At 69.5% G+C, this 57355-nt stretch carries 53 protein-coding genes, 1 tRNA gene and 2 pseudogenes (2 of these 56 only partly in view); 11 read left to right on the top strand and 45 right to left on the bottom strand.

The window, feature by feature from the left end:
- From AC5JOC_RS18910 to hrcA, 16 genes and pseudogenes are all read right to left on the bottom strand, one after another.
- On the bottom strand, nt 1–701 hold the beginning of the coding sequence (locus AC5JOC_RS18910; RefSeq protein ID WP_494246992.1) for an ABC transporter permease. The gene continues 712 nt to the left of window position 1, outside the view; the window shows 701 of its 1413 coding nt (coding positions 1–701); its start codon is at nt 699–701; its stop codon lies beyond the left edge, outside the window.
- Nucleotides 698–1456, bottom strand: coding sequence for an ABC transporter ATP-binding protein (locus AC5JOC_RS18905; protein WP_079705758.1), 759 nt, complete (start codon nt 1454–1456; stop codon nt 698–700). Before AC5JOC_RS18905 ends, AC5JOC_RS18910 begins: the two co-directional genes overlap by 4 nt.
- 109 nt (nt 1457–1565) lie before the next feature.
- A complete protein-coding gene (locus AC5JOC_RS18900) occupies nt 1566–2255 on the bottom strand; it encodes a response regulator (protein ID WP_079705757.1) in 690 nt (229 codons plus the stop codon).
- Nucleotides 2252–3436 carry a sensor histidine kinase gene (locus AC5JOC_RS18895; RefSeq protein ID WP_079705756.1) on the bottom strand — a complete coding sequence of 395 codons (1185 nt, stop codon included), beginning with the start codon at nt 3434–3436 and terminating at the stop codon, nt 2252–2254. The genes AC5JOC_RS18900 and AC5JOC_RS18895 overlap by 4 nt, the downstream gene beginning before the upstream one ends.
- Nucleotides 3437–3562: 126 nt before the next feature.
- Complete coding sequence (leuA, locus tag AC5JOC_RS18890) at nt 3563–5323, bottom strand: 2-isopropylmalate synthase (protein WP_079705755.1); 1761 nt, start codon at nt 5321–5323, stop codon at nt 3563–3565.
- A gap of 146 nt (nt 5324–5469) precedes the next feature.
- Entirely contained in the window at nt 5470–7959 is a 2490-nt protein-coding gene (locus AC5JOC_RS18885) for a bifunctional lysylphosphatidylglycerol flippase/synthetase MprF (RefSeq protein ID WP_494246991.1), read from the bottom strand.
- A gap of 35 nt (nt 7960–7994) precedes the next feature.
- The gene (locus AC5JOC_RS18880) at nt 7995–8543 is read right to left on the bottom strand and encodes an alpha/beta hydrolase-fold protein (protein WP_494246990.1); all 549 of its coding nucleotides are present in this window, start codon (nt 8541–8543) and stop codon (nt 7995–7997) included.
- A complete protein-coding gene (locus AC5JOC_RS18875; protein ID WP_494246989.1) occupies nt 8536–9267 on the bottom strand; it encodes an alpha/beta hydrolase in 732 nt (243 codons plus the stop codon). The genes AC5JOC_RS18880 and AC5JOC_RS18875 overlap by 8 nt, the downstream gene beginning before the upstream one ends.
- A gap of 176 nt (nt 9268–9443) precedes the next feature.
- On the bottom strand, nt 9444–10352 hold the full coding sequence (gene era / locus AC5JOC_RS18870; protein ID WP_079705752.1) for a GTPase Era: 909 nt from the start codon (nt 10350–10352) through the stop codon (nt 9444–9446).
- A complete protein-coding gene (locus AC5JOC_RS18865; RefSeq protein WP_079705751.1) occupies nt 10349–11653 on the bottom strand; it encodes a hemolysin family protein in 1305 nt (434 codons plus the stop codon). The genes era and AC5JOC_RS18865 overlap by 4 nt, the downstream gene beginning before the upstream one ends.
- Complete coding sequence (ybeY, locus tag AC5JOC_RS18860) at nt 11653–12120, bottom strand: rRNA maturation RNase YbeY (RefSeq protein ID WP_064293631.1); 468 nt, start codon at nt 12118–12120, stop codon at nt 11653–11655. Before ybeY ends, AC5JOC_RS18865 begins: the two co-directional genes overlap by 1 nt.
- Nucleotides 12117–13130, bottom strand: a complete 1014-nt coding sequence (locus tag AC5JOC_RS18855; RefSeq protein ID WP_228498304.1) for a PhoH family protein — start codon at nt 13128–13130, stop codon at nt 12117–12119. Before AC5JOC_RS18855 ends, ybeY begins: the two co-directional genes overlap by 4 nt.
- Nucleotides 13131–13206: 76 nt before the next feature.
- Nucleotides 13207–13560 carry an HIT domain-containing protein gene (locus AC5JOC_RS18850; RefSeq protein WP_064293856.1) on the bottom strand — a complete coding sequence of 118 codons (354 nt, stop codon included), beginning with the start codon at nt 13558–13560 and terminating at the stop codon, nt 13207–13209.
- A 198-nt stretch (nt 13561–13758) separates the two neighbouring features.
- Nucleotides 13759–14349: pseudogene (locus AC5JOC_RS18845) on the bottom strand (RsmE family RNA methyltransferase); the annotation flags it as partial.
- A gap of 1 nt (nt 14350) precedes the next feature.
- Complete coding sequence (gene dnaJ, locus AC5JOC_RS18840; RefSeq protein ID WP_064293629.1) at nt 14351–15472, bottom strand: molecular chaperone DnaJ; 1122 nt, start codon at nt 15470–15472, stop codon at nt 14351–14353.
- 54 nt (nt 15473–15526) lie between these two features.
- Entirely contained in the window at nt 15527–16549 is a 1023-nt protein-coding gene (gene hrcA / locus AC5JOC_RS18835) for a heat-inducible transcriptional repressor HrcA (protein ID WP_085510717.1), read from the bottom strand.
- Nucleotides 16550–16765: 216 nt separating this feature from the next.
- Between hrcA and AC5JOC_RS18830 the strand changes: the two genes are divergently transcribed.
- The gene (locus tag AC5JOC_RS18830) at nt 16766–17323 is read left to right on the top strand and encodes a DUF4870 domain-containing protein (RefSeq protein WP_234993956.1); all 558 of its coding nucleotides are present in this window, start codon (nt 16766–16768) and stop codon (nt 17321–17323) included.
- A gap of 69 nt (nt 17324–17392) precedes the next feature.
- Here AC5JOC_RS18830 and hemW read toward each other — a convergent pair whose 3' ends face one another.
- Genes hemW through lepA form a run of 3 tightly spaced genes read right to left on the bottom strand, consistent with a single transcriptional unit; the run spans nt 17393 to nt 21121 of the window.
- Nucleotides 17393–18619: a radical SAM family heme chaperone HemW gene (gene hemW, locus AC5JOC_RS18825; RefSeq protein WP_064295568.1), complete on the bottom strand. Its 1227-nt coding sequence runs from the start codon at nt 18617–18619 to the stop codon at nt 17393–17395.
- Nucleotides 18620–18629: 10 nt separating this feature from the next.
- The gene (locus AC5JOC_RS18820) at nt 18630–19274 is read right to left on the bottom strand and encodes a DUF1990 domain-containing protein (RefSeq protein ID WP_242664435.1); all 645 of its coding nucleotides are present in this window, start codon (nt 19272–19274) and stop codon (nt 18630–18632) included.
- Entirely contained in the window at nt 19271–21121 is a 1851-nt protein-coding gene (gene lepA / locus AC5JOC_RS18815; RefSeq protein WP_079705746.1) for a translation elongation factor 4, read from the bottom strand. The genes AC5JOC_RS18820 and lepA overlap by 4 nt, the downstream gene beginning before the upstream one ends.
- A gap of 219 nt (nt 21122–21340) precedes the next feature.
- Here lepA and rpsT point away from each other — a divergent pair, with 219 nt between their 5' ends.
- Nucleotides 21341–21601 carry a 30S ribosomal protein S20 gene (rpsT, locus tag AC5JOC_RS18810; protein WP_064295571.1) on the top strand — a complete coding sequence of 87 codons (261 nt, stop codon included), beginning with the start codon at nt 21341–21343 and terminating at the stop codon, nt 21599–21601.
- Nucleotides 21602–21798: 197 nt separating this feature from the next.
- Here rpsT and holA read toward each other — a convergent pair whose 3' ends face one another.
- The 10 genes and pseudogenes from holA to AC5JOC_RS18760 all read right to left on the bottom strand — a co-directional run bounded on the left by holA (nt 21799) and on the right by AC5JOC_RS18760 (nt 36628).
- On the bottom strand, nt 21799–22854 hold the full coding sequence (gene holA / locus AC5JOC_RS18805; RefSeq protein ID WP_071260815.1) for a DNA polymerase III subunit delta: 1056 nt from the start codon (nt 22852–22854) through the stop codon (nt 21799–21801).
- Nucleotides 22855–22921: 67 nt separating this feature from the next.
- Complete coding sequence (locus AC5JOC_RS18800) at nt 22922–24880, bottom strand: ComEC/Rec2 family competence protein (protein WP_494246988.1); 1959 nt, start codon at nt 24878–24880, stop codon at nt 22922–22924.
- A 462-nt stretch (nt 24881–25342) separates the two neighbouring features.
- Nucleotides 25343–26044 (bottom strand): ComEA family DNA-binding protein, encoded by a 702-nt coding sequence (locus AC5JOC_RS18795; protein WP_494246987.1) that lies wholly within the window; start codon nt 26042–26044, stop codon nt 25343–25345.
- A gap of 109 nt (nt 26045–26153) precedes the next feature.
- Nucleotides 26154–26630 (bottom strand): hypothetical protein, encoded by a 477-nt coding sequence (locus tag AC5JOC_RS18790; protein ID WP_494246986.1) that lies wholly within the window; start codon nt 26628–26630, stop codon nt 26154–26156.
- Between the two features lie 152 nt (nt 26631–26782).
- On the bottom strand, nt 26783–29344 hold the full coding sequence (gene leuS / locus AC5JOC_RS18785; RefSeq protein WP_274499818.1) for a leucine--tRNA ligase: 2562 nt from the start codon (nt 29342–29344) through the stop codon (nt 26783–26785).
- A 116-nt stretch (nt 29345–29460) separates the two neighbouring features.
- Nucleotides 29461–30813 carry an anthranilate synthase component I family protein gene (locus AC5JOC_RS18780; protein WP_494246985.1) on the bottom strand — a complete coding sequence of 451 codons (1353 nt, stop codon included), beginning with the start codon at nt 30811–30813 and terminating at the stop codon, nt 29461–29463.
- A complete protein-coding gene (gene cydC, locus AC5JOC_RS18775) occupies nt 30813–32483 on the bottom strand; it encodes a thiol reductant ABC exporter subunit CydC (protein ID WP_124769204.1) in 1671 nt (556 codons plus the stop codon). Before cydC ends, AC5JOC_RS18780 begins: the two co-directional genes overlap by 1 nt.
- 59 nt (nt 32484–32542) lie before the next feature.
- Nucleotides 32543–34183: pseudogene (gene cydD, locus AC5JOC_RS18770) on the bottom strand (thiol reductant ABC exporter subunit CydD); the annotation flags it as partial.
- A 9-nt stretch (nt 34184–34192) separates the two neighbouring features.
- The gene (gene cydB, locus AC5JOC_RS18765; protein WP_064295578.1) at nt 34193–35197 is read right to left on the bottom strand and encodes a cytochrome d ubiquinol oxidase subunit II; all 1005 of its coding nucleotides are present in this window, start codon (nt 35195–35197) and stop codon (nt 34193–34195) included.
- A 9-nt stretch (nt 35198–35206) separates the two neighbouring features.
- Entirely contained in the window at nt 35207–36628 is a 1422-nt protein-coding gene (locus AC5JOC_RS18760; protein WP_079003899.1) for a cytochrome ubiquinol oxidase subunit I, read from the bottom strand.
- 201 nt (nt 36629–36829) lie between these two features.
- Here AC5JOC_RS18760 and AC5JOC_RS18755 point away from each other — a divergent pair, with 201 nt between their 5' ends.
- The 3 genes from AC5JOC_RS18755 (at nt 36830) to AC5JOC_RS18745 (ending at nt 39658) form a co-directional block, all read left to right on the top strand.
- Nucleotides 36830–37510 carry a DedA family protein gene (locus AC5JOC_RS18755; protein ID WP_137241811.1) on the top strand — a complete coding sequence of 227 codons (681 nt, stop codon included), beginning with the start codon at nt 36830–36832 and terminating at the stop codon, nt 37508–37510.
- Between the two features lie 133 nt (nt 37511–37643).
- Complete coding sequence (locus AC5JOC_RS18750; protein ID WP_079706285.1) at nt 37644–38609, top strand: App1 family protein phosphatidate phosphatase; 966 nt, start codon at nt 37644–37646, stop codon at nt 38607–38609.
- 8 nt (nt 38610–38617) lie between these two features.
- A complete protein-coding gene (locus AC5JOC_RS18745; RefSeq protein ID WP_079705739.1) occupies nt 38618–39658 on the top strand; it encodes an FUSC family protein in 1041 nt (346 codons plus the stop codon).
- A 62-nt stretch (nt 39659–39720) separates the two neighbouring features.
- Here AC5JOC_RS18745 and AC5JOC_RS18740 read toward each other — a convergent pair whose 3' ends face one another.
- Both AC5JOC_RS18740 and AC5JOC_RS18735 read right to left on the bottom strand, forming a co-directional pair.
- Entirely contained in the window at nt 39721–40275 is a 555-nt protein-coding gene (locus AC5JOC_RS18740; protein ID WP_079705738.1) for a YceI family protein, read from the bottom strand.
- A 105-nt stretch (nt 40276–40380) separates the two neighbouring features.
- On the bottom strand, nt 40381–41511 hold the full coding sequence (locus AC5JOC_RS18735) for a glycoside hydrolase family 3 N-terminal domain-containing protein (protein WP_159880257.1): 1131 nt from the start codon (nt 41509–41511) through the stop codon (nt 40381–40383).
- 158 nt (nt 41512–41669) lie between these two features.
- Here AC5JOC_RS18735 and AC5JOC_RS18730 point away from each other — a divergent pair, with 158 nt between their 5' ends.
- A complete protein-coding gene (locus AC5JOC_RS18730) occupies nt 41670–42839 on the top strand; it encodes an aggregation-promoting factor C-terminal-like domain-containing protein (protein WP_085510704.1) in 1170 nt (389 codons plus the stop codon).
- A gap of 9 nt (nt 42840–42848) precedes the next feature.
- Here AC5JOC_RS18730 and AC5JOC_RS18725 read toward each other — a convergent pair whose 3' ends face one another.
- On the bottom strand, nt 42849–43706 hold the full coding sequence (locus AC5JOC_RS18725) for a UbiA family prenyltransferase (protein ID WP_124770165.1): 858 nt from the start codon (nt 43704–43706) through the stop codon (nt 42849–42851).
- 55 nt (nt 43707–43761) lie between these two features.
- Here AC5JOC_RS18725 and AC5JOC_RS18720 point away from each other — a divergent pair, with 55 nt between their 5' ends.
- From AC5JOC_RS18720 to AC5JOC_RS18710, 3 genes are read left to right on the top strand one after another with little or no spacing between them, the layout of a single operon-like run.
- Nucleotides 43762–44889, top strand: coding sequence for a type III polyketide synthase (locus tag AC5JOC_RS18720; RefSeq protein ID WP_124769198.1), 1128 nt, complete (start codon nt 43762–43764; stop codon nt 44887–44889).
- Nucleotides 44889–45605, top strand: a complete 717-nt coding sequence (locus tag AC5JOC_RS18715) for a class I SAM-dependent methyltransferase (protein ID WP_124769197.1) — start codon at nt 44889–44891, stop codon at nt 45603–45605. Before AC5JOC_RS18720 ends, AC5JOC_RS18715 begins: the two co-directional genes overlap by 1 nt.
- The gene (locus AC5JOC_RS18710; RefSeq protein WP_137241815.1) at nt 45602–46759 is read left to right on the top strand and encodes an FAD-dependent oxidoreductase; all 1158 of its coding nucleotides are present in this window, start codon (nt 45602–45604) and stop codon (nt 46757–46759) included. The genes AC5JOC_RS18715 and AC5JOC_RS18710 overlap by 4 nt, the downstream gene beginning before the upstream one ends.
- A gap of 21 nt (nt 46760–46780) precedes the next feature.
- On the opposite strand, the gene AC5JOC_RS18705 is transcribed toward AC5JOC_RS18710, so the two are convergent.
- The gene (locus tag AC5JOC_RS18705; protein ID WP_159878496.1) at nt 46781–48271 is read right to left on the bottom strand and encodes a DHA2 family efflux MFS transporter permease subunit; all 1491 of its coding nucleotides are present in this window, start codon (nt 48269–48271) and stop codon (nt 46781–46783) included.
- A 162-nt stretch (nt 48272–48433) separates the two neighbouring features.
- On the opposite strand from AC5JOC_RS18705, the gene AC5JOC_RS18700 reads away from it, so the two are divergent.
- On the top strand, nt 48434–49261 hold the full coding sequence (locus AC5JOC_RS18700) for an aldo/keto reductase (RefSeq protein WP_137241817.1): 828 nt from the start codon (nt 48434–48436) through the stop codon (nt 49259–49261).
- 86 nt (nt 49262–49347) lie between these two features.
- On the opposite strand, the gene AC5JOC_RS18695 is transcribed toward AC5JOC_RS18700, so the two are convergent.
- The 11 genes from AC5JOC_RS18695 to rplU form a co-directional block, all read right to left on the bottom strand.
- Nucleotides 49348–49420, bottom strand: a tRNA-Ala gene (locus tag AC5JOC_RS18695).
- Between the two features lie 107 nt (nt 49421–49527).
- Nucleotides 49528–49905, bottom strand: a complete 378-nt coding sequence (gene rsfS / locus AC5JOC_RS18690; protein WP_079002329.1) for a ribosome silencing factor — start codon at nt 49903–49905, stop codon at nt 49528–49530.
- 55 nt (nt 49906–49960) lie between these two features.
- Entirely contained in the window at nt 49961–50560 is a 600-nt protein-coding gene (locus AC5JOC_RS18685; protein ID WP_494246984.1) for a hypothetical protein, read from the bottom strand.
- A complete protein-coding gene (locus tag AC5JOC_RS18680) occupies nt 50557–50970 on the bottom strand; it encodes a hypothetical protein (RefSeq protein ID WP_494246983.1) in 414 nt (137 codons plus the stop codon). The genes AC5JOC_RS18685 and AC5JOC_RS18680 overlap by 4 nt, the downstream gene beginning before the upstream one ends.
- Nucleotides 50971–51248: 278 nt before the next feature.
- Nucleotides 51249–51926 (bottom strand): nicotinate-nucleotide adenylyltransferase, encoded by a 678-nt coding sequence (nadD, locus tag AC5JOC_RS18675; protein ID WP_079705729.1) that lies wholly within the window; start codon nt 51924–51926, stop codon nt 51249–51251.
- Nucleotides 51877–52086 (bottom strand): hypothetical protein, encoded by a 210-nt coding sequence (locus AC5JOC_RS18670; RefSeq protein ID WP_124769192.1) that lies wholly within the window; start codon nt 52084–52086, stop codon nt 51877–51879. The genes nadD and AC5JOC_RS18670 overlap by 50 nt, the downstream gene beginning before the upstream one ends.
- A gap of 49 nt (nt 52087–52135) precedes the next feature.
- Nucleotides 52136–53404, bottom strand: coding sequence for a glutamate-5-semialdehyde dehydrogenase (locus AC5JOC_RS18665; protein WP_494246982.1), 1269 nt, complete (start codon nt 53402–53404; stop codon nt 52136–52138).
- 42 nt (nt 53405–53446) lie between these two features.
- Nucleotides 53447–54226 (bottom strand): glutamate 5-kinase, encoded by a 780-nt coding sequence (gene proB, locus AC5JOC_RS18660; RefSeq protein WP_079002325.1) that lies wholly within the window; start codon nt 54224–54226, stop codon nt 53447–53449.
- The gene (gene obgE / locus AC5JOC_RS18655; RefSeq protein ID WP_079705726.1) at nt 54223–55797 is read right to left on the bottom strand and encodes a GTPase ObgE; all 1575 of its coding nucleotides are present in this window, start codon (nt 55795–55797) and stop codon (nt 54223–54225) included. Before obgE ends, proB begins: the two co-directional genes overlap by 4 nt.
- Before the next feature lie 91 nt (nt 55798–55888).
- Nucleotides 55889–56146 (bottom strand): 50S ribosomal protein L27, encoded by a 258-nt coding sequence (gene rpmA, locus AC5JOC_RS18650; protein WP_056006626.1) that lies wholly within the window; start codon nt 56144–56146, stop codon nt 55889–55891.
- A gap of 20 nt (nt 56147–56166) precedes the next feature.
- Nucleotides 56167–56475: a 50S ribosomal protein L21 gene (gene rplU / locus AC5JOC_RS18645; protein ID WP_079002324.1), complete on the bottom strand. Its 309-nt coding sequence runs from the start codon at nt 56473–56475 to the stop codon at nt 56167–56169.
- A gap of 335 nt (nt 56476–56810) precedes the next feature.
- Here rplU and AC5JOC_RS18640 point away from each other — a divergent pair, with 335 nt between their 5' ends.
- Nucleotides 56811–57101, top strand: a complete 291-nt coding sequence (locus AC5JOC_RS18640) for a DUF4031 domain-containing protein (RefSeq protein WP_064295598.1) — start codon at nt 56811–56813, stop codon at nt 57099–57101.
- 10 nt (nt 57102–57111) lie between these two features.
- Here the strand turns inward: AC5JOC_RS18640 and AC5JOC_RS18635 are convergent, their stop codons facing one another.
- A protein-coding gene (locus AC5JOC_RS18635; RefSeq protein ID WP_494246981.1) for an Rne/Rng family ribonuclease crosses the window boundary here: on the bottom strand, nt 57112–57355 show its final stretch. 2171 nt of this gene lie beyond the right edge of the window; 244 of the gene's 2415 nt are visible here — the last part of the coding sequence; the start codon falls outside the window, past its right edge; the stop codon is at nt 57112–57114.

Genomic DNA, 57355 nt, shown 5'->3' with positions numbered 1-57355 from the left:
AGCACGCCGAGCGGCGACACGAGCCCGACGCCGACACCGGCGAGCAGGAGCAGGACACCGACCACGAAGAGACCGATCGCAACAGCGTTCCGGGCGGGCCGCGCGGTGGCCTCCTCCCGGCTCAACTCCTGCGATCCTCCGATCGCCTGCATCGGAGTGACCGTCAGGACGCGACGCGCGCCGATCCAGGACGCGAGCCACGTGGTCAGGACGACCGCGACGACCGGCAGGAGCACGGCCGGTTCGACGATCGCGTACGGCAGCTCGGGCAGCACACCGGTCGCGACCCCGATCCGCACGAGCGCGAAGGTCGCGAGGAGTCCGACGAGCAACCCTGCTCCCCCGCCGAGCAGGCCGACGACGACACCCTCCTTCGCGACGGCGCGACGCTGCGATCGCGCCGTCGAACCGATCAGGCGGAGCAGCGCGATCGTCCTCGTCCGCCCGGCGACGATCGTTGCGAACGTGTTCGCCGTGACGATCGCACCGACGTACACCGCCAACGAGACGAACACGGCGGCCGCGAGGATGAGCATGATGACCACGGTGCCGCTGGACCCCGTGACGTCGTCGGCCAGGATGAAGGTGGAGAGCACACTCGTGACCATGAGCAACAGGACGCCGAACGAGGCGCTGAGCGTCGCGACGAGGAGGCTCGCGCGATGCTCGCGGGCCCGGGGCCCGAGATCCGCCCGGCTCATGCCGCACGCTCCATGCCGAGCATGAGCGCTGAGATCTGCTCGGCGGTCGATCGGGGACGGTCCTCGACCACCCGCCCATCCGCGAGGAACACGATCCGGTCCGCGTAGCTCGCGGCGATCGGGTCGTGCGTCACCATCGCGATGCTCTGCCCGTACTCGGTGCTGGCCGCCGCCAGTAGGGCCAGGACGCTCCGCCCGGTGCGGGAGTCGAGGTTGCCGGTCGGTTCGTCCGCGAAGAGGAGCTCGGGTCGCGTCGCGAGGGCACGCGCGATCGCGACGCGCTGCTGCTGTCCGCCCGAGAGTTCGTGCGGGCGGTGCCCGAGTCGGGAGGCGAGTCCGAGCGTGCTCACGAGCACGTCGATCCAGCTCTGCTCCTCACCGGTCGGACGGCGGGCGTCGAGTTCGAAGGGCAGCCGGATGTTGGCCGCGACGTCGAGCGTCGGGACCAGGTTGAACGCCTGGAACACGAAGCCGACACGACGCCGACGGAGGATCGTGAGCTGCCCGTCGTCGAGGTCCGTGATGTCCTGGTCACCGAGGCGCACCCGCCCTGCGGTGGCCTGGTCGAGGCCGGCCATGATGTGCATGAGCGTCGACTTGCCCGAGCCGCTCGGGCCCATGATGGCGGTGAACCGGCCCCGCTCGATCTCGAGGTCGACGCCGTCGAGGGCGACGACCTGGTTGTCGGCGGGTCCGTAGCTCTTCCGGAGTCCGTGGACGCTGGCGACGACGGACGGCTGTGCTGAAGTGGTCATACTCCGAAGCTACGGAGTGCGGTGCCGGGTGCGCGTCGGGCGCACGAGCGACCCGGGTACATCCTGGGGATGATCCTCGATCACTCCGCGGGTGCGTGCTGGACCGCGGTCAGACCAAGCCGTGCTCGAAGGCGAACACGACGAGCTGGACCCGGTCGCGCACCTCGAGCTTGGCGAAGATCCGGCTGATGTGCGTCTTCACGGTCGCCTCGCTGAGGAACTCGGCGGCGGCGATCTCGGAGTTGCTCAGCCCGCGCGCCGCGAGGAGGAAGATCTCGCGCTCTCGCGCCGTGAGCTCGGCATAGCGCTGCGGTGCGGCCGGAGCTGCCGGAGCCTGCTGGAAGTGCTCGAACAGCTCGCGGGTGGCCGACGCGGCGATGACCGCGTTCCCTGCATGGACCGTGCGGATCGCTGCGAGCAGGAACTCGGGCTCCGCGTCCTTGAGCAGGAACCCGCTCGCCCCGGCTCGGATGGCCGTCGCGGCCGCCTCGTCGAGGTCGAAGGTGGTCAGCACGACGATCCGAGGCCGCTCGCCCCCGCGCGCGTCCGCCTCCGCCAGGATCGTCTTCGTCGCCTCGATCCCGTCCATGACCGGCATCCGGACGTCCATGAGGATGACCTGCGGACGTGTCCGTGCGGCCAGCTCGACCGCTTGACGCCCGTCGGAGGCCTCGCCGACGACGCGGAGGTCCGGCTGCGAACCGATGAGCATGCGGATCCCGCCTCGGAACAGCGCCTGGTCGTCGACCAGCGCGATCGTGATCGCCCCCGCTGCCGTCGCGTCACTCGGATCGGTCATCTCGTCACTCCCACCGTCGCGTACGGGATCGATGCGTAGACGGTGAAGAGACCGTCCACCAGGGTCGTCCCGAACCTGCCGCCTGCCAGCGTAGCGCGCTCGTTCATCCCGGCGAGTCCGTGCCCCGTGCCGGCCTTCGGCGGTTCGACCTTCGCCCGGTTGACGACCCAGAGCTGCAGCTCGGGTCCGGTCCAGTCGAGATGGACGTCGATCGGCCCACGATGGTCGCCGTGTCGGAGCGCGTTCGTGAGCGCCTCCTGGATGATCCGGTACACGGCCAGCTGCGAACCGGTCGCGACCGGTCGTTCCTGGCCGTGGCGCTGGACCACCACGTCCAACCCGGCTCCTCGCAGCTGCTCGTAGAGCCGATCGAGGTCGGCCATGACCGGCTGCGGGCCCTCGGTCTGTTGGAACCGCAATTGCGCGAGCAACACCCGGACATCGGCGAGGGCCTCGCGGGAGATGCTCGAGATCGTCCGCAACGCCTGGTCGGCCGAGTCCGGGTCCGCGGCCAGCGCATATCGGGCACCGTCGGCCTGCGCGATGACGACGGCGAGGGAGTGCGCGACCACGTCGTGCATGTCGCGCGCGATCCGGTTGCGCTCCTGCTCGACGGCGACGTCGCGCTCGGCCAGGAGCTGCGCCTGTCGGCTCTCGCGGGCGAGCCGCCAGGTGCGCATCAGGACACCTGCGGTCCAAGCGAGGCCGAAGAAGGCGGCGAACGCGAGGAACATGAACAGCCCGACCGTCACCTGCGCGACCGGTGTCATGTCGTTCGCCAGGCCGAAGGTACTGATGTCGCTGCCGGTGCCCGTGGTCCAACTCGGGACGACGATCACGTAGAACGCGATGAGCGCGGCTCCGACGAACGCGGAGGCGAAGGAGACCCAGCGCAGCACCCGTCCGCCGTAACTCGCCGCAGCGTAGAGCACGACCGGGATCGCGAAGTTCGCGGGATCGGGTGCCAGGAGGAGCAGCATCTGCGCCAGCGCTGTGACCCAGGCGACGGCGAGGGAGACGGCCGGGGCGACGCGACGGAGGGCGAGCGCGCCGCACATGCCGAGCAGCACGATGACGTACATCGGCTGTCGCCCGGCGTACAGCACGAAGGTGGCGAGGAACAACACCGAGGGCAGAGCGATGTCGAGAGCCAACTGGCTGGGTCGGAGCGAGCGGAGCATCCCCCAACCGTACGACCTGGCGGCCGGTCACCCCGTCCTCGCGCGGGAAGATCATCCTCCGGGTGTACGCCGGAGGACAGCGCTGCGCCGGGTCGACCCGAAGGCCGACCCGGCGCAGCGGGATCGTCAGATGGAGGCCAGTTCCCGGGCCTCGACCTGCGTGCGTACGGCGCGGTTGACCGCCGAGACGACGGCCTTGAGCGAGGCGGTCGCGATGTCGCCGTCGATGCCGACGCCCCAGAGGCGCTGGTCGTTCACCTGGAGCTCGACGTAGGCGGCCGCCTCGGCGTCGCCTCCGGCGCTCAGCGTGTGCTCGACGTAGTCGTACAGCGTGACCTCGATGCCGCGCCCGGAGAGCAGGTTGAGGAAGGCCGCGATCGGGCCGTTACCGGTCGAGGTGCGCTCCTCGACCTGCTCGCCGTCGCGAAGGGCGACCTCGAGGACCACGGTGCCGGCGAGGTCGCTCGACGTCTTCGTGGACTGGAGTTCGAACCGACCCCACTTGGCGTCCGCGACCGCGGCCGGAAGGTACTCGTCCTGGAAGATCGACCAGATCTGGCCGCTCGTCACCTCGCCGCCCTCGGCGTCGGTCTTCGCCTGGACGACGCCGGAGAACTCGATCTGCAGGCGACGCGGCAGGTCGATCGCGTGGTCGGTCTTGAGCAGGTACGCGACGCCGCCCTTGCCCGACTGCGAGTTCACGCGGATGACCGCCTCGTAGCTGCGCCCCAGGTCCTGCGGATCGACCGGCAGGTACGGCACGGCCCATTCGAGGTCGGCGACGTCCTTGCCCTGGGAGACGGCGTCGACGGACATCGCCTCGAAGCCCTTCTTGATCGCGTCCTGGTGCGAACCGCTGAAGGCCGTGAAGACGAGGTCGCCCGCCCACGGGCTCCGCTCGTGCACCGGCAGCTGGTTGCAGTGCTCGGCCGTCCGCTTGACCTCGTCGATGTCGCTGAAGTCGATCTGCGGGTCGACACCCTGCGTGAACATGTTGATGCCGAGCGCGACGAGGTCGACGTTGCCGGTCCGCTCACCGTTCCCGAAGAGGCACCCCTCGATCCGGTCGGCGCCGGCCAGGTAGCCGAGCTCGGCTGCCGCGATCGCGGTCCCGCGGTCGTTGTGCGGGTGCAGCGAGATGATGATGTTCTCGCGGTTGGCCAGGTTGCGGCTCATCCACTCGATCGAGTCCGCGTAGACGTTCGGCGAGGCCATCTCGACCGTCGACGGCAGGTTGATGATGACCTTGCGGTCGGGCGTCGCCTCGAGGACCTCGACCACCTGGTTGCAGATGTCGACGGCGAACTCGAGCTCGGTACCGGTGTAGCTCTCCGGCGAGTACTCGTAGTAGATCTGCGTCCCGGGGACCGTCGACTCCATCTCGCGACACTTCCGGGCGCCGTGGAGGGCGAGGTCGATGATGCCCTGCTTGTCGCTGCGGAACACGACGTCGCGCTGCAGGATGCTCGTCGAGTTGTACAGGTGCACGATCGCCTGCTTCGCGCCGCGCAGCGACTCGTAGGTGCGTTCGATGAGGTGGTCGCGTGCCTGGGTCAGCACCTGGATGGTGACGTCCTCGGGGATCGCACCCTCGTCGATGAGGCTGCGGACGAAGTCGAAGTCGGTCTGGCTCGCGCTCGGGAACCCGACCTCGATCTCCTTGTAGCCCATCTTCACGAGCAGGTCGAACATGATGCGCTTGCGCTCCGGGCTCATCGGGTCGATGAGGGCCTGGTTGCCGTCGCGGAGGTCGACGGCGCACCAGCGCGGGGCCTCGGTGATCCGACGGTCAGGCCACGTGCGATCGGGCAGCGAGACGTCGAACTGGTCCTGGTAGGCGCGGTAGCGGTGGACCGGCATGCCTGATGGGGTCTGGGTGTTCTTCATGATCCTGGGATCTCCTCGTGGGATTGGGGGTGAGCCAATGACGAACTCCGCGACGAGGGAGGCCTGGAACTAGGACTCGTCGCGGCAGCTAAGGAGGAGCAGACCGGAGAACACGTCGTCAGCATAGCACTCCCCCGCGCGGCCGATCAGGTGACCAACGAGGCGAGGTCTCGCACGGACACGTCCGGGAGGTACGCGCGCCCGACCGCGATGCCGATCGCCGGCAGGGTCAGCGGGTCCGCGTAGCCGAGGACGAGCGGACGCTCCTCCGGCTGGAACTTCCCCTTGAAGGCGAGGAGCGAGCGGAACCCGTAGACAGGTTCGAGCACGTTCCCGAGGTAGGTCAGGACCCGGTCGATCCCGTCCGTCTCCGGCTGCTCGGTGCTCTTCGAGCGCGCGAGTGGAGCCCCTGAGAGGCTCATCTCCTCGATGCCGTCCTCCTTGAACCGCGCGGCGGCCTCGGCGATGAGGAACTCCATGACGCCGTTCATACCGTCCGTCCGACGTCGCATGAAGTCGAGGGTCCAACCCACCAGCTCACCATCGCGCCGCACCGGCAGCCAGCTCGTGACGCCGTGCAGCCGTCCTTGCTCGTCGACCGCGAGCAGGAGCCGGACCTCCTCGTCGACGAGCTCGTCGATCCCGCCGAGGGTGAACCCCATCTCGGGCAGCTTCCGTTCGGCGACCCACTCCTCGGAGATCTCGGCGATCTGCGCCGCCAGCCCGACGCCGAGCGCCCCGTAGGTGGACCAGACGGCGGTGATCCCCGCACGGTCGGCCCGGTTGACGGAGGATCTGATGTCCTGCCAGCGCTTGCCGACCATGCTCCAGCCCTGCGGGTGCAGGACCGTCTCCTCGGCGACCTGGACGGTGCGCCAACCGATCCGGTGGAGCGCTCCTGCGGTCTCCTCGTCCACGCTGTACAACGCCACCGTCAGGCCCGAGTCCTCGCAGTGCTCGATGAACCGCTCGAGGACCCCCTGCTCGTGCCGGTCCCTCCCGAAGAAGCCGCCCGCCGTGACCGCGACCCCGGCGACGATCCGGTAGGCGATGCCGGCGCTGCGCTCCGGGTCGAACCAGGTGAGGTTGCCCGGCCAGGTGGCCATGTGCCCGATGGAGTCGCTGCCCTCGGCCAGGAGCTCGCGCAGGCGGCGCTCGTCTGCCGGCGCGATGGCGTTCGCGACCCGGCTCAGCGGCCAGACCGCGCCGAGCAGGATGATGCTCCACCAGACGGGTCCGACGGCGTGGAACACCACGCCGGTGAGCGGGGCGACCGGCACGAAGCCCGGGAGGACGTTCCGCAGGTACGCGGCGGGGACGAAACGCTCCGGCGCCGCACGGAGGACCTCCCACACGTCGGGCCTCGGCGAGAATCCTCCGGGCTGCAGCAGTGCGACCACCACGAAGAGCGCGGCGAGCACGACCCACGACGCGCCGACCAGGGCGAGGTACCCCCAGGCACTGCGCCGGGTGGCCCGCACGGGGAACCCACGACGGAGCACGACCAGGAGCGCCGCCACGACGAGCGGGAGCAGGATCGCCGCCCACAGCGCGATCGCGATCTCGACGGACCGCTGCTGCGCGCCGTGCCCCGTCCCGAGCAACGACGAGGGGTGTCCCGTCGGGTGGAGTCGCACCCCAGCCCCGAGCGACAGCGCACTCAGGACGGCGAAGGACACCATGATCGCCGTGGCGAACCAGACCGCGAAGCGTCTGCCGCGGAGCAGGCCCCATGCTGCGAAGAGCAGGGCGATCATGGGGACCACCGACAGGAGCACCGCTCCGAAGCCGTCGACGCGCACCAGCGTGAGGTCGCGCAGGCACTGTGCTGACACGCCGACCGTGCGGCATTGCCCGATGACCCGTCCGGCGTCCGGGATGTTCTGTTCGAGCAGGAGCACGAGCGGCGCGAGCGGACCGAGGTGCCGGCCGGACAGGAAGGTGATGAGCGGTCCGACGCCCATCATCGCGACGACTGATGCCAGGAGCACCCGGGTCTCGTGGTGCGAGCTCCGCACGCGTCGCACCGACGGGGTGACCCCGGCGAGCACGATCCCGAGCAGGACGCCGACCAGCGCTGCGAACAGTCGTGCGAGATCCTGCGGAAGGCCCGAGTACAGCAGCACGATCAGGGCACCGACGACGACGAACGCGCGGATCCGTCGACGCCAGAGCGGCCCGTGGAACGCACTCGACGCGGCGAGGGCGCCGAGCGCGCCGGCCACCGGGTCGAATGCCACGATGCGGGCGACCTCGCCGCTCCAGAACTCGCCGCCGAGCGTGCCGAGGAGTTGGAGCCCGATGGCGAGCGCGTTCCCGACGACCGCGGTCACCAGTACCGCCAGGAGCGTCTTGGCTGCGCCGAACCGTCGCTCGGCGAGCACCAGTGCGGGGACACCGATCAGCAGGAAGGCGAGGAGCCCGAGCACCCCGTCGGTTCCCAGAGCACCGGTCAGGAGCGCCCACCAGTGTCCGTCGACCACGACCTGCTCGTACCCCACGCCGGCCACCTCACGGATCGCCGTCCGCCAGCCGGGGGTCGCCGCCGGCGGTGTGCGCCAGACGAACGCACTGACCACGAGCACCAGCGCCGTGATCCCGATGCTCATCGGCACCGACCGGAGCACGCCGGTCACGAGTCGACCGAAGGGCGTCGCCCTCCCCGCGCGCATCAGGCGAGCCCGAATCGTGCGGCGATCACGGGGAGCGCACGCTCGAACACCGTGTGGACGGTGTGCCAGTCGTGCGCCGTCCCGTCGGAGACGAAGGTCGTCGTCCGCATGCCGGCTGCCGAAGCCATCGCGGCGACCCGCCGGACGCCGGGACCGTAGCGGCTGTCGTCGCTGCCGTAGCCGAAGACGCCGACGGTGTCCGCGTACGGGGTGTGTGCGGCGAGGATCGCGGAGGGGGCCGCCGCCTCGTACGCCGTCGCCGACCCGCCGAAGCCCTGTGCGATCGTCGTCGGTCCGATGGACGGGACGACCTCCCCCGAGATGTCGAGGATGCCGCCGTAGCGTTCGGGGTGCGCGGCGCCGAGCTGGATGGAACAGGTCCCGCCCTGCGAGAACCCGGCGATGAACCAGTCCGTCCGCGATGCGGACACCGGGAGGTGCGCCGAGATCCACGCGGGGACGTCGACCGTGAGGTACGTCGCCGAGTTGCCGAGCGGCCCGTCGACGCACATCGGGTTGTGGTCCGGAGCGCCGAGCTGATCAGGCACGACCACGATGGGAGCGAGACCCGCATGCGAGGCGGCGAAGCGGTCGAGGATCCCCGCGATGCCCAGCCGACGCGAACAGGTCGGCCGGCTCTCCCGGCTGACCGCTGAACGCTTCGATGACCGGCAGTGCCGGCGGGTGTGCGGTCAGGGCGGCCGGTGGCAGGTAGACGAGCGCGTCCCGGTGGGCGAACCCGGAGGTCGTCGCCGGGATGTCCACGTGTTCGACCCGCCCGCCGCTCGGCAGGTCGGCGGGTCGCTGCCACGACGTGGTCGTCCCCCGGGCGGCAGGCAGGGCCGAGAACGACTGGTACGGGCTGATCCCCAACGCCGCCCGCACCGTCGCGAACTCACCGAAGTCCTGGTTCACGCCGATCGCCCCGATGAGCAGGAAGGCGGGGATGGCGAGGCTCGCCACGACGACCCGCCACGCCCGGGTCCGCACGATCGCCGCGATCGCGAGGGCGGCACCGGCGAACCCGACCGCCGCCCACGCACGGGTGACCGGCGTCAGTTCGATCCCGAAGACGTCGAGCACGTCACCGAGCAACCAGGCCGTGGCATAGGCGAGGAGCGCCCCACCGCTCGCCACGAGCAGCATCGTCAGCCAGCCGCGAACCGTTCGGCGCCCGGTCAACAGGATGATCGCCAGGAGGACGGCGGCACCGCCGACCCAGACGAGGAGCTCCGGACGATCCAGCCTGATGGCCAGCAACCAGTCGAACACTCGGACTCCTTCTCGCGACCCCGAGGACCAGTATGTCCGCGCGCTCGCGAGCCTGTCGGCCAGATGACGGGTTCCACAGCGGGCCCAAAGCAGACATGCAAGTCACGTTCAGGTAACGGAGACCACCCGCCCGGATCCGCGCGGGCCCACGGCGCCGACGGTCGACCGGATCCGGGTCAGAATCCCAGGCGACCGAGCAGTTTCGGGTCGCGCTGCCAATCCTTCGCGACCTTGACGCGGATGGAGAGGAAGACCCTCGATCCGACGAGTGGCTCGATCCCGGCGCGGGCCCGGGCCCCGACGTCGCGGAGCCTGGAGCCGCCCTTCCCGATGATGATCGCCTTCTGGCTGTCGCGCTCCACGAACACGTTCGCGTAGATGTCGAGCAGGTCGGTCCCCTCGCGCGGGATCATGTCATCGATGGTCACGGCGAGCGAGTGGGGCAGCTCGTCCTGCACGCCCTCGAGTGCGGCTTCACGGATGAGCTCCGACACGCGGTCGACGACCGTCTCGTCCGTGGTGGCCTCGGCCGGGTAGAGGCGTTCCGAGAGCGGCATGAGCTTCGTCACCTCGGTGACGAGGATGTCGAGCTGGTCGTCGGTCACCGCGGACAGCGGGATGACGGCGTCCCAGTCCCGGAGCTCCGAGATCGCGAGCAGCTGCTCGGCGATCGTCGTCCGGCTGGCGGTGTCGGTCTTCGTGACGATCGCCACCTTCTTGGCGCGCGGGAAGCCGTCGAGCGACTCGTTGATGAAGCGGTCGCCGGGCCCGAGCTTCTCGTTGGCGGGGATGCAGAACCCGATGACGTCGACGTCGGAGAGGGTTGACTGCACGAGATCGTTCAGCCGCTGGCCGAGCAGGGTGCGCGGCCGGTGGATGCCGGGGGTGTCGACGACGATGAGTTGGCCGTGGTCGCGATGCACGACTCCGCGGATCGCGCGACGCGTGGTCTGCGGCTTCGAGCTCGTGATCGCGACCTTCTCACCGACGAGGGCGTTGGTCAGCGTGGACTTGCCGACGTTCGGACGCCCGACGAAGGACACGAACCCCGCTCGGAAGTCGGACGGAGGGGTGGTGTCGTTCATGGGTGCTCCCGGTGGTCGTTGGACGCCTGCTGGGCGTCCTGCAGCTGGTCGTCGCGCTGGGCGATGACGGTGAGGATGCGTCCCCGCCGCCCCTCGACGCGCTCGGCGGTGAGTTCGAGGCCGTTGGTCGACACCGTCGATCCGACGACGGGCAGCCGACCGAGGGCCTTCGCCAGGAGGCCGCCGACGGAGTCGACGTCGTCGTCGTCGAGTTCGAGGCCGAACAACTCCCCCAGCTCGTCGACCGGCAGGCGGGCGTCGACCCGGAACCGTCCGTCGTGCAGGTCGGTGATCTCGGGGGTGTCGGTGTCGTACTCGTCGGAGATGTCGCCGACGAGTTCCTCGATGAGGTCCTCGAGGGTGACGAGACCCGAGATGCCGCCGTATTCGTCGACGACCATCGCGATGTGGTTGGACTCCTTCTGCATCTGCTGCAGGAGCGAATCGGCCTTCTTGGACTCGGGGACGAAGCTCGCCGGCCGCAGGAGCGGCTCGATCGAGCCCACCTCGGTGACGCCGTCGCCACCGAACATCGCTCGCACCAGGTCCTTCAGGTACAGGATGCCGACCAGGTCGTCGATGTCGCCGTCGCTGACGGGCGCCCGCGAGATCCCCGTCTCCAGGAACACCTCGAGCGCCTCGCGGACGCTGAGATCGCGCTGCAGGCTCACGAGGTCGGTGCGCGGGATCATCACCTCGCGGACGAGCGTCTCGTTGAACTCGAAGATCGAGTGGATGAGCTCGCGGTCGTCCTCTTCGAGGACCGAGTGCGCGGCGGCCTCGTCGACCATGCTCAGCAGTTGCTCCTCCGAGGTGAAGGAGACCGAACGGGGCAGCCCCGGGGTCACCCGGTTGCCCAGGGAGACGAGGACGTTCGCGACCGGGCCGAGGACCACGCGTGCGGCACGGATGGCGGGGGCACTGAAGCGCAGCACTCCGCTCGCGTGGGTCCGTCCGACGCCTCGCGGGCTCGCACCGACGAGCACGAAGGAGGTGCCGGTCATGATGACGACCGCGAGGACGAGGACGAGCCACAACTCGTCGATCGACGAGGCCAGCGCGAGGGTGACGAGGACGGCGGCCGTGGTCTCGGCCAGGATCCGGATGAAGTTGATCGCGTTGACGTGCGCACCCGGATCGGCTGCGATGGCGCGGAGCGCGGATCCCGAGCGGGCGCCCTCTGCGAGGTCGAGGATGTCCGCACCCGACTGGACGCCGATCGCGGCGTCGGCTGCGGCCATCAGACCCGCGAACGCGACGAGCAGGAACGCGACGATGACGAAGACGGCGACGAGGGACATCAGCTGCTGCGTCGTCTCTCCTGGAGCGCGAAGGCGAGGAGGATGTCCCGCTGGATGCCGAACATCTCCTTCTCCTCATCGGGCTCCGCGTGGTCGTACCCGAGCAGGTGGAGCACACCGTGGCAGGTGAGGAGCTGGAGTTCGTCCATCGTCGAGTGCTTCGCGGCGGCCGCCTGCGTCTCGGCGACCTGCGGGCAGAGCACGATGTCGCCGAGCAGCCCGGGCGGCGTCGGGTTCTCCTCGGTGCCGGGACGGAGCTCGTCCATGGGGAAGCTCAGGACGTCGGTCGGTCCCGGCTCGTCCATCCACTGGACGTGCAACTGCTCCATGGCGCCCTCGTCGACCAGGACGATGGCGAGCTCGGCATCAGGGCTCACGTGCATCGCGTCGAGCGCGAACGACGCCAGGGCGAGGATGCGCGATTCGTCGACGGCGACGCCTGACTCGTTGTTGATCTCGATGGTCATGAGCGTCCTCGCTTCGGCTGGTGGTCTCTGGCTGCGCCGCGACGCTCGGCACGGTTGGCGAACTCGGCGGCCTGCTCGCGCTCGAACCGCTGCGCCTGTCGGACGGCGTCGTACTCGCCGTAGGCGTCGACGATCCGACCGACGAGGGTGTGGCGGACGACGTCCTCGCTCGTGAGGTGGGCGAAGTGGATGTCGTCGACGTCCTTGAGCACGCGGGTGACGAGTCGCAGACCGGACGCACCGGTCGGCAGGTCGATCTGCGTGACGTCGCCGGTCACGACGATCTTGGACCCGAACCCGAGCCGGGTGAGGAACATCTTCATCTGCTCGGGCGTGGTGTTCTGCGCCTCGTCGAGGACGATGAACGAGTCGTTGAGGGTCCGGCCACGCATGTAGGCGAGCGGTGCGACCTCGATCGTGCCGGCCGCGAGCAGCTTCGGGACGATCTCCGGGTCCATCATCTCGTTGAGCGCGTCGTAGAGCGGACGCAGGTACGGGTCGATCTTGTCCGTCAGCGTGCCCGGGAGGTACCCGAGTCGCTCGCCGGCCTCGACGGCCGGGCGCGTCAGGATGATCCGGTTGACCTCCTTGCGCTGCAGAGCCTGCACCGCCTTCGCCATCGCGAGGTAGGTCTTGCCGGTACCGGCCGGGCCGATACCGAACACGATCGTGTTCTCGTCGATCGCGTCGACGTACGCCCGCTGCCCGACGGTCTTCGCCTTGATCGTCTTGCCACGCGAGGTGAGGATGACCTGCCCGAGCACCTCCGACGGGGAGGCCGAGCCGTCCTGCCCGAGCATGCGGGCGGAGGTGCTGACCTCCGCCGGCCCCGGGTCGTGTCCTTCTCGGACCATGGTGATGAGTTCCTCTACGAGTCGTCTGGCGGCGTCGGCCTGCGGCGCCGGGCCGGTGATGGTGATCTCATTGCCGCGCACGTGCACCGAGACACCGGGGTGTTCGCGCTCGACGGTCGTCAGGAGGCGGTCCTGTGGGCCGAGGAGACGGACCATGGCGAGCCCGTCCACCAGGAGGACGTGCTCGACCTCCTCCGTCCGCGCAGCGACGGAGCGGTCGGGGTTCGAGGACTCAGGCTCCGCCAAGGGTGCCCTCCTGCAGGGAACCGCCGAGGACATGCGCGTGCACGTGGAAGACCGTCTGCCCGGCGGACTCGCCGGTGTTGAAGACGAGTCGGAACTCGCCACCCGTGTGCTCCTTCGCAAGCGACGACGCCACCTCGACCATCTCAGCGAGCAAGGAGGGGTCGCCAGCGGCCAACTCCACGACGTCGCGGTACTCGGCGGTCTTCGGGACGACGAGGAGGTGCACGGGCGCCTGCGGTGCGATGTCGGCGAACGCGATCACCCGATCGGTCTCGGCGAGGAGGGTCGTCGGGATCTCCCCCGACACGATGCGGCTGAATACCGACGGTGCTTCACTCATGTCCACCAGTCTAAGGTTCGTGGCGGCCTCATGCGCGGGCTGGTGGATCGTCACCACCGACCGAGCAGCACGTTGAGCGCGGCGATCGCCGCCGGTCCTGCCGTCGAGGTGCGCAGGACGCCCGAGCCGATCCGGACCTCGATCGGCGCCGGCCGCTTCGAGCCGCTCCCGCTCCGTCGGCGAGATGCCGCCCTCCGGACCGACGACGAGCACGAGCTCCTCGGCGAGCAGCGCCGACGGGTCGAGCTCCGAGAGAGCGAGTGCCGCGCTGGGTTCGAGCACGAGGACGGTCCGGCCGGCGACGATCGACGCGAGTCCGCGGGTGTCGACGACCTCGGCCACCTCGGGGACCCGTGCGCGGATCGACTGCTTCGACGCCTCCCGCACGATGAGCTGCCAGCGCGCACGGCCCTTGACCGCTTTGTCGCCCTGCCATCTCGAGATGCTGCGCTCGGCGCCCCACGGGACGATCCGGTCGACACCCAGCTCGGTCGCCGCCTGGATGGCGAGTTCGTCGCGATCACCCTTGGCCAGCGCCTGCACGAGGACGAGCCCGGGACGGTTCTCCGGATGCACCACGACCGATTCGACGCGGATCTCCAACTCCCCCGGCTCGCTGCGCACGACCGGTCCGGTCGCGATCAGGCCCCGGCCGTTGCCGATCGACGTCGTCTCGCCGACCCGCAGCCGACTCACGGCGACGGCGTGCTTCGCCTCGGGCCCGCGGAGGGTCACCGAGTCGCCGACACCGGTCGATTCGAGATCCTCACGGAGGTACAGCGAACTCATCTCAACCGACGCCGTGGAAGCGGTCGCGGATCTTCGCGAACAGGCCCTGCTGGAACTGCGCGAGCGCCGGAGCACCCTGGCGTCGTCCCGAGGCGAAGCTCTTGATCAGCTCGCGTTCGCGGTGGTCGAGCTTCGTCGGCGTGACGACCTGGACGCCGATCTTGAGGTCGCCCCGGCTGTTCCCGCGGAGACGGGTGACACCGCGGTCCTTGACCGTGATGACCTCGGAGCTCTGCACGCCCGGCCGCAGCTCGACCTCGACGTCGCCGTCGAGCGCGTGGACGGTGACCTGGCGGCCGAGGATGGCGTCGGTCATCGGGACTTCGAGCGTGCACAACAGGTCGTCGCCGTCGCGGCTGAAGACGTCGTGGTGCTTGACCTTCATCTCGAGGTAGAGGTCGCCGTTCGGGCCGCCGGCCGGGCCGACCTCGCCGCTCCCCGGCATCTGCAGACGCAGACCGGTGTCGACGCCGGCCGGGATGTCGACCGAGACGGTGCGGCGGGCACGGAGCCGACCCTGACCCTGGCAGGTGACGCACGGGGTCGCGATGATCGTGCCGTAGCCGCGGCAGGTGCCGCAGGGCGCCGACGTCATGACGTTGCCGAGCAGCGAGCGGACGGCCCGCTGGATGGAGCCGGTGCCGTGACAGATGTCGCAGGTCACCGGTGAGGTGCCGGGCTGGCAGCAGGAGCCGTTGCAGGTGCTGCAGAGCACGGCGGTGTCGACCTCGAGGTCGCGGTGGGTGCCGAAGATGACCTCGTCGAGGTCGAGCTCGACGCGCAACAGGGCGTCCTCCCCGCGTGCGCGACGGGACTTGGGTCCGCGCTGCTGGCCGCCACCGCCGAAGAAGGTGTCGAAGATGTCGCCGAAGCCGCCGAACCCGGCGTCGCCGCCACCGAACCCACCAGCCTGCGGACCGAGGTCGTACTGCTGGCGCTGCTTGGGGTCGCTCAGCACGTCGTAGGCGTGCGTGACCTCCTTGAACCGTTCCGAGGCGTCGGAACCCGGGTTCACGTCGGGGTGCAGTTCGCGTGCGAGGCGGCGGTACGCCTTCTTGATCTCTTCGGGCGTCGCCTCCTTGGCGACACCGAGTGCTGCGTAGTGGTCGGGGTAGTCAGCCACTGAGGGCCTTTCGTTCGAGGTGCGGAAGGTGTTGGGGGACGCGACGAGGATGCGTCACTCGGCGTCGAGGATGCGCGAGAGGTACCTGGCGACGGCGCGGACCGCAGCCATGTTGCTCGCGTAGTCCATTCTCGTGGGGCCGAGGACGCCGAGCCGGGCGATTTCGCCACCAGAGGAACGGTAGTTCCCGGCGAGGACACTCGTGGTCTCGAGGCCGAACGACGCGTTCTCCCGCCCGATGCTGGCGACCACGCTGTCGCGCTCGGACTCCATCTCACCGAAGAGCCGGAGCAGCACGACCTGCTGCTCGATGGCGTCCAGGACCGGATAGATGCTGCCGGGGAAGTCGTCCTCGGTGCGGGCGAGGTTGGCGGCGCCGGCCATGACGAGGCGGTCCTGGCGCTGCGCCGAGAGCTGCTCGCGCACCGCGTCGACGATGCGGACGGCCGCCGCGCGATCGAGGTCGGCGATGTCGGCTGGGACGTCGCCGATCGCGTCGTGGGCGTCGAGGAGTGGACGGCCCGCGACCGCCTCGTTGCACAGCGAGCGGAGCCGCGAGATGAGGTCGTCGTCGACCGGGCTCTCCGTCTCGATGAGCCGCTGCTCGACGCGGCCGTTGTCGAGGATGATGACCGCGAGCACACGGTTCGGGGTGACGCTCACCAACTCGAGATGCCGGACGCGTGCCCGGGAGAACATCGGGTACTGGACGAGCGCGACCTGGTTCGTCAGCTGCGAGAGCAGCCGCACCGTGCGGTGCAGGACCTCGTCGAGGTCGCCGGACGCGCCGAGGAAGGTCTCGATCGCCGTCCGTTGGGCGTTGTTCAGCGGACGGCGGTCGGCCAGGTGGTCGACGAACATCCGGTAACCCTTGTCGGTGGGCACCCGGCCGGAAGAGGTGTGGGGAGCGGCGATGAGCTCTTCGTCCTCGAGCTGCGCCATGTCGTTGCGGATGGTGGCTGCGGAGACCCCGAAGGAGTGGCGGTCGACGATCGTCTTGGAACCGACGGGCTCGCGCGAGGCGACGTAGTCCTGCACGATGACGCGGAGCACTTCGAGACCGCGATCCGACACCATCTCGATCTCCTCCCGTCATCCACCTCGGAGCGCCGACCATCAGCACTCGAAGACCCTGACTGCCAATCATATCGTGGCCTCCGCGCGGCCGTCCCTTGCGCGGCCCCGTGCCGCGGGAATACCGTTGGCCGCAGGCGTGGGTCCCTGATGAGCAACACCTGGTGCGATACGCTCAGCTGGACCAATTGAATATCACTCTCCGTGAAAGGTGCGAAGATGTCCGATCCGAACGCTCAGCCGCCCGTCGACCCAGCGAAGGGCGGGTCGGTTCCGCCTGCAGGAGACGGCGCGACGCCCCCTCCCGCAGCTCCGCAGCAGCCGCCCGCAGGCGCCTACCCGCCCCCGCCCGCCGGTGGCTACGCGCCGCCGCCGCCCGCTGCCGGCTCCTACCCGCCGCCGCCCGCAGGCGCCCCGCAGTACCAGCAGCCGTACGCCGCCGCTCAGCCCATGAGCCCGTCGGACGAGAAGCTCTGGTCGACGCTCATCCACATCGGTGGGATCTTCTTCGGATTCATCCCGCCGCTGATCGGCTACCTGGTCCTCAAGGACCGCGGCCCGTTCATCAAGGCGCACACGCTCACCGCGCTGAACTTCCAGCTGACGATGCTGATCGCGCTCGTGGTCGGCTCGATCCTGACGATCGTCGTCGTGGGTCTGTTCATCATCATCGCCGTCTACGTCGTGGTGATCGTGTTCAGCATCATCGCCGCGATCAAGGCGAACAAGGGCGAGCTGTACAGCTACCCGCTCACGATCCAGTTCATCAAGGCCTGATCCGTCGAGTCGCACGAGAACAGCCCCGTCCGGTCCGCCGGGCGGGGCTGTTCTGCGCCTCGGGCAGGGTCAGTCGCCGACCAGACGGCGGACGACCGCGTCGGCGAGGAGCCGTCCGCGGCGCGTGAGCTCCAGCCGTCCGAGCAGGGCCTGCCGTGCGTCGACCAGTTCCTCGGCGATGAGCCCGGCGACGGCCGTGCGAGCCTCGGGGGCGAGCGTCCGGATCGGGATGCCGTCCCGCGTGCGGGTGAGCAGCAGGATGCGTTCGAGTTCCCGCGTCTCGTCGTCCAGGGTCTCCCGGCCGGCGGCCGGCGACTCCCCCGCCGCGATCCGCTGGGCGTACGCCGCCGGGTGCTTGACGTTCCACCAGCGCACCCCGCCGACGTGACTGTGCGAGCCCGGGCCGACACCCCACCAGTCCTCGCCGGTCCAGTAGGAGAGGTTGTGCCGGGAGCGGTGCGTGTCGTCCGTCGCCCAGTTGCTGACCTCGTACCAGCCGTAGCCGGCCTCGGTGAGGAGATCGTCGGCGAGCTCGTACATGTCGGCCTGCAGGTCTTCGTCGGGGGTCCCCACCACGCCCGAGCGGATCTGGCGCGCGAGTTTCGTCCCGGGTTCGACGATGAGCGAATAAGCCGACACGTGGTCCGGTGCGCAGGCGATCGCCGTCTCGAGTGAGACGCGCCAGTCGGCCAGGGTCTCCCCCGGCGTCCCGTAGATGAGGTCCAGGCTGACGCCGAGGCCGGCCTCGCGAGCCCACTGCACGACGAGCGGCACCCGAGCCGGATCGTGCGTGCGCTCGAGGGTGGCGAGCACGCTCGGCACGGCGGACTGCATCCCGAAGGACACCCGGGTGAATCCGGCTTCGGCGAGCGTGCGGAGGTAGGCGGCGTCGACGGAGTCGGGGTTGGCCTCGGTCGTCACTTCAGCGCCGGGCGCGAGGTCGAAGTTGTCCGTCACGCCTCGGAGCATGCGGACCAGGTCGTCAGCGGGGAGGAGGGTCGGCGTCCCGCCACCGAAGAACACGGTCGAGACCGGACGGTCGGGGACGGTCGATGACGCCAGGACGGACTTGCCGAAGCGGAGTTCCGCGACCGCCTCGTCGGCGTAGTCCGACTGCTTCGCGCCGCGGAGCTCGGTCGCCGTGTAGGTGTTGAAGTCGCAGTAGCCGCATCGGACCCGGCAGAACGGCACGTGCAGGTAGACCCCGAAGTTGCGCTCGTGGGCACCGACGGCCGCCGTCTCCGGGAGGAGTCCGTCGGACGGGGCCGGATCGGCGAGTGGGAGGGCGCTCGGCACGGTCCGTCGCTCAGACGCCGCGCGACGGCAGGAGTGCGCGGAGGTAGGCGTCGTTCATGGTCTTGCGGCGGCGCTTGGAGCCGACGAGCTTCGCGGCACCCTTCGTCGGGCGGAAGAACGAGCGCACGACGATCCAGACGGAGTCGTCCTCGCGCTGCTCGATCGTGAAGGACTGCTCGCCGCTCTCCGGATCGCCCTCCATCGTGCCGATGGCCAGGCTCACGTGACCCGGCTCCTCGGTGACGGAGATGACGCGATGCGGCCCGACGAGCGGTTCCCCGCCGACGGTGCCGGCGAAGACGACCGTCGTGCCCGGCGTGATGAACGGCGTGCCGTCCTCGGCGAAGCGCTGCTCCTCGTGCGTCTCGATGGGTTCCAGCGGCGTACCGTCCTCGGCGAAGGCGATGCCGCCGTACTGCACGCCCGTGCCGGGGTGCACCTCGGAGATCTCCACGCCGCTCGAGCGGTGCAGTCCCCAGGTGAGGAGGGCGCTGCTCGCGAGGGCGAACCGCTCCTCACCGCTCCCGAGGCGGAACTCGTCCTCCGACGGCACGTAGCCCTCCGGCGGGTACTGCATGAGGTCGGTGCGCTGGGTGGCACCGACGGCCGCGTAGTCGACCGCCTCGTCCTCGAACGAACTGCGTCGTGCGTTCACTTCTTGTCCTTCGTCTCCACGTCCCCGGAGAGCGCTGCGATGAACGCTTCCTGAGGCACCTCGACCTTGCCGACCATCTTCATCCGCTTCTTGCCCTCCTTCTGCTTCTCGAGGAGCTTGCGCTTGCGGGTGATGTCACCGCCGTAGCACTTGGCCAGGACGTCCTTGCGCATGGCACGGACCGACTCGCGGGCGATGATCCGCGCACCGATGGCGGCCTGGATCGGCACCTCGAACTGCTGGCGCGGGATGAGCTTCTTCAGGCGCTCGGTCATGAGCACGCCATAGGCGTACGCCTTCTCGCGGTGGACGATGGCGCTGAACGCGTCGACCTGGTCGCCCTGCAGCAGGATGTCGACCTTCACGAGATCGGCGGCCTGCTGACCGGAGGGCTCGTAGTCGAGCGACGCGTACCCCTGCGTGCGGCTCTTCAGGTGGTCGAAGAAGTCGAAGACGATCTCACCGAGCGGCATCGTGTACCGCAGCTCGACGCGGTCCTCGCCGAGGTACTCCATGCCGAGCAGCGCACCTCGACGGCTCTGGCAGAGCTCCATGATGGTGCCCACGTAGTCCTTGGGGGCGAGGATGCCCACCTTGACCATCGGCTCCGACACCTCGAGGATCTTGCCGGAGGGGAACTCGCTGGGGTTCGTGACGGTGACGACCTGCTTGTCCTCCGTCTTCACCTCGTAGGTGACCGACGGCGCGGTGGCGATGAGGTCGAGGTCGAACTCGCGCTGCAACCGCTCGGTCACGATCTCGAGGTGGAGCAGGCCGAGGAAGCCGACGCGGAAGCCGAATCCGAGGGCGACGGAGGTCTCCGGCTCGTAGTTGAGCGAGGCGTCGGAGAGCTTCAGCTTGTCGAGCGCGTCGCGGAGGATCGGGTAGTCGCTGCCGTCGATCGGGTACAGACCGGAGAAGACCATCGGCTTCGGGTCGGTGTAGCCCGGGAGGGCGTCGGTCGCCGGCTTCACCGCGGTCGTGACGGTGTCGCCGACCTTCGACTGCCGGACGTCCTTCACGCCCGTGATGAGGTAGCCGACCTCACCGACGCCGAGGCCCTTCGTGGGCGTCGGCTCCGGCGAGCTGACGCCGATCTCGAGGAGGTCGTGCACCGCGCGCGTCGACATCATCTGGATGCGCTCGCGCGGACTCAGCTGGCCGTCGATCATGCGGACGTAGGTGACGACGCCACGGTAGGTGTCGTAGACGGAGTCGAAGATCATGGCGCGCGTGGGTGCGTCCGGGTCGCCCACGGGGTTCGGGATGCGCCCGACGACGCGGTCGAGGAGTTCCTCGACACCCATACCGGTCTTGCCGGACACCCGCAGGACGTCTTCGGGCTTGCCGCCGATGAGGCTCGCGAGCTCCTTCGCGTACTTGTCGGGGTCGGCCGCCGGGAGGTCGATCTTGTTGAGCACCGGGATGATCTCGAGGTCGTTCTCGAGGGCGAGGTAGAGGTTCGCGAGTGTCTGCGCCTCGATACCCTGTGCGGCGTCGACGAGGAGGATCGCGCCCTCGCAGGCGGCGAGCGACCGCGAGACCTCGTAGGTGAAGTCGACGTGCCCGGGGGTGTCGATCATGTTGAGCGCGAAGGTCTCACCGTTGAGCGACCACGGCATGCGCACGGCCTGGCTCTTGATGGTGATGCCGCGCTCGCGCTCGATGTCCATGCGGTCGAGGTACTGCGCCCGCATGTCGCGGTCCGAGACGACGCCGGTGATCTGCAGCATGCGGTCCGCCAGGGTCGACTTGCCGTGGTCGATGTGGGCGATGATGCAGAAGTTCCGGATGAACGCCGGGTCGGTCGATGCCGGCTCGAGGGCCTTCACTGCTTGGGGGCTCACGCGTTCCTCGGGGTCAGGGGTGGAATCGGGCAACCCTCATTGTCCCACGGCGGGGAGCACCCGTGCTGCGGTACCCTGGATTGCCAGAACTCAGCCCGACTGGTAATGTTGCCTGTTGGCTTGCGTGTGAGTTGAGACCACACGAGAACTCGCTTGAAGACGCCCTCTTCCGTCCGACGGCACCGAACATCATTTCCTCGAACCGAAAGTTGACCCAACGTGGCAAACATCAAGTCGCAGATCAAGCGCATCGGCACCAACAAGAAGGCCAACGAGCGCAACAAGGCCGTCAAGAGCCAGCTGAAGACCGCCATCCGCGCAACCCGTGAGGCCGTCGTCGCCGGCGACAAGGCTCAGGCTGAGTCCGCACTCAAGCTCGCCTCGAAGAAGCTCGACAAGGCCGTGAGCAAGGGCGTCATCCACGAGAACCAGGCAGCGAACCGCAAGTCGGCCATCGCCAAGCAGGTCAACGCGCTCTAAGCGACACCAGCTGCAAGGCCCCGGCGTTCCTCGGAACGTGCGGGGCCTTTCGCGTTCCCGGGGCATTCCGTTCCCTGAGTACACAGCGGTCCCTGAGCGCAAACGGGGTCCCTGAGCGCAAACGGGTCCCTGAGCGCACACGGGTCCCTGAGCTTGTCGAAGGGCATCCCGCCCGCCGCCACGGCCAGCTCGGCGGGCTACCGCTCCGACAGATCGACCCCGCGTGCCGCGATGACGCCGACGAGCCGCTCGAGCGCGAACACCGGGTCGCGGCTCGCGCCCTTCACGCCGGCGTCGGTCTCGGCGAGCATCTGCACCACGCGGCCGATGCCGGCGTCCGTCCAGCCGGACAGGTCCCGACGGGCGCGGTCGACCTGCCACGGTGCGAGGCCGAACTGCTGCGCGATCTGCCCGGACCCGCCGCGTGCCGACGACACCTTGGCCATCGTGCGGATCTTCATCGCGAACGCGGCGACGATCGGCACGGGGTCGGCACCCGAGTCGAGCGCCTGCCGCAGGGCGAGCAGCGCTTCCCCGTGTCGTCCGGCGATCGCGGCGTCGGCGACGTCGAACGCGCTCGTCTCGAGTCGACCGCCGTAGTACTTGTTGACCGTCTGCTCGGTGATCTCCTCGGACGCGTCGGCCATGAGCTGACTGCACGCGGCTGCGAGCTCGGCGAGGTCGTCGGAGAAGGCGCCGACGAGTGCACGGAGCGCCTGGGGCGTGATGCGACGACCCGCCGTCTTGAACTCCGCCGCGGCGAAGTCGGCCTTGTCGCTGTCCCGCTTGAGTTCGGTGCAGACGATCTCGACACCGCCACCGGTGCCTGAGCGGATGGCGTCGAGCAGCTTCTTGCCGCGCACGCCTCCGTTGTGCCGCAGCACGAGGTAGGCGCCCTCCGGCGGTGCTTCGAGATACCGGATGGCTTCGGTGAGGAACTGATCGGAGCACTTCTCGACCTGGCTGACGCGGACGAGCCGGGGCTCACCGAAGAGCGACGGGCTCGCGACCGTGAGCAGCTCGCCCGGGGCGTAGCTGTCGGCGGCGACGTCGTTGACCTCGAGCGAGGGGTCTTCGGAGACGAGGAAGTCGCGCAGCCGGCGGATCGCCCGGTCGGCGAGGAAGGACTCCGTGCCGGACACCAACACGATCGGCGCCGGGCGGATCTCGGACCAGCCGAGCTGCGGGATCGCCGCCGAGGCCTTGGCCGCCGTCTTGGCCTTGCCGCGACCGGCGGAACGTGGTGCAGCCACAGCGGCTCCTCTCGACCGTCCGAGTCTACCGGCGACCGCCGACGCCAGGCGGGGCGGTGACGGCGGCTCACCCGCCGCGCTCCGACCACACGCGGAACCCGCCGCCGTCGCCCGGGCCGAGGACGATGATCCCCGACTCGTCCGTGCGGAGGACCTCGGCCCCGGTGGCCTCGTACAGCTCGAGCGCCGAGCGCGTCGGATGCCCGTAGCCGTTGTCGGCCCCGACGGAGACGAGCGCAACGGTCGCACCGACCCGGCGCGCCAGGCGGTCACTCTGATCGGCGGAACCGTGATGCGACACCTTGACGATGTCGACCGCGTCCCCGAGCGCGTGCCGTCCGAGCAGCCGGTCCTGCGCTTCCTCACCGAGGTCGCCGAGCAGCAGCACCGATGCGGCGAGGAGGTCGAACCGGACCACCACGCTCGCGTCGTTCCCCGGTTCGACGCCACCTGCCGCGGGGTCCGGCCACAGGACGCGCCACGGCGCCGCGCTCTCCGGGACCCCCAGCACCCCCTGGTCCCCGGCGCCGGCCTGTCGCACCTCCGCACCGGCCGCTCGGAGCACTCGTGCGATGCGCTCGTCCTCCGGGTCGTCGACCGGCCCGAGCAGCACCTCGTCGACCCTGCCGACGACCGCGTCGAGGCCTCCGACGTGGTCGAGGTCGTAATGGGTGAGGACGAGCAGTTCGATGCGGGACACCCCGAGTTCGTCCAAGCACGCGCGGAGCGGTTCGGGGTCGGGCCCGACGTCGACCAGGGCGGTGGCGCCGCCCTGTCGCAGGAGGACCGCGTCTCCCTGACCGACGTCGCAGGCGGCGACGATCCAGTCGCCCGGCCGGTGCAGGGCCGGCCCGAGTCCGTCCCCGACCGCCCGACCGCACAGTGCCACGAGCGCCACGACAACCGCCACCCCGATCGTCCTCGACCACCTCGGGGGCAGGTCCCGACGGAACAGCAGGAGCGTGGCGATCAAGACGGTCGGCACGGTGACGAGCACGACGCCCAGCGGCCCCTCCGGCCACGGCACCCGCGCAGCAGGGACGCCCTCGAACCACCGGGCCACCGCTGCGATCCAGGTCGCCGGCACCCACCCGAGCCACGCGACGAGCCATGCGAGTGGTGGTGCGAACGGGACCAGCAGGCAGGCGAGCAGCCCGAGCATGGTCGCGGGCGCTGCGGCCGGGCCCGCGAGCAGGTTCGCGGGGACACCGCCGAGCTGGATCGCGGGGTCGAGGAGGACGAGCATCGGCTGGCAGGCGAGCTGGGCGGCTGCCGGGATCGCGATGAGGGCCGCGATCCCTCGCGGCAGCCACCTGCCCAGCAGGTCCGTGAGGGGTCCGCTCAGGAGCAGCAGACCACTGGTGGCGAGCACCGAGAGCCCGAACCCGTACTGCCCGGCCAGCCAAGGGTCGGCGACGAGGAGGACGACCACCGCCAACGACAGCGCGGCGAGGCCCCTGATCGGCCGCCCGAAGCCGCCCATCACCAGGACGAAGGCAGCCATGAGAGCCGCCCGCTGCACGCTCGGTTGGGGCGTCACGAGGACCACGAAGGCGACGAGGCACAGCAGGGCACACGAGATCCTGAGCTTCCGCCCGCCGCCGAGTGCCGCGACCGCGGTGCTGACGAGCCACACGATGACCGCACAGTTCGCTCCGGACACGGCCGTCAGATGCGAGAGTGAACTGCGCTGCATCGACTCCGTGACCGCGTCACTCACCTGACTCACATCGCCGATCGCGAGGCCGGGCAGCAGTTCCCCACCCGGGCCGGGCAAGGTGGACGCGAGCCCGACGAGGCCGGAACGGAGCGACGCCGACCAGTCGAGGATCGCCGGCGGCTCCCCCAGCAGCTCGGGTTCCTCCCGTGCGAAGAGCAGCGCTGCCCGCGCATCACCCGGCGCGTTCCATCGGAGCGAGCCGTCGACGCGCCAGCGCTCGCCGATCCTCGGCGCCCGATCCGCCGGCACCGGCGCGAAGACGAGGACCGGGACCGAGAGGCGCTCCAGGATCGCTGTGGTCTCCACTGGCCGTCACGAGGTCGGCCGCGAAGCGGATGCCGGACCCCGTCGTGACCGAACCGGTGGGCACGGCGTCGCCGGTCACCACGACCTCGGCATCCACTGGAGCGTTTCCGAGCGCTTGCAGCGCCTCCGGCTGCCGGTCAGGCGCGCGTGCGGCGATCGAGGCCGCGACCATGCCGAACAGCGCCGCGGCGCACGCGCACAGCAGGAGTGTCGTGATGACGACAGACCCTGTCCGACGCTCCCCCGGGCGATACTCCGCACGGCGACGCCGGACGACCGTGCTGCACCCGAGGCAGGCGGAGGCGACGAGGAAAGCGACCAGTACCCCACCCCAGGCCAGCGTTGGAGCCGCGCTGCAGACGGCCGCACCGACCCAGGAGACCGCCGCCGGGATGAGCAGGCGCGGGAACCGCATCGCGCTCTCACCTCGCCCGGATGTCGGTCCGGTGGCCGCGTCTGCGGTCACACCGTCGCCGCCGCGCGAAGCCCCTCGAGGGTCTTCGCGCCGATGCCTTCGACCGCGCTCAGGTCGTCGAGGGTGGCGAACGGTCCGTTCGCCTCCCGCCAGGCGACGATGCGTGCGGCCAGGGCCTCTCCGATCCGCGGGAGTGCGGTGAGTTCGGCCGCGGATGCCGTGTTCACGTTGACGAGCTGCGAGCCGGACGGACTCCCGGCAGCCGACCCGTTCGCGCCTCCGCCAGGTGGCACCTCGCCGACCACTGGGACGTACAGTTGCTCGCCGTCGTTCACGAACCGTGCGAGGTTCACGGCACTGGTGTCCGCTTCCGGTAGGAGGCCGCCGGCGGACGCTACCGCGTCGAACGCACGTGATCCGTCCGGCAGCCGGTAGACACCAGGGGCCGCGACCGCTCCGAGGACATGGATGAACAGCTCCCCCGTCGCCGAGCCGGCGGGCGCGGTCGCTCCCGGAGTCGCGCCGGGAACGGGGCTCGCGTCAGCCGACAGCTCCGCCCCACCGATCGTCCTGACCGCCCCGCCTGAGGTGAACAGCGAGACGAGGATGGCGACGACGAGGGCCGCGATCACCAGCACGACGACCGCCCCGGCACGGAACTCTGGGCGCGGTAGCTCACGCAGCAGGCGGCGTGTGGCCGAACGACTGGACGGCACCGGGTGGGACATGGGTTCCGGTTCGATGGTCATCCTCGAACGCTACGAGCCCGGACGCCCCGAACCACACGCTCACCGCCGCCGCGGGCACCGAACGCACCGCGACCGCCCCTGTGGAGCGCGTTCGCCTGGGATGCAGGATTCAGCCAGCTCGCCGACCGCCTCGGCGTCGACCGGTCGTCTTCCGACCGAGGGCGGTCAGACCGCTCTGGCCCGCGTCGGCCCGCTCTCGTGTCGAAGATCGCCCGAACCAGATCCACAGGGGGCGAGCCGTGGCGAGGATGAGCACCGCGAACAGGCTCTGATTGATGACGCCGAACCACGAGAGTCCGCCGAGCAGAACGAAGACGGTCCAGTTCACGGCGATGTCGGCGACGATCACCGTGATTCCGAGCACGATGCCGGCGCGCCGTCGAAGGATGATCAGCACAGCGGTGATGGGGTCCAAGACCGTGAGCGTCACCCAGAACAGCCGGACGCCGGGCGGGAAGCCGCCGTAGACGTCCAACCCGCCGAGGATCAGATCCGCGGTGTGCGTGGTCGTTCCGATCAGGAAGCCGATCACCCACAGGATCTGGAACACGCGGAGCGTTCGTACTGATGGGGCGAGAGCGGGCACCCGGTCATGCTACCGAGGAAGCACAGGCAACCGGGCGGGACGCGATCCGAGAACACCCTGCCGTCGGATGGGACACGGAGTCCGACTCGATGGTCGTGCCCGAGCGCTACGAGCGTGTTCGGGACGGGCCACAGGGCCCGCCCCGAACCGCATCAGCCCTTCGTGGCGATGCTCACCACGCGCGGGGCACGCACCACGACGTTGACGATCTCGCGGTCGCCCACGGAACGCTGCACAGCCGCACTCGCGCGTGCGAGCTGCTCGAGTTCCTCGCCGGAGATCTTCGGCGACACCTCGAGCCGGTCGCGGACCTTGCCGTCGACCTGCACCACCGCGGTCACCTGGTCCTCGACCAACAGCGACCGGTCGGCCTTCCGCCACGGCACCAGCGAGATCGACGGCTGGTAGCCGAGCTTGGCCCACATGTCCTCGGCGGTGAACGGCGCGAAGAGGTCGAGCGCCATGGCCGTCACCTCGGCGGACTCGCGCACGGCGGGGTCGCCCGCGCCGGGCCCGGCGTCGATCGCCTTCCGCGTCGCGTTGACGAGCTCCATGAGCCGTGCCACGACGACGTTGAACTTGCCCGCCTCGATGAGCCCGGGAGCTTCCGCGAGGAAGTGATGCGTGACCTTCCGCAGCTTCTCGTCGCCGTCCTTCCAGGCGACGTCGGGCGAGCTGGTGACGTCGTGCGCGACCCGCCAGGCGCGTGCCAGGAACTTGGCCGACCCGGCAGGCGAGACGTCCGCCCAGTCGATGTCGTCCTCCGGAGGACCGGCGAATGCCATCGTGACGCGCAGGGCGTCGGCGCCGTACGACCGCAGCTCCTGGGCGAACTCCACCAGGTTGCCCTTGCTCTTGCTCATCTTCGAACCGTCGAGGATGACCATGCCCTGGTTGAGGAGCGCGCTGAAGGGCTCGGTGAAGCCGACCTTGCCGAGGTCGAACAGGACCTTCGTGATGAACCGCGAGTAGAGCAGGTGCAGGATCGCGTGCTCGACACCGCCGACGTACTGGTCGACCGGCGCCCACTTGTCGGCCTCCTTCGGGTCGAACGCGATCTCGTCGGAGGTCGGGTTCAGGAACCGGAGGAAGTACCACGAGCTGTCGACGAAGGTGTCCATCGTGTCGGAGTCGCGCTTCGCAGGCTTCCCGCACGACGGGCAGTCCACGTTGATCCAGTCCTCTGCCGCCGCGAGCGGGCTCATGCCCTTCGGACGCAGGTCGAGACCCGCGGCGTCCGGCAGCCGCACGGGGAGCTGGTCCTCGGGGACCGGCACCTCGCCACAGGCGTCGCAGTGGATGATCGGGATCGGCGTGCCCCAGTAGCGCTGTCGCGAGATGAGCCAGTCGCGGAGGCGGTAGTTCTTCGTCTTCGCGCCGAGGCCGCTCGACGCGAGCGCAGCCGTGACCTTCGGGATCGCGTTCGCCTTGCTCAGGCCGTCGAAGGGGCCGGAGTTCGTCAGGCGACCGTCGCCCGTCAGCGCGACACCCGTCTTGGCGGGATCGATCGACGGGAGGTCCTCCGGCAGCTCACCGTCGACGATGATCGGGATGGCACCGGTGACGGGCTGGGTGGTGTCCACCACGACGCGCACGGGCAGGTCGAACGCCCGCGCGAAGTCGAGGTCGCGCTGGTCGTGCGCGGGGACCGCCATGATCGCCCCGTGACCGTAGTCGGCCAGGACGTAGTCGGCCGCCCAGATCGGCAGGCGCTCGCCACTCAGCGGGTTGATCGCGTAGCGCTCGAGGAACACGCCGGTCTTCTGGCGGTCGGTCGCGAGCCGCGCGATCTCGCTCTCACCCTTGACGCTGTCGAGGTAGGCCTGGAAGCGCCCCTTGACGTCGTCGGAGGTGTCGGCGACGAGCTCGGCTGCGAGCTCCGAGTCGGGCGCCACGACCATGAACGTCACGCCGTACAGCGTGTCGGGGCGGGTCGTGTACACGGAGACCGGCTCGGCACGACCCTCGATGGAGAACGAGACGTCCGCACCGTTGGATCGACCGATCCAGTTCCGCTGCATGCTGAGGACCTTGGCCGGCCAGGTGCCCTCGAGCTGGTTGAGGTCGTCGATCAGGCGGTCGGCGTAGTCGGTGATGCGGAAGTACCACTGGGTGAGCTTCTTCTTCGTCACCTCGGCGCCGCAGCGCTCGCAGTGTCCGTCGACGACCTGCTCGTTCGCGAGCACGGTCTGGTCGTTCGGGCACCAGTTGACGGGGCTCGCCTTGCGGTACGCGAGGCCCTTCTCGAACAGCTGGAGGAACAGCCACTGGTTCCACCGGTAGTACTCGGGGTCGCTCGTGTGGAGCTCGCGGTCCCAGTCGAACGAGGGGCCGTACTGGCGGAAGCTGGCCTTCTGCTGCGCGATGTTCGCGTAGGTCCACTCGCGCGGGTCGACGCCGCGCTGGATGGCGGCGTTCTCGGCGGGGAGACCGAACGAGTCCCAGCCGATCGGGTGCAGGACGTTGAAGCCCTGGTGACGCCAGTACCGCGCGACGATGTCGCCGAAGCCGAACGCCTCGGCGTGACCCATGTGCAGGTCGCCCGAGGGGTACGGGAACATGTCGAGCACGTACTTGCGCGGACGTTTGTCGGCAGGGTCGCCTGCTGCGAAGGGCTTCAGCTCGTCCCAGACGGGAAGCCACTTCTCCTGGATCGCCTGGAAGTCGTACCGCTCGCCGTCTCGGCGGTCGTCGGTGTTGCGCTCGTCTGACACGTCACTCTCAATCACTGCAGGTGCTGGGGGTGGAAGCCCGTGGGCTGCTCGCACGGCGCTCGGCCGCAGGATGGACGGGCTGGAGCGCACGACGGCGCTCCGTCCAACGGTCAAGCCTACCGGGATTCGGCAGGCGGACGTCCGACGCCGAGTGCCGCCAGCGGGGCCGCCGCCTTGGTCCACGTCTCCTCGAGCTCCTCCCGGGCGTCGGACAGCGCCGTGATGCCACCACCCGTGCCGATCGACGCACCCTGCGGATCGATCACGATCGAGCGGATGACCATGGCGAGGTCCATCGATCCGTCCGCGGACAGCAGGCCGAAGGCGCCGGCGTACACCCCGCGCGGTCCCGCTTCGAGGTCGTACAGCAGCTCCATCGCCCGGCGTTTCGGGGCCCCGGTCATCGATCCGGCCGGGAATGCGACCTCGACGACGTCGAGCGCGCCCAGCCCTGCGCGCAACCGTCCTTCGACGGTGCTGACGAGTTGGTGCACCTGCGGGTAGCTCTCGACGTGATGGAGAGCCGTGACCGCCACGGAACCCAGCTCGCAGACTCTGGAGAGGTCGTTCCGCATCAGATCGACGATCATGAGGTTCTCCGCGCGCTCCTTGGGACTCGCCAGCAGATCGGCGCGCTGACGGGCGTCCTCCTCGGGATCGGCACCTCTCGGCCGGGTCCCCTTGATCGGCTTCGTCCGGACGCGGCCGTCGGCCCAGACCTCGAGGAACTGCTCCGGTGACGCGCTCGCGACACTGATCGAACCGAACCGGAGGAAGCCGCCGTGGTGCGTGGGGCTCGTCCTGCGCAGCCGCAGATAGGTCGCGAACGGGTCGTGGACCCCGTCGACGCGCAGGTGGTTCGTCAGGCACAGCTGGTAGGCGTCCCCACGGGTGATGTGCTCCTGGCACCGCTCGACGAGCCGCACGTATGCGGCATCGCTGTGACGGGGCGCGCAGACCCCGCCGGCCGCCTCGGCCACGGGAGGAGGCTCGGTCGCCCTACTCAATCGCTCGACGGTCGTCGCGATCCAGTCGGGATCGTCCGACGAGATCGTCACCGTCCGCGCCGCATGGTCGAACCGCACCTGGTCGTCGAGGCGCAGGAAGAGCGCGTCCGGGGAGGCCGCCGCGTGCGACGGAACCCCGACGAGCCCTGCCCCCGACTCGTAGCCGAACCACCCGACCCAATCGCCCGGGTCGCCCTCCGCACGCACGGTACGGAGGGCGTCGAGGATCGTCGTCCGGTCGACCGAGGCGGACACCGGGGTGATGCGCTCCACCGTGCCGAGCCGGACGTCCGCGACGAGGCGTTCGGTCCCGCGTCCGATGAGACTGACGCCGGTCCGGGAGCCCTGGCCCGAATCCAACCAGGCCGCCCAGGGTTCGTCAGCGAACACGCGTCGGTAGACGTCCTCGGGCTCGGACCAGGCCGGGAGGACGACCTGCCGGCGTGCTCCGGTGGATCGCATCAGCCGACGGCCGCGATCGGCGGCGCGACGATCCGGAGGCGACCGGTCACGAGGCTGTCGGGGACCGGCGTGTGGGAGATCACGATGACCGCACGACCCTCGGATCCCGCGACACCGAGCAGGTCCTCGAGCAGGGCGGTCGCGCGCTCGGGATCGACGTTGGCGGTCGGCTCGTCGAGCACGAGCACGGGGAACTCGCGGAGGAGCGCACGGGCGAGGGCGATGCGTTGCGCCTGCCCTCCGGAGACGAGCGCGCCGTGCTCCCCCACCGGGCGGTCGAGTCCGCCGCGCTCGGCGAGCCAGGACGAGAGCCCGACCCGCTCCAGCACGGCCTCGAGTTCAGCGTCGTCGGCCGTGTCCCTGGCGAAGAGGAGGTTCTGGCGGATGTCGGCGTCGAAGAGGAACGGACGCTGCTCGACGAGCCCGACCGACTCGCGCAGCGTGTCCGGGCGGAGGTCGCGTGCCTCGACGCCGCCGACGCGGTACCCACCCTCGTACTCGAGGAAGCGGACGAGGGCGTGCGCCAGGGTGGTCTTCCCGGCTCCGCTGTCGCCTTCGACGAGCAGCCGGTCGCCGGCCGACAGCCGGAAGCTGATCGGTGCGAGCGCCGCCGTCGTACTCCCGGGCCACCGCGCGCTGAGGTGCTCCGCCTCGAGCATGACGCCGTCGAAGGTCGGCGTGAGGATGCTGCCGGTGTCCTCGTCCGGGATCTCGTCGGGTCGATCGCTCGGGACCGCGTCCGCCACGCGCTCGGCGCTCGCGACCGCCTCCCGCCAAGCCCCGAACGCGAGGGGCACCATCGCGCAGACCTCGAACACGGCGAGCGGGACGAGGACGATCACGGTGAGCGCGGGGCCGCCGATCGTTCCCAGCGCCGGCATGCCTGCCCACAGCGCCGCGACGACGGACGCCCCGGAAGCCAGGGAGAGGACGGCGCCGGCAACCCCGGCGCCCGCGGCCCGCCGCACCATCGCGCGCGTGAGTGCCGCGTCGGCATGTTCGATCCGTGCCCGCGCGGCGTCGACCGCGCCGTAAGCGGTCAGCACGTCGAGCCCGGTCACGAGTTCGAGCAGGGCTTCCGACAGCGCACCGCGCAGCGGCGCGAGTTCGCGTTCGGCGCGCGCCGCCACCCGACTCACGAGCAACCACGAGACGAGGAACGCCGCGACGAGGCAGACCGCGAGCGCGATCCCGGCGGCCGGGAGCAGCACGGTCGTGAGGATGACGGAGGCTCCGGCGACGACACCCGAGACCACCAGTGGTTGGACGACCCGCAACGGCACGTTCTGCAGCTCGTCCACATCGGTCACCAGGCGGGTGAGGAGGTCGCCCCGGCCGGTCAGCTGCAGTCCGTCGGGAGCCACCGGGATGACGCGTTCGATCATGCCGGCGCGCAGCTGCGCCAATTGACGGAATGCAGCATCGTGGCTCAGCAGGCGTTCGAGGTACCGGAAGGACGCCCGGGCCAGCGCGAACGCGCGCACCCCGACGACGGCGACACCCAGCTCGACGATCGAGGGCTGCTCGGCGGCCTTCGTGATGAGGAACGCGCTCGAAGCGAGGAGGGCGACGGCGGCGCCCGCGGAGAGGATGCCGGCCAGGAGGCCAGGGACGAAGCGGCGAGCCGGCGGCTGCGCCAGTCGGATGATCTGTCGGACGCGCTCATCCATGGAGCATCACCTCGTCGTCCTGGACGCGTTCCGACCGCACGGCGGATCTCGAGCACGGCATCCGCGTGTTCGACGATCGACGGTCGATGGGTGATGACGATGACGGCCGCCCCGGCCCGAGCGGCGTCGCGCGCGGCGTCGATGACGAGCGCCTCGGACGCGGCGTCGAGCGCCGAGCTCGGTTCGTCGAGCAGCAGCACCGGCGTTCCGGCATCCGCCGGGGTGCGCCGCAGCCGGTACAGGGCTCTCGCGATCGCGATCCGTTGCGCCTGCCCACCGCTCACGCCGTCGCCGACTGCGCCGATGGGGTGTCCGAGTGGCAGCGCGGACAGCCCGAGTGCTGACAACGCCTCGACGATGAGCACCTCGTCGGGTGCGTCATCGCCCAGCGCGACGTTGCTGCCGACCGTCCCCGCGATGAGGACCGGACGCTGCGGCGCCCACGACAGCCAGCGTCGTCCACCAGGCGTGGGCGACATGCGTCCTCCGTCGTGCAGGATCGATCCGGTGGCGTCCACGAATCCGAGGATCGCCGACGCCATGCTCGTCTTCCCGGCTCCGCTGGCGCCGACGACAGCCGTCACCACGCCGGCCGGGAACGTCGCGTCGAGGTCGTCCAACACCCGCAGCTCGTCGTACTGCACCCCGAGACCGTCGAGCACCAGGCCAGACGTCCGGCGAACGGAGTCGCCTGCTGTCGCCGGTGCGCCGAGCTGATCAGGAACGGACGGGGATTCGCGGACGGCCTTCGCCTCATCGAGGATCTCGAAGACCTCGTCGGCGGCGGTGACCCCCTCCGCGGCAGCGTGGTAGTTCGCGCCGACGTTCCGCAGTGGCAGGAAGGCCTCCGGGGCCAGGATCAGGACGAAGAGCCCCGTTCCGAGGAGGAGCGAGCCGTCGAGGAGCCGGAGGCCGATGCCGACCGCGACCACGGCGACGGCGAGACTCGACAGCAGTTCGAGGGCGAAGCCGCTCACGAACGAGAACCGCAGGACCTTCATGGTCTCGACGCGGTACTCCTCGGTGACGGTTCGGACCCGCTGCACCTGCCGGTGCTGCCGACCGAACAGCTTGAGGGTCGCCATGCCCGCGACGAGCTCGAGGAACCCGCGCGACAGATGGGCCAGGGTCTCCCACTGGCGCCGCTGCACCGCCTGGGTCGCGAATCCGATGAGGATCATGAAGACGGGGATCAGCGGGAGTGTCACGATCACCGTGATGCCGCTGAGCGGGTCCTGGATGAAGATCACCGCAGCGATGATCGGCATGGCGATCGCCGTGAGGATGAGCTGCGGGACATAGCGACCGAAGTACGCGTCCAGGGCGTCGAGCCCGCGGCCCGCCACGGTCGTCAGTGCGGCGGAGCTCCGACGCGAGACCCAACCCGGCCCGAGCGTCTCGAACGCGCCCGCGAGGGCCCGCCGCAACTGACTGCGGACGATCGCGGAGCCACGGGCGTTCACCGAGTCGGATGCCAGGACGGTCCCGGCACGCAGCACCACGATGCCGATCAGCAGCCAGAGCGACGGCAGGAGCTCCTCGACCGGATCCCCCGCGATCGACCGGGACACGAGCTGGGCCACGAACCAGGCGAACCCGAGCGTGCAGGCGGTCTGGACGAGCGCGATGACCGCGCCGAGTCCGAGGACCGACCGGGCTCCGCGGGCATAGCGGAGCAGTCGCGGATCGAGGGGGCGCACGATGACAGGTTAGTGCGCGGCGGCTTCGATGTGCTTCCGCGTGATGCGCTTGCGGAACACCCAGTACGTCCATCCCTGGTAGGCGAGGATCAGCGGCAGGAAGATCAGGGCGGTCCACGACATCACCGTGAGGGTGTACTCCGTCGAGGAGGCGTTCGCGATCGTCAGGCTGTTCGCCGGGTCGTTGCTCGCCGGCATCACCGCTGGGAAGAGCGCGGTGAACAGGGTGAGCACGGCCGCCGCGACGGTCACGGCCATGAGCGCGAACGCACGTCCTTCCAGCCCACGGCTGTTCGCGAACCAGGCGCTGATGAGCGAGACCGCTGCGATGGCCGCGAGGATCAACACCGGGAGCGAGAAGTGCGCCAGGACGGTCCACCCGAGGAACGACGCGGCGAGCAGGATGGCGACGAGCCCGGCGCGGCTCGCGAGGCGGCGGGCGCGCTCGCGGATGTCGCCCTCGGTCTTCAGCGAGGCGAACACGGCTCCGTGGGCGAAGAAGAGCACGAGCGTCGTGAGACCGCCGAGGATGCCGTACGGGTTGAGCAGGGTGAAGAGCGTGCCGGTGAAGTTGTGGTCGGCATCGAGCGGGACGCCCTGGACGATGTTCGCGAAGGCGACGCCCCAGAGGAAGGCCGGCAGGGCCGAGCCCACGATGATCATGAGGTCGAAGCGCCGTTTCCAGGAGGCTTCCGGCCGCTGGTGCCGGTACTCGAACGACACCCCTCTGATGATGAGCGCGAGGAGGATGAACAACAGCGGGAGGTAGAAGCCGCTGAACAGGGTCGCGTACCACTCGGGGAAGGCGGCGAAGAGGCTCGCACCGGCGACGATCAGCCAGGTCTCGTTGAGGTCCCAGACCGGCCCGATGGTGTTGATGAGCATCCGGCGGTCGGTCTCGTCCTTCCCGAGGAAGGGGATCGTCATGCCGACGCCGAAGTCGAAGCCGTCGAGGACGAAGTAGCCGACGAACAGTGCGGCGATGATCCAGAACCAGAGAATCGTGAGGTCCATGATGTGCTCCTAGTAGACCGTGGTCGCGGGGGCGGCGGGCTTCTGCACGCCGTCCTCGTCGGGTTCGGACAGCTCGATCGGGTCGGGCCCGGCCTTGATCGTCTTCTTCAGGAGACCGAACTCGACGACGAGCAGCGATCCGTAGACGACGGTGAAGGCGATCAACGAGATCAGGACATCGAGGCCGGTGGTGTTCGGCGAGACCGCGTCCTCCGTCTTCAACAGGCTGAAGACGATCCACGGCTGGCGGCCCATCTCGGTGAAGACCCAGCCCATGGTCATGGCGAGGAACGGCATCGGGACGGCCCAGACCGCGACGCGCCACATCCAGCGCTTCGGCTCGCGGCCCTTGCGGGTGAACCAGAGACCGGCTGCCGCGACGAGCATCGAGGCGAGGCCGAGGCCGATCATCCAGCGGAACGCCCAGTAGGTGACCCAGATGACGGGCGAGTAGTCGCCCGGACCGTAGAGCTGGGTGTACTGCGCCTGCAGGTCGTTGATGCCCTCCACCGTGCCGTCGAAGGTGTGGGTCGAGAGGAACGACAGGAGGTACGGGATGCGGATCGAGAAGAGCTCGTGGACACCGTCGGGTGTGCCGAGGGTGAAGATCGAGAACGAGGCGTCGGCACCGCTCGCCGTGTTGTACATCGCCTCCGCAGCCGCCATCTTCATCGGCTGGGTCTCGACCATGGCGAGGCTGAGCTGGTCGCCGGCGAGCATCGTGGCACCACCCGCGAGGAGCATGCTCCACGCACCGACCTTGAGCGCCGGGCGCATCGCCTCGACGTGCTGGCCCCGGGCGAGGTGCCAGGCCGCAGCGGTGATGATGACGGCTGCGGAGACCATGAAGCACGCGAAGATCGTGTGCGGGAAGGCGGCCAGGGCGACCTTGTTGGTCAGCAGCTCCCAGATGTTCGTGAGCTCGGCGCGGCCTCGCTCCTCGTTGATCCGGAAGGCGACCGGGTTCTGCATGAAGGCGTTCGCCGCGATGATGAAGTAGGCCGACAGCACGGTGCCGAGTGCCACGATCCAGATGGTGGCGAGGTGGAGCTTCGGTGACAGCTTGTCCCAGCCGAAGATCCAGAGTCCGATGAACGTCGCCTCGAGGAAGAACGCGAGCAGGCCCTCGAGTGCCAGCGGTGCGCCGAAGACGTCGCCGACGAACCTGGAGTAGGTGGACCAGTTCATGCCGAACTGGAACTCCTGGACGATGCCCGTCACGACGCCCATGGCGAAGTTGATGAGGAAGATCTTCCCGAAGAACCGCGTGAGCTGCAGGTAGTGCAGCTTGCCGGTCCGGACCCAGGCGGTCTGGAACCCGGCGACCGTCACGGCCATGCCGATGGTCAGCGGCACGAAGATGAAGTGGTAGACGGTGGTGAGGCCGAACTGCCAGCGGGACAGCAGTAGCGGGTCGAGTAGGTCGTTCACGATGAACACTCCATTTTTCGCGGCATCCAGGGAAGGCGGCGCAGGTGCGGCCCGATCGGGGTGGTCATCCCCGTGGCTTCGATCCATGTCGTCGACACCAATCGTACCCGAATTCGCGCCTGTGGTCAGACCACACATCCAAGGGTGTCCTAACAGGGGTTTCGGAGCCCGTCCCACACCTGCCGCACTAGGCTTCGATCCGTGAACGACGTGCTCGGCTGGCTCCTCGACCTGGTGCAGAGCGTCGACCCCGTGACGCGCACGATCCTCGCCGGCGTCGGCATCATGCTCGAGACCTCGGTCCTCGTCGGCCTCGTCGTCCCGGGCGACACGGTCGTCATCGTCGCCAGCACCGCCGTCGTCGGACCCGTCCAGTGGATCTCGATGATCCTCGTCGTCATCACCGGAGCGCTCATCGGCGAGTCCGTCGGGTTCGCGCTCGGCCGCTGGTTCGGCCCGCGCATCCGTGCCAGCAGACTCGGCCGCCGCATCGGCGAGCGGCACTGGGCCCGTGCTGAGCGCTATCTCGACCGGCGGGGCGGCATCGCCGTCTTCATCTCGCGGTTCCTCCCGGTCCTGCACTCACTCATCCCCCTCACGGTCGGGATGAGCACGATGAGCTACCGACGCTTCATCTCCTGGACGCTGCCCGCCTGCGTCATCTGGTCCTCGGCCTACGTCTCCGTCGGCGCACTGGCCGCGGGCAGCTATCGCGAGCTGTCGGACCGCCTCCACTGGGCGGGCTACGTCTTCGTCGGCATCATCGTCGTCTTCGCCGTCGTGGTCCTCGTCGTGAAGCGACTCCTCCAGCGGAGCGAGGAGCGACACATGCTGGCCCAGGAGGACGCGACACCACCCGACGACGGCTCGACGCCCCAGTAGCAGACGACCGTCATCGCCGCGAGACGGCGGGCCGGACGCACCGGCATGACAGACTGAACGCGTGAAGGCATCCGACGATCGTCCAACGGCCTCCTCCGACGCCGCCGAGCAGATCCGGCACTTCGCCGCACGGATGGAGGACGCCGTCCAGTTGCGCCGCCAGCGTCGTGCGAGGCGGCACGGACGCGAGGCGGCGGTCATCCCCTTCACCGGCTACGGATCGACGTCCTGGATCCGTGTCCTGGCCAGGGTCGTCCTGGCTGAACCGGGCAAGACCACCGTCCAACCGCAGCAGAAGGTGCGCGGCTGGAAGAGCTTCTTCGCGCTGAGCATCGCCGACCCGACGGTCGAGGTGGAGGTCGACGGACAGCGTCACACGGTCACGGGCGACCGAGGCGGAGTGGTCGACGCGGTGGTCCAGGTGTCACTCACCCCCGGCTGGCACACCCTCCGCCTGAGTTCGGAGGGCAGCGACCCGGTCGAAGCGCCGGTCTTCATCGTCGCCGACGACATCGAGTTCGGCATCGTGTCCGACATCGACGACACGGTGATGGTGACGGCGCTCCCCCGCCCACTCGTCGCGGCCTGGAACACCTTCGTCCTCGACGAGCACGCCAGGACACCGGTGCCCGGCATGGCGGTCTTCCTCGAGCGCACGGCCCGCGAACACCCGGGCTCCCCGATCATCTACCTCTCCACCGGCGCCTGGAACGTCGCGCCGACGCTCACCCGGTTCCTCTCGCGCAACCTCTACCCCGCCGGCGCCCTCCTCCTCACCGACTGGGGTCCGACGCACGACCGCTTCTTCCGCAGCGGTCGCGAGCACAAGCGCAACAACCTCGACCGGTTCGCCGAGGACTTCCCGCGTCTGCGGTGGCTGCTCGTCGGCGACGACGGACAGCACGACGAAGCCCTCTACCGGAGCTTCGAGGAACGCCACCCCGACCGCGTCGCCGCCGTGGCGATCCGTCAGCTCTCCCCCGGTGAGGCGGTCCTCGCCGGTGGGCGCTCGAAGGTCGGTGCCCAGCACGAGGGCGCCCCCTGGGTCTACGCGGGGAACGGCGCAGAACTGCTCGACCAGCTCCACGACAAGCTCTGACGGCACCGATGTCCGTCGTCCCCGTCCTGCGCATCAGATCGCGGCTGCCCCTGCTCCAGGTGCTGAAGACGGCGCTGGCCGCCGTCGCGTCCTGGATCGTCGCGATCACGATCATCCCGGGCCAGCTCCCGGTCTTCGCCGCCATCGCGGCGATCCTCGTGGTGCAGCCGAGCGTCAACCAGTCGTTCGGGAAGGCGCTCGAGCGCAGCCTCGGGGTCATCACGGGCGTCATCCTCGCGACGGCCATCGGGATCGTCTTCGGACACTCCGCCTGGATCGTGCTCCTGGCCATCGTCATCTCCATCCTGCTCGGATGGGTCCTCCGCCTCGGGCCCGGATCCGCCAACCAGATCCCGATCAGCGCGATGCTGGTGCTGTCGATCGGCGCTGCGACCCCGGACTACGCGGTCGCGCGGATCGTCGAGACCGTGCTCGGCGCGGGCATCGGACTCCTCGTCAACGTCGTCCTCGTCGCACCGGTCCTCCTCGCTCCCGCGAAGGAGGCGGTGACCACCCTCGCGCTCGCGTGCGCCGACACCCTGGACCATCTCGCCACCTCACTCACGCGTGCGAACTCGGACGCGGAGCTCGTGGCGCTGCTCCAGGAGGCCCGGGCGTTGAAGCCCCTGCGAGACCGGGCGATCGCCGCGGTGAAGGAAGGCGATGACAGCCTGCTGCTCAACCCTCGTCGATCGAGGCACCGTGACGAGCTCGACCGTCAGCGCCTGCTGCTGCGTCGACTGGAGCCGGTCGTCACGAGGACGCTGGGCATGGCGCGCTCGGTGCACGATCACGACGACCCGACCCTGCATGAGGAGCCGACGGTGGCGGACATCGCCGTCGAACTGACGCGGGCGGCCCACGATCTCAGGCTGCTGGTGAACGGTCGTGCCGCGTCCGACGAGCCGCCGACCGAGACCGCGGAGATCCCGGCGCTGACCGCTCCCCTCGTGATCGCCCGCCCGCACCCCCAGCACTGGATCCTCATCGGATCACTCATGGAGGACCTCCGTCGCGTGCGCGACGAGATCGTCGGCGAGCCGACCTGAGCCGGCCGGATACACGAAGGGCCGGTGGAGCGATGCTCCACCGGCCCTTCGACGTCCTGGGGCTACGCCTGGTGCGCGGCCTGCAGTTCGATGGTGATCGTGACGTCGTTGCCGAGCAGCACGCCGCCGGTCTCGAGCGCCGCGTTGTAGGTGAGGCCGAAGTCCTCGCGGTTGATCTTGGTGGTCGCCGTGGCGCCGAACTTGTAGTTGCCGTAGGGGTCGGTCGCGAAGCCGCCGAACTCGACGGTGAAGGTGACGGGCTTGGTCACGCCCTTGATCGTGAGGTCGCCGTCCACCAGGAAGTCGTCGCCCTTGGCGCGGGCGCCGGTCGAGACGAAGTCGATCGTCGGGTAGGTCTCGGCGTCGAAGAAGTCGCCGGTGCGGAGGTGACCGTCGCGGTCGGCCTGGTTCGTGTTGATCGATGCGACCTCGGCGGACGCGGTGATCTTCGTCTCGAGGGGGTTCTCCGGCGTGACGAACGTCGCGTTGAAGCGCTCGAACTTGCCCTTGACCTTCGAGACCATGATGTGGCGGATGCTGAAGCCGACCTCGCTGTGCGTGGCGTCGACCTCCCAGGTGCCAACCTTGTAGCCGGGAATCGTCAGGGTGTCGGTCATGCGGTACTCCTTGCGTCGATGTGCGGCGCGCTCGCGCCACGTTCTATTCAAACGCACGGACCTGGGAGCTATTCCCGCATCCCCGAGAAATTCTCCTCACCGACATCAGCGCGACATCGGCCGGAGCGACGGCAGGCCGAGCCGGACGCGCAGCAGTCGGTGCGCCGCATCGGCGACCGTCGACTCCGGAATCCTCCCGGACCTGACCGCGGCGGCGATGTCGGCGACGAGCACGGCCGGATCGACACCGGTCGACGACGGCTCCGCCCCGAGGACGTAGAGCAGCATCGTGTTGCCGGCGGCCACGGCGCGGATCGCGTTCTCCGAGGGGTTCTGGTACTCCGGCAGACCCGTGTGCTGCAGCATGAGCATGTCGTCGGTGATCGTGACACCGGTGAAGCCGAGGTCGTTCCGGAGGCGCTCGTGCCAGGCCGCCGACAGCGTCGCCGGTACGGCGTCGACCGCCGAGTAGACCAGATGGCCGAACATCACGACCTCGGCCCCGGCGTCGATACCGGCGACGAACGGCAGGGCATCGGTCGCAGCCCAGTCCGCGGCACCGATGGCGGTCGTCGGGACCGTCGAGTGCGAGTCTCCCGGCGCCTGGCCATGGCCGGGGAAGTGCTTCAGCGTGCTGAGCACCGCACCCCGCTCACCACGGACGGCCGCGGCAACCCGCTCCGCCGAGGCGTCCGGCGTCGTCCCGAGGGCACGGTCGTAGATGAAGGAGCTCGGATCGGCGGTCTCGTCCGCGACGATGCCGAAGTTCACGGTGCAGCCGGCACCGGCGAGCATCACAGCGCGTTGGCGGAACGCCTCCTCGCTCGCAGCGGCCGGTTGCGACTTCAGGGTGTCGGCAGCGGCGAAGACGTCCTCGTCGATGCGCCGGACATCGCCGCCCTCCTGGTCGATGCCGATGAGCAGCGGCATGGTCGGGTCGGGGCTGAGGGCGCTCGTCACCGCGGGCAGCCCCGCGAGACCCGGCACGTTGTCGCCCATGATGATGAACCCGCCCGGCTGATACCGCTCGACGAACGCCCGGAGCGTGCCCGGGTCGGTGCCCGGGGCATGGAGCATCAACATGGATGCGATCCGCTGCTCGAGGGTCATCGCGGCGAGTTCGGCGGCCGCACGCTGGTCGGCGACAGCCGGAGTCGTGCTGGTGGGACGGCTCGACGGCTTCGGGGATCCGGGCCCCGTGCACCCGGACAGGCCGAGGACGGCACCCGCCGCCATCGAGGCGCCGATTGCGAGAAACCCTCGTCGTCCCAGCTGCACCGGCCCACTCTAGGCTCGGATCTTCCACGCAGGCTGGGCGTCGCTCCCGGTGTGGCAGGAGTGACGAATGTGACATCGGCGGCTACACTTGCGTGGGTGACCGCCAGGATGGACGCATGCGCAAGCCGCTGACAGCCCTCTCGCCCCGCTCGAGGGGCGTCTCGCGAGCCGCCGCCCTCGGCGCCGCGCTCGTCATCGCGGTGTCGGTCGCAAGCCCGGCGGCCGCCGTGACCCCCACCTCGTTCCGGACCGCCGACTACCCGAGCTGGGACGACGTCCAGGCGGCCAAGGCGAACGAATCGACCGCGCAGGCCGAAGCCGACCGGATCGTGTCCCTCCTCGACGGACTGCGCGACGAATCCGCCCGGCTCGGCGACGAAGCCGTCCGCCAGGGTGCGGCGGCAGGTGAGGCCAAGGCGGCGTTCGACGCGCAGGCCGCCGTCGCCGACACGATCAGTGCGCAGGCGACCGCAGCAGCTTCGGCAGCGGCATCGAGCAAGCGTCAGGCCGGAGCGGTCATCGCCCAGATGACCCGCACCGGCGGTGTCGACCCGACGCTCTCCCTCGTCCTCTCCGGCGCGGCCGACGACGACCTCCTCTCCAAGCTCAGCGCGATCAGCAAGCTGAGCGAGACCTCGGCTCAAGACCTCGCGTCCGCGACCGCCGCGAGCAACACGGCGACCGCGCTCGCCGAGCAGGCGACTGCGGCCGAGACCGAACGTCAGCGACTCTCGGAGGCGGCGGACGCCAGCTACGAGACGGCGCAGTCCGCGAGCGACGCCGCCGATGCGGCGGTCGCCGAGCAGCAGGCCAACCGCGACCGGTTGTACCAGCAGCTCGCCGTCCTCAAGAACACCACCGCGGCGGTCGAACAGGCCTACGCGCAGAGCCAGGAGGCGATCGCCGCAGAAGAGCAGCGACGCAACGAGGCGACCGGTGGCGAGGGATCCACGAGCGCCCCGCCGCCGGACCTCGCAGCCGACCCGGCCGGCGCGAAGGCGTACGCGCAGTCCGCGATCGGCGCCTACGGCTGGGGCAGCGGAGAATTCCAGTGCCTGCTGCAGCTCTGGACCCGGGAGTCGAGCTGGCGCGTCAACGCCTACAACGAGTCCAGCGGCGCCTACGGCATCCCGCAGTCCCTGCCCGGGAGCAAGATGGCCAGCTCCGGCGACGACTGGCGCACCAATGCGGCGACGCAGATCAACTGGGGCCTGAACTACATCGACAGCCGGTACGGCTCCCCCTGCGGCGCGTGGGCGCACTCGGAAGCGACCAACTGGTACTGACGCCCCGTCTCAACCGGCCTCGGCCGCGCCGAGATTCGTCCCGGCCACCGCCAGCACCACGGTGACGAGCAGGGCGGCCCCGATGATGAGCCGGAACAGCAGACGGTCCGGCGCTCGGGTTCCGACGAGCACGAGCCCCCATACGACGAGCGCGAGGACACCGACGGCGCCCAGCACCCCGACGATCGGCGGTGCGGTCGGCCTGCCGACGAAGATCCCGCTCTGTCCGAGGACGGCGACCACACCTGAGACGCCGAGGGCGACGAAGGCCGTCCGACCGGCGGTCCGCGCGCCGAGCCGGTGCGGCAGACCACGGACGCCGGTCCGCAGGTCGTCCTCGAGATCGGGCAGGGCGTTCGTGAAGTGGATCGCCACACCGAACAGACCACCGACGGCGAGCGTCCACGCGGCCGGCACGATCGGCGGGACGGCAGCGAAGGTGACCACGGCGGGCAGTGCGCCGAACCCCACGATGAACGGGACGACCGACCAGGCCGTCGCCTTGAGACCCAGGTTGTAGGCCCATCCGCAGACGAGGAACAGCAGGTGCGAGGCCGCCGACGCCCAGCCGAGTGATGCCGAGAGCGGAATGCTCGCCGCACCGGCCAGCAGCGCCGCCGCCCGGACTGCCGAGACGCTGAGGTCGCCGCGCGCGACCGGCTTGTCCTGTCGTCCCGAGCGACGATCCCGCCTGGCGTCGAGCCAGTCGTTGGACCAGCCGATCGAGAGTTGCCCGACGAACACCACCACGCCGAGCAGGGCCGTCCGGAGGGGTGGCAGGCCGACGGCCGATCCGAGCACGACCGCGAGAACGGTCACCGCGACGGTCGGCCCGGGATGCGAGGACGCGAACAGACGACGGACCATGGAGAACACCGCCTCAGCTTAGGGTGACACCCGGGCCACGGCGGTACACTGGAGCATGACCGTCTCCGTGAGGGCGATCGGCGTGGCCGTTCCTCAGACCATCCTCCATCAAGACGAGATCAGGGATGTGTTCCGCGACCAACCCGGGCGGACCCGGCTCGCCCAGCGTCTCATCGGCGCCGCCTTCGACGCGTCCGCGATCGACACCAGGCACACCGTCATCGACGCCTTCGACCATGAGGTCGAGACGACCACGGCCGCCTTCTACGACGCGGCGCAGCGGCAGGTGCTCTCCCCGCCCACCGGCGTGCGGAACGACGCCTACATCGAGCACGCTCCCCCGCTGCTCCTCGAGGCCGCACGGCGGGCATTGGACGCCGCCCCCGGCCTGTCGGCGGCGGACGTCACCCACGTCGTGACCGCGTCCTGCACCGGGTTCTTCGCGCCCGGCCCGGAATACCTCCTCGTGCGCGACCTCGGGCTGGACCCGGGCACGGAGCGCTACCACCTGGGGTTCCAGGGGTGTTTCGCCGCGTTCCCCGCCCTTCGCGCCGCAGAGGCGTTCTGTACAGCCGACCCCGACGCCGTCGTCCTCGTGGTCTGCATCGAGCTCTGCTCCATCCACCTCCGTTCCTCCGACGACCCCGACGTGATCCTCGGTTCCTCGGTGTTCGCCGACGGTGCTGCGGCCGCCGTCGTGACCGGTCGGGACACCGGATCCTCCGCGCCCGCGCTCGAGTTCGACGGCTGGTCCACCGCGCTCGTGCCGGACGGCGAGACGGAGATGGCCTGGACGATCGGCGATCACGGGTTCGAGATGGTCCTGAGCGGCGCGGTGCCCAAGCTGATCGGCGAGCACCTCGAGATCGCCCTCCGCCCACTCCTCGCCGCAGCCGACGACGCCCCGGTCTCATCGATCGACCGGTGGGCGATCCATCCCGGTGGCCGGAGCATCCTCGACCGGGTCCAGCGCGGATTCGGGCTCGACGACGAACTGCTGGCTCCGTCGCGCACGGTGCTCCGCGAGTACGGCAACATGTCGAGCGCGACCGTGCTCTTCATCCTCCAGCGCCTGCTCGACGGCGCGCCGACCGATGCCGATGAACGAGTGTGCGCCCTCGCCTTCGGTCCGGGACTGACGATCGAGAGCGCGCTGCTCCGGCTCCGGGCCGGCCGAGCCTGATGCTGCCCGACCTCGGCCGCCGTGCGACGGATCTCCTCGAACTGATGGACGATCCCGACTGCGATCCCGCGCTGCTGGACGCCACCTACGCCAGGTTCGCGACGGTGAACCGGCTCGTCTCGGGCTGGCGTGGTCTGTACCGGTCGCGCATCCGTCCACTCCTCCACCCGTCCCGGACCACGACGATCCTCGACATCGGCTTCGGTGGTGGCGATGTCGCCGTGGCCATCGCCGACTGGGCGCACGCCGACCACCTCCCCGTGCAGGTGGTCGGGATCGATCCCGACGAGCGGTCCGTGGCCTTCGCCCGTCGCCGGTACCCGGATGGCCCCGTCGCCTTCCGTCCGGCGCACAGCAGTGACCTCGTCGCCGCTGGCGAGGAGGCCGACATCGTCCTGTCCAACCACGTGCTCCACCACCTCGATCCCGCGGGCCTGTCGAGCCTGCTCGCCGACAGTTCACGGATCGCCAGACGACTCGTCCTGCACAGCGACCTCGAGCGCAACCGACTCGCGTACGCGGTCTACGGGCTCGCCACCCGTGCAGGACGAAGGCGTTCCTTCCTGCACGTCGACGGGCTCCGCTCGATCCGTCGCAGCTATCGCCAGGAGGAGCTGCAGCGCGTCGTGCCCGACGACTGGACCGTCGAGCGCAGCTTCCCCATGCGACTCCTGCTCTCGCAGACCGTCTCGTCGGCAGCGGACGGCCCACGATGACCGAGGTGCTCGTCATCGGTGGCGGACCGGTCGGCCTCGTGTCGGCGATCCTGCTCGCTCAGGCCGGCGTCGACGTGACCGTCTGGGAGCGACGGCCGGGCTCCCCCTCCGGCACCCGGGCGATCGGGATCCACCCGCCGTCGCTCGACCTGTTCGAGCATCTCGGTGTCCTCGACGAGATCCGCCGCGACGCGGTCCGGATCGACCAGGGCGAAGCCTGGAACGCCGGACGACGCCTCGGGGCGGTCGTGTTCCGTGATCGGCCCGTCCCGCACCCCTACGTCGCCGCGCTCGAGCAATGGCGGACCGAACGGATCCTCCGTGCTCGACTCGAAGCCGTCGCGCCGGGATCGCTCCGGACGGGGACGAGCTGTACGCGGTTGACGCCGGCCGAGGACGGCGTCCTCGTGTCCGGCAGTGACGCCGATGGAACGGTGAGCACCCGCGCAGCCGTCGTGGTCGTCGCAGCAGGAGGACGCGCCACCGTCGACGGGATGCAGGCTCCAGGCCCCCTGCATCGATACCGGGACCGGTACCTCATGGGCGACGTCGCGGATCGGAGTGGGGCAGGTTCCATCGCCAGGGTGCACCTGCACCACCGAGGGGTCGTGGAGTCCTTCCCGCTCCCCCATGGCATGCGACGATACGTCGTGCACACCGGGTACTCGGACGATCAGGACGCCGCCCGCCCGGAACCCACCGCGTCCGACCTCGCGGCCCTCGTCGCCGACCGGACCGGCGACGACGTCGATCCGGCGACGAACACCATGCTCAGCGCGTTCGGCGTGCTTCGTCGACGACGGAAGCGCGTCGTCGACGGTCGGGTCGTCTATCTGGGCGACGCCGCCCACGAGATCAGCCCGATCGGCGGCCAGGGCATGAACCTCGGCTGGTCCGACGCACGGGTCTTCGCGCCACTGATCGCCCGCATGACCACCGGGCATCTCTCGACACAGCACGACGTGGCCGCGGCCGTCTCCCGCCAACAGCGCGCGATCCGTCGGGCCTCATGGCAGGCGGAGCTCAACATGCGCTTGGGGCGTCCGTTGCCGGGCCCGCTCGTCGGGATCCGGGACCTCGCGCTGCGAACCGCGCTCAACGGTCCCGCGATGCCGATCCTCGCCGACGCCTACACGATGCGCTGGCTGCGCTGACGCCGTCCGAGGCCGTGCGTCTCAGTGACCGACGTGCACGCCCGCCGCAGCCTGGTCCGTCCGCCGGATGAGGAACGACGCACCGATCGCGAGCAGCGAGAGCACGGCGCCGCACATGAACGCAGCCTGCACGCCGGCTGCCGTCGCGTCGACCGCGGAACTCCCGACCGCCGCACGAGCCGCCGCGGTGGTCGACATCATGGTGATGAACAACGCCGTCCCCGCTGCACCGGCCAGTTGCTGGACCGTGCCGACGATGGCGCTGCCGTGCGGGTAGAGCTCGGGCCGCAGTGAACCGAGCGCCGAGGTGAGGAGCGGTGTGAACATGAACGCGAGACCGGCGCTCAGCAGCACGTGCACGGCGATGATCATGATGATGGCGCTGTCGACGCCGAGCATCGTCAGCAGCCAGAGCGCAGCACTCACGGCGAAGGCCCCGGGGATCACCAGCGGACGCGGACCGAACCGGTCGAACAGCGACCCGACCAGCGGCGCCAGAGCGGCCATCGTCAGGCCGCCCGGCAGCAGCATGAGGCCCGTGGTCAGGGTGTCGACCTGGAGGACGGTCTGCAGGTAGATCGGCAGGATGATCAGCGAGCCGAACAACGCCATCATCACGATGGCCACGAGGATGATCGAGACGGTGAACGAACGGTTCGCGAACGTGCGCAGGTCCATGAACGCTCGATCGTCGCGCGCCAGCCCGCGCTGCCGGAGGACGAACCCCAGGAGGGCCAGGACGCCCACCGCGAGCGGGATCCAGACGGGCATGAGCGCGTGTCCCTCGGCGGACTCGCCGATACTGCTGAGACCGAAGATGAGGCCACCGAACGCGAAGGCGGAGAGGACGAGCGACAGCACGTCGAAGCGGACCCGACGCGGCTCGGTCACGTTCCGCACGAGGACAGCGCCGAGCACCAGCGAGGCGACGGCGATGGGGAGGACGATCCAGAACATCCAGCGCCAGTCGAGCACGCTGAGGATGAGGCCGGAGACGGTCGGCCCGACCGCCGGCGCGACCGAGATGACGATCGAGATCGCACCCATCGTCCGGCCGCGTGCCGAGACCGGCACGACGTTGAGCACGGTCGTCATGAGCAGCGGCATCATGATGGCGGTACCGCTGGCCTGGACGACGCGACCGAGCAGGAGGGTGCCGAATCCCGGGGACAGCGCGGCGATGAGCGTACCGAGGCTGAACAGCACCATCGCGGTGATGAACATCGTCCGGAGGGAGAACCGCTCCAGGAGGAACCCGGTCGCGGGGATCACGACGGCCATGGTGAGCATGAAGCCGGTGGTCAGCCACTGGGCGGAACTCGCCGTGATGTCGAGGTCCTCCATGAGTCGCGGCAGGGCGACGCTCATGATCGTCTCGTTGAGGATGACGACGAAGGCCGACACGAGGAGCAGCCCGATCAGGAGCTTGGACCCGGGTGGAAGGCGGTCGTCCGAGGGCTTCCCGGTCGTCGGGACGGAACCGGTCGGATTCGGCACGGTTTCAGTCGTCATAGCGGTGTCATCCTTCTCAGGCCTCGGCCGTCGTACGGGCAGACGCCTGCCCTCTCGAAAGACAAGCGCCGTGTCGCCGCGGGTATTCCCATGCGTGTCGACCGGTTACGCGCAGGGCGAAGACCCGTTCCGGACGGACGGTTCCGGTGCCAGCATGAGGACATGACAGTTCCCACCATCACCCTGAACGACGGCCACACCATCCCTCAGCTCGGCTTCGGCGTCTTCCTCGTCGACCCGCAGGAGGCTGAGCGCATCGTCTCGGACGCGCTCGAGGTCGGCTACCGCCACATCGACACCGCTGCCATCTACAAGAACGAGGAGGGCGTCGGCGCCGCCATCGCGAAGTCGGGCATCCCCCGCGACGAACTCTTCATCACCACGAAGCTCTGGAACGACCGCCACCAGAAGGCGTCCGCGCACACCGCCATCGACGAGAGCCTCGACAAGCTCGGGCTCGACCACGTCGACCTGTACCTGACCCACTGGCCGACCCCGGCCAAGGACGACTACCTCGAAGCGTGGCTCGCCCTCGAGGAGATCAAGGCGGCCGGCAAGGCGCGTTCGATCGGCGTGTCGAACCACCAGGTCGAGCACCTCGAGAAGCTGATCGCGGGTTCCGAGACGGTCCCTGCGGTCAACCAGATCGAACTCCACCCGGCGTTCGCCCAGCGCGAGCTGCGCGCCTTCGGTGCCGAGCACGGCATCCACATCGAGTCCTGGGGCCCGCTCGGTCAGGGCAAGTACGACCTCTTCGGCGAGCAGGCCGTCTCCGCTGCAGCCGAGGCGCACGGCGTCACTCCGGCGCAGGTCGTCATCCGGTGGCACCTGCAGAACGGGCTCATCGTCTTCCCGAAGTCGAACTCGCGCGAGCGCATCGCCCAGAACTTCGACGTCTTCGGCTTCGAGCTGTCCGCCGACGAGATCGCGTCCATCGACGCCCTCGACTCGGGCAAGCGCGTCGGCAGCCACCCCGACGAGGTGAACTGACCTCACGGCCTCGCCCAACCTAGAGTCTCAACAACGCAGAAGTCCCCGTCAGCTGTTCGGCTGACGGGGACTTCTCGGTGTTCGGGTGGATCTGAGGGGACTCGAACCCCTGACCCCCTGCATGCCATGCAGGTGCGCTACCAGCTGCGCCACAGACCCGTATTCAACTTGCTTGCCCCTGCTGTTTCAGCGGAAGCAACTTGAATAGGTTACTACATCTTGAGAGCGGTTGTGACCACTTTCGGTGCTCGGCACCGACGGGATGGTCAGTTCGCGGGCTGCGGTGCGGACGAGACCAGCGGAATCACCGGGCAGTCCTTCCACAGACGCTCCAGCGAGTAGTACATCCGCTCCTCCTCGTGGAAGACGTGGACGACGACCTCGCCGAAGTCGAGCAGGATCCACCGCCCCTCGGACTTGCCTTCGCGTCGCAGCGTCTTCACGCCGCTCGCGTTCAGGCGGTCTTCGACCTCGCCGGCGATGGCGACGACGTTGCGCTCACTCCGACCGGTGACGAGGAGGAAGGCGTCGACGAACGGCAACGGACCGGAGACATCGAGCGCGACGAGATCCTCGCCGCCTTTGGACTCGGCTGCGGTCGCTGCGAGCTGGACGGCGTCCAGTGTGGTGTCGGACAGGGTCATGTGGTGTACTCCTCTGGCGATCGCATGGTGCGCGATCGGATGAATGTCGGCAGGGCTAGAACGCTCCGCCGAAGAAACCGATGATGAGCACCGCGATCACGCCGGCGGCGAGCACCGCGGCGGCGATCGCGAGCGTCATCAGCAGCTTGTTGCTCTGGTTGGTGGTGGCCGGGACGACGTCGCGGGTGGAACCGTGGCTACTGACCGCGCGGCTGGCCGCGACCGGGGACGCTGCGGTGACCGAGGCCGGCAGCTCGTCGCCCTCGATGAGTCGGTCGATCCCTGCACCGTCGAAATGGTTCGGGTCTTGACCGGCGGAACCCAGTCCGCGGGGCAGATCGATGGTTCCGGTGATGAGGATCTCGCCCGTGGAGTTGGATGTGGCACCCGCCTCAGCCTGCGCCGGAGCGACGGGGATGATGAGCGAGCTCGTGGTGATCTGCCCCGTGCTCGTCATGCCGCTTCCGAGGAGGTCTTCGAACGCGACCTCGTTGTCGGCCTGCGAAGCCTTCTCGGCTTCGAGTGCCGCGACGAGCATGGAGTCGCGCCCGAACCCCTTCGACAGGGTCGACGCGGGGTCCTCGGAGATGTCGTCGCGGTCCGAGACGTCGAAGAGTGAACCGGTGGCCACCGGTGTCGTGGCGGCGGGGGTCACGGGAGGCGTCGGCGCCTCGGCGGACCGGGCCTTGGCTGCGCGCTCGTCGGCGGCGGCCCGCTCAGCGGCCTTGCGTTCAGCCGCCTTGCGTTCGCGGCCTTGCGTTCTGCGGCCTGCTGTTCTTCGGCCTTGCGCTCGGCGGCCTGGCGCTGCTCGGCCTGCTTGGTGGCCTCGGCTTCGCGACGTTCCTGCTCAGCTGCAGCGGCAGCCTTGGCGTCCGCTTCCTGCTGCGCGAGCTTCGCGGCCTGCTGACGGGCCGCCTTGTTCTGCTTCTGGGGCGGAGCGACCACCTGGTCCGGCGTCCGCGGCGGCAGGGCGACCGAAGGGACCGGCTGCTCGACCGGAGGAGCGACCGGCGCTGCCGGGGAGCCCACCTGCTCGATCGAGCCGGTGCGCTCGAGTTCTCGCAACTGACGGCGCGTGAGTCCACCGGTCGGGGCCGGAGCAGGTGCACCGGATGCCGGAGCGCTCGACGACGGCGCGGGTGACGTGGACGAAGGCGTTGGAACACTCTCGTCGCGCGACGTGGCCTGCTCGGGGATCGCTCCCCCGGCGACGGGTTCGGATGTCGACGCGCGTCGTGTCCGTGGCGCAGCAGCGTCCGGCGTCGCTTCGTCAGCGGACGTCGACGGCTGCTGGCTCGCTCGAGCCTGTCGCCTGGTCAGGGGCGCATCCTCTGGCAACGCGGTCATGTGGCTTCACTCCGATACAGGTGGTGCTTGGTGATGTACTGCACGACACCGTCGGGAACCAGATACCAGACCGGAAAGCCTTTGCTCACCCGGCTCCGGCAATCCGTCGACGATATCGCTAGGGCCGGAACTTCCAACAAGCTTACGTCGTGCTGTGGTAATCCGGAAACGTTCAAATCGTGTCCCGGTCTACTCACAGCGACGAAGTGAGCGAGGTCCCAGACCTCTCTGACGTCTTTCCAACTGAGGATCTGGGCGATCGCGTCGGCACCCGTGATGAAGAACAGCTCGGCATCGGGACGTTTGCGGCGCAGATCGCGCAGCGTGTCGATCGTGTACGTCGGTCCGGCTCGGTCGATGTCGACCCGGCTGACGGTGAAGCGGGGGTTCGCTGCGGTGGCGATCACGGTCATGAGGTAGCGGTGCTCGCTGTCGCTCACGCCCGACTTCCGGTACGGCATGCCGGTCGGGACGAAGACGACCTCATCGAGATCGAAGTGCTGCGCGACCTCCGAGGCGGCGACGAGGTGCCCGTGGTGGATCGGGTCGAACGTCCCGCCCATGACCCCGATCCGAGGACGACGGGTGGTCGTCTCGGTGACGGGCGCGCTCACGCCGGACAGCTTAGTGGCCGTGCTCGCCGTGAGCGGCGGCCGACTCGCCCTTGTCGGCATGGCGGTTGGCGACGTCGCGGTAGCTGAAGGTCACGGCGCCGAGGATGGCGAACAGCACGAGGGCGACCGCGCCGAACACCCAGGTCGGTGCGGCGAGTTCGACGGCGTGCTCCGATTCAGCCAGGACGGCGGTGGCCAAGACGGACGCGGCAATCGACATGATCTCTCCTTCTGTGCGACGCCTGGTGACGCCCGTACCAGTCTAGCGACTACCGACGGGTGTGGCCCGAACCACGCACGAGCCACTTCGTACTCGTGAGTTCCGGCAGCCCCATCGGTCCGCGGGCATGGAGCTTCTGCGTCGAGATGCCGACCTCGGCGCCGAATCCGAACTCGGCGCCGTCGGTGAAGCGGGTCGAGGCGTTGACCATGACGACGGCCGAATCGACCTCGGCGAGGAACCGGTCGGCGTTCACCACGTCGTTCGTGATGATCGCGTCGGTGTGTCCGGTGGAGTATCGGTCGATGTGCTCGAGCGCGGCGTCGAGGTCGTCGACCACGCGCACCGAGAGCTCGAGCGACATGTGCTCGGTGGACCAGTCCTCCTCCACGGCGGGCACGACGTCGGCGAAGACCTCGCTGGCACGTTCGTCCGCGTGGATGAGCACCCCGTGCTCGCGCAGGTCGCCGAGCACGGCGGGCAGCAGGCGCGCGGCCGCAGCGCGGTGGACGAGGATCGTCTCGAGCGCGTTGCAGACCGATGGGCGCTGCACCTTGGCGTTGCGCACGATGTCGACGGCCCAGTCGAGTTCGGCACTCTCGTCGAGGAACACGTGGACGACGCCGGCGCCGGTCTCGATCACGGGGACCGTCGACTCCCGGACGACCGTCTCGATGAGTGACGCGCTCCCCCGCGGGATGAGGACGTCGATCAGGCCTCTGGCGTTCATGAGCTGCTTCGCACCGTCGCGACCGAACTCGTCGATGGTCTGTACCGCGTCCCCGGGAAGGCCGACGGACTCGAGTGCCGATCGCAGCAGCCCCACGAGGACCGCGTTCGAGTGTTCCGCCGCTGACCCGCCGCGGAGCACCACGGCGTTGCCGCTCTTGATCGCGAGGGCGGCGATGTCGACCGTCACGTTCGGGCGCGCCTCGTAGATCGCGCCGACCACGCCGAACGGGACGCGTACCTGTTCGAGCTTCACCCCGTCCGGAGTGTTGCTCCCGCGGACCACCTGGCCGACCGGATCGACGATCGCGATGACGTCGCGGACCGCCACCGCGAGCCCGTCGATGCGGCCCCGATCGAGGCGGAGACGGTCTTGCAGGCCGACACTGATGCCCTGCTCGCGTCCCGCGACGAGGTCGCGCTCGTTGGCGGCGATGACCGCATCCGCGCCCTCGACGATCGCGACGGCGATGGCCTCGAGGGCCCGGTTCTTCTGCGCGGTGGTCGCCTGGGCGAGGACCCGGGAGGCACGCTTCGCAGCGGTGAGACGATCCGCGAGTGGCAGCACGGTGGTGGTTGGCGACGACATGCGTCGATTCTACTCAGCGGCGTCTGGTGGACGCTCTCCGCGTCACGCCGGTTGGAACCAGGTGCCGAGGTGCTCACCGCGGAGGGCGGACGCGACGTTCGTGGTCGACGTCACGAGGACGGACGTCCCCGCCTCGGCGGCCAACCGGGCGGCCGACACCTTCGTGCCCGCTCCCCCGGTGCCGACGCCCGCGGAGCCGATGTCGCCGAAGGTGACGCCCGAGAGGGTGTCTCCGAACGGGACCTCCTCGATCCGCTCGGCACCCGCTTCGTGCGGAGGGCGGGTGTACAGCGCGTCGACGTCACTCAGGAGGACGAGGACGTCGGCCGCGACGAGGACCGACACGAGGGCGGCAAGGCGGTCGTTGTCGCCGAACCGGATCTCGTGCGTCGCGACGGTGTCGTTCTCGTTCACGATCGGCAGGATGCGCAACCCGAGGAGGCGTTCCATCGCCCGCTGGGCGTTGCTGCGGTGACTGGGGTTCTCGAGGTCGCCCGCGGTGAGCAGCACCTGGCCCGCGACGATGCCGAACCGGTCGAGGCTGTCCTGGTACCGGTAGATCAGCACGTTCTGCCCGACGGCTGCAGCCGCCTGCTGCGTCGCCAGGTCGCTCGGACGGGCGTCGAGGCGGAGGTAGGGCATCCCGGTCGCGATGGCGCCCGAGGACACGAGGATGACCTCGGTGCCTCGGGCGTGCGCCTCGGCCAGAGCCTCGACCAGCGCAGTGATCTGCCCGGCGTTGTCGCCACTGATCGAGGAGGACCCGACCTTCACGACGATGCGTCGCGCCGAGGGGATGCCACTGCGCTGGTGGATGGTCACCGGTCGTCGTCCTCCGTCGTGACACCCTCGTCCTGCTGTGCGTCGGCCGGCACGGAGCCGACCTCGAAGCCCTCGTCGTCGTTCCAGAGGCCGGCCGCACGTTCGCGGAGCAGCTCGGCACGGGCCTCGGCCTTGGCGTCCATGCGCTCGAAGTACTCGTCGCGACGCTGGTTGCGCGTCGGGCGGTGGCTCGCGTCGAGACGCGGGTCCGTTCCACGCGGCTGCGTCAGCAGTTCCGCGGTGCTCGTGAGTGTGGGCTCCCAGTCGAAGACCACACCGCCACCCGCACCGATCATCACGGTCGCGCCGGCGACGGCACCGGCCTTGAAGAGCGCCTCTTCGACGCCGAGCTTCGCCAGGCGGTCCGCGAGGAACCCGACGGCCTCCTCGTTGTTGAAGTCCGTCTGCTGCACCCAGCGTTCCGGCTTCGCGCCGAGGATGCGGTAGAGGTTGCCGTAGGTGCCACCCTCGACCGTGACGGTGAACTTGGAGTCGTCGACGGGCTTCGGGCGCAGCACGATCCGGGGCTTGGCGGCCTCGAGGGCTGCGCGGGCGCGGCTCTCCTCGACGAGCTCGCTCAACGCGAACGAGAGCTGTCGGAGGCCTTCGCGCGAGACCGTCGAGATCTCGAAGACCTTGTAGCCGCGCGCCTCGAGGTCGGGACGCAGGAACTCGGCGAGCTCCCTCGCCTCCGGGACGTCGATCTTGTTGAGGGCGATGAGCTGCGGGCGCTCGACCAGCGGCGTCTGCCCCTCCGGCACCGGGTAGGCGGCGAGCTCGGCCAGGATGATGTCGAGGTCGCTGATCGGGTCGCGTCCCGGTTCGAGCGTCGCGCAGTCCAGCACGTGCAGGAGCGCGGAGCAGCGCTCGACGTGACGCAGGAACTCGAGACCGAGGCCCTTGCCCTCACTGGCGCCCTCGATGAGCCCGGGGACGTCCGCCATGGTGTAGCGGACCTCGCCGGCCTCGACGACGCCGAGGTTCGGGTGCAGGGTGGTGAACGGGTAGTCCGCGATCTTGGGCTTCGCCGCGGACATCGCCGCGATGAGGCTGGACTTGCCGGCGGAGGGGTACCCGACGAGCGCGACGTCGGCGACGGTCTTCAGCTCGAGGAGGACGTCGCCTTCCCAGCCGGGCGTGCCGAGCAGCGCGAACCCGGGGGCCTTGCGCTTGGTCGAGGAGAGTGCCGCGTTCCCGAGGCCGCCCTGGCCGCCGGGAGCGACGACGAACTCCATGCCGGGCTCGACGAAGTCGACGAGTTCGACGCCGTCGACGTCCTTGACGACCGTCCCGACGGGCACGGGCAGGATGAGCGTCTCGCCCTGGAACCCGTTGCGGTGGTCGCCCATGCCGAAGCCGCCGGTGTCGGAGCTCCGGTGCGGTGACCGGTGGTACCCGAGCAGCGTCGTGATCTGAGGATCGGACACGAGCACGATGTCACCACCGTGTCCGCCGTTGCCGCCATCGGGGCCGGCCAGCGGCTTGAACTTCTCGCGCTTCACGGAGACGCAGCCGTTGCCGCCGCCGCCCGCTCGCAGGTGCAGTGTGACCCGGTCGACGAATGTGACCATGGACGCTCAGCCCCTCTCTGGATCATGGAACTCGGTTGTACGACAGCAGGGGGCGGGCCGAAGCCCGCCCCCTGCTGGAAAGACGTTGTTGCTACTCTGCAGCAGCGACGATGTTGACGACCTTGCGGCCGCCCTTGTTGCCGAACTGCACGGAGCCGGCCTCGAGGGCGAACAGCGTGTCGTCGCCGCCACGACCGACGTTGGCGCCGGGGTGGAAGTGCGTGCCGCGCTGACGGACGAGGATCTCGCCCGCGAGGACGACCTGGCCGCCGAAGCGCTTCACACCGAGACGCTGTGCGTTGGAGTCACGACCGTTGCGAGTGGAACTCGCACCCTTCTTGTGTGCCATCTCTTCTTCTCCTCGATGCCTTACTTGATGCCGGTGATCTTGACGCGCGTGAGCTCCTGACGGTGCCCCTGACGCTTCTTGTAACCGGTCTTGTTCTTGAACTTCTGGATGATGATCTTCGGACCGCGGAGGTTCTCGAGCACCTCGGCCGTCACCGTGATCTTCGCGAGCGACTTCGCGTCGGAGATGATCTTCTCACCGTCGACGTGGAGCACCGCGGGAAGCTCGATGTTGCCATCCTTGTCGGCCTTGACCCGGTCCATCGTGACGATGGTTCCGATCTCGACCTTCTCCTGCCGTCCTCCGGCGCGCACAACTGCGTAAACCACTACGTACCCGTTCTTTGGGGAGCGAAACGCTCCGACTGACTGTTGCTGGAAGTTACTGCTCGGAAAGGCTCGAACACGTGGGACACCTTGATGGCAGAAAACCGTTGGGCGTGGCATTGAAAACTCAATGCACACCAACGGTCGAGTTTACTTCATCGTGCAGTCCAGGTCAAACCAGTGGGCACAGAACCTCGTGACCGAGGCTGTTCCTCACGGCTCCCACACCGGACGCACTCGACCAGTGTACCCCGGGGGCTCCTGAACGCCGGCCGGGTGCCCGGCGCGTCCGACCACGGACGGGAATCGCGCGAGAGGCTCGATGGTTGGATGGAGGCATGACGGTGCTCATCGATCCCCCGCTGTGGCCGGCGCACGGCACGCTCTGGTCCCACGTGGTGAGCGACAGCTCCCTGGAGGAGTTGCACGCCTTCGCCGGACGCACCGGGCTCCCGCCGCGATCGTTCGACCTCGACCATTACGACGTCCCCGCCGAGCGCCATGCGTCGCTCGTGGCGGCCGGCGCCGTCGCGGTGACCGGCGGCGAACTCGTCCGTCGACTCATCGCCAGCGGCTTGCGCATCACCGCACGCGAACGGCGCGCCTCCCGAGGAGACGCGCCGTCCTGATGCGACCGGACTATTCGGCCTGACGCTGCGCGCCGTCCGAACCGACGGCCTGTCCGCCCGCGAGTGAAGCTGTCGACACCCGGCGGCTGCGGCCGCGACCCTGACCCGGCTGCTTCGGCTCGGGGAGCGCGTCGAGGACGGACTCGAGCAGGTGCTCGGGGTCCGCGACGGCTGCGCGACGCGGCTTGTCGGCGACCGGTGCGATCGGCAGGTCGAGCAAGGCCAGCGCCGGGGCCGCGGATTCGCTCGGCGCC

It is taken from the genome of Plantibacter sp. (genome assembly GCF_059073635.1).
Note: the sequence above shows the minus strand (reverse complement) of the source record. Positions and strands in the feature narration are given on the sequence as shown.

Coding starts and splice junctions, on each gene's coding strand:
- AC5JOC_RS18855 (WP_228498304.1), bottom strand. CDS start 13,130: ATGGTCCGTCTCCTCGGCCCACAGGACCGCCTCCTGACGACCGTCGAG.
- AC5JOC_RS18640 (WP_064295598.1), top strand. CDS start 56,811: ATGACGGTGCTCATCGATCCCCCGCTGTGGCCGGCGCACGGCACGCTC.
- AC5JOC_RS18745 (WP_079705739.1), top strand. CDS start 38,618: ATGTCCGTCGTCCCCGTCCTGCGCATCAGATCGCGGCTGCCCCTGCTC.
- AC5JOC_RS18865 (WP_079705751.1), bottom strand. CDS start 11,653: ATGTCCCTCGTCGCCGTCTTCGTCATCGTCGCGTTCCTGCTCGTCGCG.
- AC5JOC_RS18795 (WP_494246987.1), bottom strand. CDS start 26,044: ATGACCATCGAACCGGAACCCATGTCCCACCCGGTGCCGTCCAGTCGT.
- AC5JOC_RS18730 (WP_085510704.1), top strand. CDS start 41,670: ATGCGCAAGCCGCTGACAGCCCTCTCGCCCCGCTCGAGGGGCGTCTCG.
- nadD (WP_079705729.1), bottom strand. CDS start 51,926: ATGCCGACAAGGGCGAGTCGGCCGCCGCTCACGGCGAGCACGGCCACT.
- era (WP_079705752.1), bottom strand. CDS start 10,352: ATGAACGACACCACCCCTCCGTCCGACTTCCGAGCGGGGTTCGTGTCC.
- AC5JOC_RS18850 (WP_064293856.1), bottom strand. CDS start 13,560: ATGAGTGAAGCACCGTCGGTATTCAGCCGCATCGTGTCGGGGGAGATC.
- AC5JOC_RS18740 (WP_079705738.1), bottom strand. CDS start 40,275: ATGACCGACACCCTGACGATTCCCGGCTACAAGGTTGGCACCTGGGAG.
- ybeY (WP_064293631.1), bottom strand. CDS start 12,120: ATGACCATCGAGATCAACAACGAGTCAGGCGTCGCCGTCGACGAATCG.
- AC5JOC_RS18715 (WP_124769197.1), top strand. CDS start 44,889: ATGCTGCCCGACCTCGGCCGCCGTGCGACGGATCTCCTCGAACTGATG.
- AC5JOC_RS18735 (WP_159880257.1), bottom strand. CDS start 41,511: ATGGCGGCGGGTGCCGTCCTCGGCCTGTCCGGGTGCACGGGGCCCGGA.
- rsfS (WP_079002329.1), bottom strand. CDS start 49,905: ATGACCCTGTCCGACACCACACTGGACGCCGTCCAGCTCGCAGCGACC.
- AC5JOC_RS18665 (WP_494246982.1), bottom strand. CDS start 53,404: ATGTCGTCGCCAACCACCACCGTGCTGCCACTCGCGGATCGTCTCACC.
- AC5JOC_RS18830 (WP_234993956.1), top strand. CDS start 16,766: ATGTCCGATCCGAACGCTCAGCCGCCCGTCGACCCAGCGAAGGGCGGG.
- AC5JOC_RS18900 (WP_079705757.1), bottom strand. CDS start 2,255: ATGACCGATCCGAGTGACGCGACGGCAGCGGGGGCGATCACGATCGCG.
- hrcA (WP_085510717.1), bottom strand. CDS start 16,549: ATGGTGTCGGATCGCGGTCTCGAAGTGCTCCGCGTCATCGTGCAGGAC.
- rpmA (WP_056006626.1), bottom strand. CDS start 56,146: ATGGCACACAAGAAGGGTGCGAGTTCCACTCGCAACGGTCGTGACTCC.
- AC5JOC_RS18710 (WP_137241815.1), top strand. CDS start 45,602: ATGACCGAGGTGCTCGTCATCGGTGGCGGACCGGTCGGCCTCGTGTCG.
- AC5JOC_RS18720 (WP_124769198.1), top strand. CDS start 43,762: ATGACCGTCTCCGTGAGGGCGATCGGCGTGGCCGTTCCTCAGACCATC.
- leuA (WP_079705755.1), bottom strand. CDS start 5,323: ATGAAGAACACCCAGACCCCATCAGGCATGCCGGTCCACCGCTACCGC.
- AC5JOC_RS18705 (WP_159878496.1), bottom strand. CDS start 48,271: ATGACGACTGAAACCGTGCCGAATCCGACCGGTTCCGTCCCGACGACC.
- AC5JOC_RS18780 (WP_494246985.1), bottom strand. CDS start 30,813: ATGCGATCCACCGGAGCACGCCGGCAGGTCGTCCTCCCGGCCTGGTCC.
- AC5JOC_RS18725 (WP_124770165.1), bottom strand. CDS start 43,706: ATGGTCCGTCGTCTGTTCGCGTCCTCGCATCCCGGGCCGACCGTCGCG.
- AC5JOC_RS18895 (WP_079705756.1), bottom strand. CDS start 3,436: ATGCTCCGCTCGCTCCGACCCAGCCAGTTGGCTCTCGACATCGCTCTG.
- obgE (WP_079705726.1), bottom strand. CDS start 55,797: ATGGTCACATTCGTCGACCGGGTCACACTGCACCTGCGAGCGGGCGGC.
- cydC (WP_124769204.1), bottom strand. CDS start 32,483: ATGGATGAGCGCGTCCGACAGATCATCCGACTGGCGCAGCCGCCGGCT.
- AC5JOC_RS18670 (WP_124769192.1), bottom strand. CDS start 52,086: ATGTCGATTGCCGCGTCCGTCTTGGCCACCGCCGTCCTGGCTGAATCG.
- AC5JOC_RS18905 (WP_079705758.1), bottom strand. CDS start 1,456: ATGACCACTTCAGCACAGCCGTCCGTCGTCGCCAGCGTCCACGGACTC.
- AC5JOC_RS18750 (WP_079706285.1), top strand. CDS start 37,644: ATGGAGGACGCCGTCCAGTTGCGCCGCCAGCGTCGTGCGAGGCGGCAC.
- AC5JOC_RS18700 (WP_137241817.1), top strand. CDS start 48,434: ATGACAGTTCCCACCATCACCCTGAACGACGGCCACACCATCCCTCAG.
- cydB (WP_064295578.1), bottom strand. CDS start 35,197: ATGGACCTCACGATTCTCTGGTTCTGGATCATCGCCGCACTGTTCGTC.